Origin of the sequence: Bradyrhizobium sp. NBAIM01, assembly GCF_020194115.1 — a bacterium.
In the GTDB taxonomy this organism is placed as follows: domain Bacteria; phylum Pseudomonadota; class Alphaproteobacteria; order Rhizobiales; family Xanthobacteraceae; genus Bradyrhizobium; species Bradyrhizobium yuanmingense.
In genome coordinates this window covers 283545-340034 of sequence record NZ_JADYVU010000004.1, presented here as the reverse complement: position 1 = coordinate 340034, position 56490 = coordinate 283545, and the positions used below count along the sequence as shown (strand labels likewise).

At 65.9% G+C, this 56490-nt stretch carries 49 protein-coding genes (2 of these 49 running past the window's edge); 27 read left to right on the top strand and 22 right to left on the bottom strand.

All coding sequences use genetic code 11. The features are described from left to right. Both I6F31_RS16805 and I6F31_RS16800 read left to right on the top strand, forming a co-directional pair. Positions 1-31: the end of a GTP-binding protein gene (locus I6F31_RS16805; protein ID WP_036009611.1), read on the top strand. The gene continues 899 nt to the left of window position 1, outside the view; only the last 31 of its 930 coding nucleotides appear in the window; its start codon lies off the left edge, out of view; the stop codon is at positions 29-31. Between the two features lie 75 nt (positions 32-106). Then, complete coding sequence (locus tag I6F31_RS16800; protein ID WP_225185747.1) at positions 107-976, top strand: DUF1989 domain-containing protein; 870 nt, start codon at positions 107-109, stop codon at positions 974-976. 37 nt (positions 977-1013) lie between these two features. Here the strand turns inward: I6F31_RS16800 and I6F31_RS16795 are convergent, their stop codons facing one another. Further along, entirely contained in the window at positions 1014-1391 is a 378-nt protein-coding gene (locus tag I6F31_RS16795; RefSeq protein WP_109145972.1) for a tautomerase family protein, read from the bottom strand. Between the two features lie 158 nt (positions 1392-1549). On the opposite strand from I6F31_RS16795, the gene I6F31_RS16790 reads away from it, so the two are divergent. Continuing rightward, positions 1550-2149 carry a TetR/AcrR family transcriptional regulator gene (locus tag I6F31_RS16790; protein WP_036009632.1) on the top strand — a complete coding sequence of 200 codons (600 nt, stop codon included), beginning with the start codon at positions 1550-1552 and terminating at the stop codon, positions 2147-2149. Positions 2150-2152: 3 nt separating this feature from the next. Here I6F31_RS16790 and I6F31_RS16785 read toward each other — a convergent pair whose 3' ends face one another. Together I6F31_RS16785 and I6F31_RS16780 are read right to left on the bottom strand one after the other, a co-directional pair. Continuing rightward, the gene (locus I6F31_RS16785) at positions 2153-2623 is read right to left on the bottom strand and encodes a hypothetical protein (protein ID WP_109145255.1); all 471 of its coding nucleotides are present in this window, start codon (positions 2621-2623) and stop codon (positions 2153-2155) included. A gap of 14 nt (positions 2624-2637) precedes the next feature. Continuing rightward, a complete protein-coding gene (locus I6F31_RS16780; protein ID WP_109145254.1) occupies positions 2638-3138 on the bottom strand; it encodes a hypothetical protein in 501 nt (166 codons plus the stop codon). Positions 3139-3430: 292 nt separating this feature from the next. On the opposite strand from I6F31_RS16780, the gene I6F31_RS16775 reads away from it, so the two are divergent. The 5 genes from I6F31_RS16775 to I6F31_RS16755 all read left to right on the top strand — a co-directional run bounded on the left by I6F31_RS16775 (position 3431) and on the right by I6F31_RS16755 (position 12929). After that, positions 3431-5113 (top strand): cache domain-containing protein, encoded by a 1683-nt coding sequence (locus tag I6F31_RS16775; RefSeq protein WP_225148041.1) that lies wholly within the window; start codon positions 3431-3433, stop codon positions 5111-5113. A 12-nt stretch (positions 5114-5125) separates the two neighbouring features. Further along, positions 5126-5797: an aspartate/glutamate racemase family protein gene (locus tag I6F31_RS16770; protein WP_225148040.1), complete on the top strand. Its 672-nt coding sequence runs from the start codon at positions 5126-5128 to the stop codon at positions 5795-5797. 146 nt (positions 5798-5943) lie between these two features. After that, positions 5944-7665, top strand: a complete 1722-nt coding sequence (locus I6F31_RS16765) for an AMP-binding protein (protein ID WP_225185746.1) — start codon at positions 5944-5946, stop codon at positions 7663-7665. Positions 7666-7673: 8 nt separating this feature from the next. Further along, complete coding sequence (locus tag I6F31_RS16760) at positions 7674-10979, top strand: carboxyl transferase domain-containing protein (RefSeq protein ID WP_225148038.1); 3306 nt, start codon at positions 7674-7676, stop codon at positions 10977-10979. A gap of 96 nt (positions 10980-11075) precedes the next feature. Continuing rightward, positions 11076-12929, top strand: coding sequence for a sigma-54-dependent Fis family transcriptional regulator (locus tag I6F31_RS16755; protein WP_225148037.1), 1854 nt, complete (start codon positions 11076-11078; stop codon positions 12927-12929). 174 nt (positions 12930-13103) lie between these two features. Here I6F31_RS16755 and I6F31_RS16750 read toward each other — a convergent pair whose 3' ends face one another. Further along, the gene (locus I6F31_RS16750) at positions 13104-13658 is read right to left on the bottom strand and encodes a flavin reductase family protein (RefSeq protein WP_036009648.1); all 555 of its coding nucleotides are present in this window, start codon (positions 13656-13658) and stop codon (positions 13104-13106) included. 115 nt (positions 13659-13773) lie between these two features. Beyond that, positions 13774-14871 (bottom strand): LLM class flavin-dependent oxidoreductase, encoded by a 1098-nt coding sequence (locus I6F31_RS16745; protein ID WP_225185745.1) that lies wholly within the window; start codon positions 14869-14871, stop codon positions 13774-13776. 217 nt (positions 14872-15088) lie between these two features. Here I6F31_RS16745 and I6F31_RS16740 point away from each other — a divergent pair, with 217 nt between their 5' ends. The 3 genes from I6F31_RS16740 to poxB all read left to right on the top strand — a co-directional run bounded on the left by I6F31_RS16740 (position 15089) and on the right by poxB (position 18496). After that, positions 15089-16003 carry a 2-dehydro-3-deoxygalactonokinase gene (locus I6F31_RS16740; RefSeq protein ID WP_225185744.1) on the top strand — a complete coding sequence of 305 codons (915 nt, stop codon included), beginning with the start codon at positions 15089-15091 and terminating at the stop codon, positions 16001-16003. A gap of 14 nt (positions 16004-16017) precedes the next feature. Beyond that, positions 16018-16650 carry a 2-dehydro-3-deoxy-6-phosphogalactonate aldolase gene (locus I6F31_RS16735; RefSeq protein WP_225151795.1) on the top strand — a complete coding sequence of 211 codons (633 nt, stop codon included), beginning with the start codon at positions 16018-16020 and terminating at the stop codon, positions 16648-16650. Positions 16651-16759: 109 nt separating this feature from the next. Further along, positions 16760-18496 (top strand): ubiquinone-dependent pyruvate dehydrogenase, encoded by a 1737-nt coding sequence (gene poxB / locus I6F31_RS16730; protein WP_225185743.1) that lies wholly within the window; start codon positions 16760-16762, stop codon positions 18494-18496. 2 nt (positions 18497-18498) lie between these two features. Here the strand turns inward: poxB and I6F31_RS16725 are convergent, their stop codons facing one another. Together I6F31_RS16725 and I6F31_RS16720 are read right to left on the bottom strand one after the other, a co-directional pair. Next, positions 18499-18858, bottom strand: coding sequence for a hypothetical protein (locus I6F31_RS16725; RefSeq protein WP_225113897.1), 360 nt, complete (start codon positions 18856-18858; stop codon positions 18499-18501). 68 nt (positions 18859-18926) lie between these two features. Beyond that, a complete protein-coding gene (locus tag I6F31_RS16720) occupies positions 18927-19835 on the bottom strand; it encodes a PaaI family thioesterase (RefSeq protein ID WP_225148033.1) in 909 nt (302 codons plus the stop codon). A gap of 135 nt (positions 19836-19970) precedes the next feature. Between I6F31_RS16720 and I6F31_RS16715 the strand changes: the two genes are divergently transcribed. After that, positions 19971-20291: a hypothetical protein gene (locus I6F31_RS16715; protein ID WP_036009675.1), complete on the top strand. Its 321-nt coding sequence runs from the start codon at positions 19971-19973 to the stop codon at positions 20289-20291. 236 nt (positions 20292-20527) lie between these two features. On the opposite strand, the gene I6F31_RS16710 is transcribed toward I6F31_RS16715, so the two are convergent. Together I6F31_RS16710 and I6F31_RS16705 are read right to left on the bottom strand one after the other, a co-directional pair. After that, positions 20528-21997 carry an amidase gene (locus I6F31_RS16710; protein WP_225185742.1) on the bottom strand — a complete coding sequence of 490 codons (1470 nt, stop codon included), beginning with the start codon at positions 21995-21997 and terminating at the stop codon, positions 20528-20530. 116 nt (positions 21998-22113) lie between these two features. Next, positions 22114-23223 carry a ring-opening amidohydrolase gene (locus I6F31_RS16705; RefSeq protein ID WP_225151789.1) on the bottom strand — a complete coding sequence of 370 codons (1110 nt, stop codon included), beginning with the start codon at positions 23221-23223 and terminating at the stop codon, positions 22114-22116. A 241-nt stretch (positions 23224-23464) separates the two neighbouring features. Between I6F31_RS16705 and I6F31_RS16700 the strand changes: the two genes are divergently transcribed. Further along, entirely contained in the window at positions 23465-25801 is a 2337-nt protein-coding gene (locus tag I6F31_RS16700) for a Tex family protein (protein ID WP_225151788.1), read from the top strand. A gap of 25 nt (positions 25802-25826) precedes the next feature. Here I6F31_RS16700 and I6F31_RS16695 read toward each other — a convergent pair whose 3' ends face one another. Beyond that, positions 25827-26198 carry a helix-turn-helix transcriptional regulator gene (locus I6F31_RS16695; protein WP_036028685.1) on the bottom strand — a complete coding sequence of 124 codons (372 nt, stop codon included), beginning with the start codon at positions 26196-26198 and terminating at the stop codon, positions 25827-25829. Continuing rightward, positions 26195-27061, bottom strand: coding sequence for a S1C family serine protease (locus tag I6F31_RS16690; RefSeq protein ID WP_225185741.1), 867 nt, complete (start codon positions 27059-27061; stop codon positions 26195-26197). Before I6F31_RS16690 ends, I6F31_RS16695 begins: the two co-directional genes overlap by 4 nt. Before the next feature lie 191 nt (positions 27062-27252). Here I6F31_RS16690 and I6F31_RS16685 point away from each other — a divergent pair, with 191 nt between their 5' ends. From I6F31_RS16685 to I6F31_RS16670, 4 genes are all read left to right on the top strand, one after another. Further along, entirely contained in the window at positions 27253-28218 is a 966-nt protein-coding gene (locus I6F31_RS16685) for a VOC family protein (RefSeq protein WP_036009665.1), read from the top strand. 63 nt (positions 28219-28281) lie between these two features. Next, positions 28282-29157, top strand: a complete 876-nt coding sequence (locus I6F31_RS16680; protein WP_036009666.1) for a dihydrodipicolinate synthase family protein — start codon at positions 28282-28284, stop codon at positions 29155-29157. 167 nt (positions 29158-29324) lie between these two features. Then, complete coding sequence (locus I6F31_RS16675; protein WP_036009668.1) at positions 29325-30431, top strand: trypsin-like peptidase domain-containing protein; 1107 nt, start codon at positions 29325-29327, stop codon at positions 30429-30431. Between the two features lie 126 nt (positions 30432-30557). Beyond that, complete coding sequence (locus I6F31_RS16670; RefSeq protein WP_225185740.1) at positions 30558-32882, top strand: xanthine dehydrogenase family protein molybdopterin-binding subunit; 2325 nt, start codon at positions 30558-30560, stop codon at positions 32880-32882. A gap of 202 nt (positions 32883-33084) precedes the next feature. Here I6F31_RS16670 and I6F31_RS16665 read toward each other — a convergent pair whose 3' ends face one another. From I6F31_RS16665 to I6F31_RS16655, 3 genes are read right to left on the bottom strand one after another with little or no spacing between them, the layout of a single operon-like run. Next, positions 33085-34281, bottom strand: coding sequence for an acyl-CoA dehydrogenase family protein (locus I6F31_RS16665; protein ID WP_225185739.1), 1197 nt, complete (start codon positions 34279-34281; stop codon positions 33085-33087). Between the two features lie 13 nt (positions 34282-34294). Then, a complete protein-coding gene (locus tag I6F31_RS16660) occupies positions 34295-35443 on the bottom strand; it encodes an acyl-CoA dehydrogenase (RefSeq protein WP_225185738.1) in 1149 nt (382 codons plus the stop codon). Between the two features lie 5 nt (positions 35444-35448). Then, positions 35449-36303 carry an enoyl-CoA hydratase gene (locus I6F31_RS16655; RefSeq protein ID WP_036028670.1) on the bottom strand — a complete coding sequence of 285 codons (855 nt, stop codon included), beginning with the start codon at positions 36301-36303 and terminating at the stop codon, positions 35449-35451. 143 nt (positions 36304-36446) lie between these two features. Here I6F31_RS16655 and I6F31_RS16650 point away from each other — a divergent pair, with 143 nt between their 5' ends. The 6 genes from I6F31_RS16650 (at position 36447) to I6F31_RS16625 (ending at position 41788) form a co-directional block, all read left to right on the top strand. Then, positions 36447-37055, top strand: coding sequence for a LemA family protein (locus I6F31_RS16650; protein WP_225185737.1), 609 nt, complete (start codon positions 36447-36449; stop codon positions 37053-37055). Between the two features lie 131 nt (positions 37056-37186). After that, positions 37187-38101 carry a YgcG family protein gene (locus tag I6F31_RS16645; protein WP_225185736.1) on the top strand — a complete coding sequence of 305 codons (915 nt, stop codon included), beginning with the start codon at positions 37187-37189 and terminating at the stop codon, positions 38099-38101. A 5-nt stretch (positions 38102-38106) separates the two neighbouring features. Next, positions 38107-38604 carry a TPM domain-containing protein gene (locus tag I6F31_RS16640; protein WP_225185735.1) on the top strand — a complete coding sequence of 166 codons (498 nt, stop codon included), beginning with the start codon at positions 38107-38109 and terminating at the stop codon, positions 38602-38604. A 313-nt stretch (positions 38605-38917) separates the two neighbouring features. Further along, positions 38918-39913 (top strand): hypothetical protein, encoded by a 996-nt coding sequence (locus tag I6F31_RS16635; RefSeq protein ID WP_225144325.1) that lies wholly within the window; start codon positions 38918-38920, stop codon positions 39911-39913. A 93-nt stretch (positions 39914-40006) separates the two neighbouring features. Next, complete coding sequence (locus I6F31_RS16630) at positions 40007-41545, top strand: hypothetical protein (protein ID WP_225113939.1); 1539 nt, start codon at positions 40007-40009, stop codon at positions 41543-41545. Between the two features lie 78 nt (positions 41546-41623). Beyond that, positions 41624-41788 carry a hypothetical protein gene (locus I6F31_RS16625; RefSeq protein WP_193374981.1) on the top strand — a complete coding sequence of 55 codons (165 nt, stop codon included), beginning with the start codon at positions 41624-41626 and terminating at the stop codon, positions 41786-41788. A gap of 197 nt (positions 41789-41985) precedes the next feature. Here I6F31_RS16625 and I6F31_RS16620 read toward each other — a convergent pair whose 3' ends face one another. The 3 genes from I6F31_RS16620 to putA form a co-directional block, all read right to left on the bottom strand. Then, a complete protein-coding gene (locus I6F31_RS16620; protein ID WP_036009689.1) occupies positions 41986-42633 on the bottom strand; it encodes a glutathione S-transferase family protein in 648 nt (215 codons plus the stop codon). A gap of 164 nt (positions 42634-42797) precedes the next feature. Beyond that, positions 42798-44003: a CoA transferase gene (locus I6F31_RS16615; RefSeq protein ID WP_225185734.1), complete on the bottom strand. Its 1206-nt coding sequence runs from the start codon at positions 44001-44003 to the stop codon at positions 42798-42800. Between the two features lie 115 nt (positions 44004-44118). Then, positions 44119-47118, bottom strand: a complete 3000-nt coding sequence (gene putA / locus I6F31_RS16610) for a bifunctional proline dehydrogenase/L-glutamate gamma-semialdehyde dehydrogenase PutA (RefSeq protein WP_225185733.1) — start codon at positions 47116-47118, stop codon at positions 44119-44121. A 114-nt stretch (positions 47119-47232) separates the two neighbouring features. Here putA and I6F31_RS16605 point away from each other — a divergent pair, with 114 nt between their 5' ends. Further along, positions 47233-47694, top strand: a complete 462-nt coding sequence (locus I6F31_RS16605) for an Lrp/AsnC ligand binding domain-containing protein (protein ID WP_036009699.1) — start codon at positions 47233-47235, stop codon at positions 47692-47694. 172 nt (positions 47695-47866) lie between these two features. Here I6F31_RS16605 and I6F31_RS16600 read toward each other — a convergent pair whose 3' ends face one another. The 4 genes from I6F31_RS16600 to I6F31_RS16585 form a co-directional block, all read right to left on the bottom strand. Continuing rightward, positions 47867-48067, bottom strand: coding sequence for a cold-shock protein (locus tag I6F31_RS16600; protein WP_008563500.1), 201 nt, complete (start codon positions 48065-48067; stop codon positions 47867-47869). 208 nt (positions 48068-48275) lie between these two features. Then, complete coding sequence (locus I6F31_RS16595) at positions 48276-48584, bottom strand: cytochrome c (protein WP_036028658.1); 309 nt, start codon at positions 48582-48584, stop codon at positions 48276-48278. A 12-nt stretch (positions 48585-48596) separates the two neighbouring features. Then, positions 48597-49796: a molybdopterin-dependent oxidoreductase gene (locus I6F31_RS16590; RefSeq protein WP_225185732.1), complete on the bottom strand. Its 1200-nt coding sequence runs from the start codon at positions 49794-49796 to the stop codon at positions 48597-48599. 220 nt (positions 49797-50016) lie between these two features. Beyond that, on the bottom strand, positions 50017-51744 hold the full coding sequence (locus I6F31_RS16585) for an adenylate/guanylate cyclase domain-containing protein (RefSeq protein ID WP_225148018.1): 1728 nt from the start codon (positions 51742-51744) through the stop codon (positions 50017-50019). Positions 51745-51936: 192 nt separating this feature from the next. Between I6F31_RS16585 and I6F31_RS16580 the strand changes: the two genes are divergently transcribed. Then, positions 51937-53499 (top strand): glycosyltransferase family 39 protein, encoded by a 1563-nt coding sequence (locus tag I6F31_RS16580; RefSeq protein WP_225185834.1) that lies wholly within the window; start codon positions 51937-51939, stop codon positions 53497-53499. Positions 53500-53507: 8 nt separating this feature from the next. On the opposite strand, the gene I6F31_RS16575 is transcribed toward I6F31_RS16580, so the two are convergent. Further along, entirely contained in the window at positions 53508-54635 is a 1128-nt protein-coding gene (locus I6F31_RS16575; protein ID WP_225185731.1) for a threonine synthase, read from the bottom strand. 348 nt (positions 54636-54983) lie between these two features. Between I6F31_RS16575 and I6F31_RS16570 the strand changes: the two genes are divergently transcribed. Both I6F31_RS16570 and I6F31_RS16565 read left to right on the top strand, forming a co-directional pair. After that, entirely contained in the window at positions 54984-56240 is a 1257-nt protein-coding gene (locus I6F31_RS16570) for a GTP cyclohydrolase II (protein ID WP_036028644.1), read from the top strand. A gap of 5 nt (positions 56241-56245) precedes the next feature. Next, a protein-coding gene (locus tag I6F31_RS16565) for a URC4/urg3 family protein (protein ID WP_225185730.1) crosses the window boundary here: on the top strand, positions 56246-56490 show its beginning. 994 nt of this gene lie beyond the right edge of the window; 245 of the gene's 1239 nt are visible here — the first part of the coding sequence; it begins with the start codon at positions 56246-56248; its stop codon lies off the right edge, out of view.

Genomic DNA, 56490 nt, shown 5'->3' with positions numbered 1-56490 from the left:
AGTCATGGAGGCGTGCGTTGCCGGCGGCTGAGGTGAGGGGTAGGGTCAACCGCTTCCGCCATTAGCCACCACCTCTCCTCTTGCCGAGTCGATCCGAGGCCGAACTATGCCGCCAAATATGCCACCCGCCCCCGCTGATGCTGCCTCGCGCCGCGCTGCCAAGCCGGCCATCGTCTATCCGGCCGGGACGATGCCCGGGCCGGACATGGCCGCGCTCGAAGCAGTCCGCCGTGCCGCGGTCAAGACGCACGAGCTTATCGTGCCGCCACGCGATGCCCGTGCCTTTCGCGTGGCGCGCGGCCAATTCTTCCGCATCGTTAGCATCGAAGGCCCTCAGGTCGGTGACCTCAATCTCTGGAATGCAGACGATCTCTCCGAGCGCTTCTTCAGCGGCAAGACGCGAGCGCTCCATGGTACGCATGTCGGCATCGGTGACCGGCTCTGGAGCAATATGCCCTATCTTCGGCCGATGGCGACCATCAGCCACGATACGCTCGGCTGGTACGGCTTCGACGCCGACGGCGCCGGCATTCACGATGTGATTGGCACGCGCTGCGATCCCTATACAAATCTCCTGCTGAACGGCACGGCCTACGATTTTTGCTGCCACTCCAACCTGTCCCGCGCCCTCGCCATCGAATTGAAGGCGGATCCGGCCGCAGTGGAGCATCATGTCCACGACGTGCTCAACGTCTTCATGTGCACCGGCTTCACTGGGGATACGCACCAATATTTCATGAAGGCAAGTCCGGTCCGCCCCGGCGACTTCATCGAGCTCTTCGCGGAGATCGACCTGCTCGGCGCGCTGTCGGCCTGTCCGGGTGGAGACTGCAGCGCAACCCATTCCAGCGATGCCGCGGCATGCCATCCGCTCAAGATCGAAATCTTCGAGCCGGATCGAACGGCCCTGAAAGGCTGGACTTGGCCCACGCCGAGCGCGTATCACCGTCACCACGGTGCGCATGCAGGACGCTGAATCTCAGTCCTCGACCGGCAATCCGTCGCCGTGCACCTCACGCGAACTGCGCGATGCCGTGACCGACGGACCAGTTCTCCTTGGGCGCGTCGAGCACGTTGACGAACACGTCCTCGGGCCTGATCCCCGGGTTCTCGCCGAGCAGGTCGGCGATCCGACGATACAGCGCTTTCTTCTGCTCGGCCGTGCGCGAGGCGAACACGGTGATCTGGATCAGCAGGGCGTCTTCGCTGCGCTCGACGCCGTAAGCATTGCCGCAGCGGAAGTTGGCCGGCTCATGCTCGGTGATGGCCATGAACGCATCGCCTTCGGGCACGTTCAGGGCCTCGCGCATCGCGCGGTAAAGTCCGTCCAGAATCGCCTGCCGGTAGCTTTGCGGCTTACCGGCGCGCATCGAAATGTGGAGGAGAGGCATCACGCGGCCCTTTGCATGCGGTCCCGGCTGACACGGCGATGTGAACGCCGCCGGCTCGGCCAATTCAGAAAAACGGACTATCAATCTCGATCGGTTTTTGACACGATGTCGAGAAAGCATATTCTTGACGGCATGTCAAATACTTTGCGGAGCCAAGCTTGAGACCGCGCGAGTTCGATCATGACGAGGTTCTGCGCATCGCGTTCGACCAGTTCTGGCGCAAGGGCGTGCGCGGCACCTCGCTGTCCGACATTGCGCGCGATGCGGCGGTCCAGCGCGGGAGTCTCTACAATGCCTTCGGCAGCAAGGAGGCGTTATTCCTGCAGGCCTATGAACGCTACGCGGGGGATTATCTCGCCAAGCTGCAAAAGGCGCTCGGGGCAGGTTCCTTGCGCAAGCGCCTCACCGCGTTCTTCGATCTGACCATCACCAATTTCCGCTCGGGCACGCCGCCGCGCGGCTGTCCGACGACGCGCGGGCTGATGGAGCTCGGCGGCGCCGAAGGCGAGGGGCTCGACGACAACGCGCGCCAGGCTTTTGCGAACCTGATCTCGCGCATCACCGCACTGCTTCAGGACACGTTGGCCGCTGGCGCGGCGCGGGGCGAGTTCGACGGCAATCCCGCGGCTGCGGCGCTGCAGATCGTCACCGTGACGCGCGGCCTCGCCGTGCTCGAGCGTGCCTTCGGGGACGAGCCCCAATTGCGCAAGATCGCCGCGCACACGATCGATCTCGTGCTCGGCAGGAATGGCGGATAGGTGTCAGCACAGCGCGAGCGCGTTGACCGCGCGTGTCGCAGCATCCTCCTTGCCGGAGCCAACGACCTGGCCAACGGTGGATTCGAGCTCGCCCGGCTGCTTGCGGCGCGCGACCGCCAGCAGTCGCATCAATTCCGCCTCGTCCTTGGAAAGCCGCCTGCAGGACGGCGGCATGAAGCACAGCTCGCAGGGCCGCTCCTTGCGCAGGATCCTGACGAGCGCGGCCGCGCGCGCGACCAGCAGCGGGCTGTCGGCAATGCCGGGCGCTTCCTCGGCAAAGCGATAGGCCGCTTCCCAGCAATCCGATGCGCCGGTCGCATAGGCCGCTCCGATGAAGCGGAGCAGCGCCAGCGCGAGGCGGGAAAAATCATCGTAGCTGTCGATGTCCGGCCGGGTCGCAAGCGCGGCCTGGAGTGGACAGAGCAGCGGCTCACCAGCGTCCGACGTCGGCTCGGAATCGCAACTGGCCCGCATCGTGAACGATCTCGTCAATGCAACGTCGCGCTGCCCACGAACCAGCTCTTCATCGCCAATATCCCGTCATGCTCGACAGGCTGCACGTGCCGGTCGGGCAGGGCGAGGCCGGCCATGCGGAAGATCGTCGCAAGCCCCAGGACCGGCGCGAGCGCCCAATCGGCGCCGATCGGCGGCAGCCAGCGCTCGAACTGCTCGCGCGCGACATCGACGCGGTCCTGCTGGGCCGCGGCAATCGCGCGCAAGATTCCGCGCTCGCTGTCGGACATGCGCGGACAGGTGGGGCAGTGCACTTCGATCGCGGTATGCGCGGTGCAGGCAAAGATCTCGATGATGGAATCCAGCGACAGCACGGCATCGCCGACGCGAAAATGGTCGTACACCTGCTGGATATCGGCCGCCGTCGGGACGGCGCCTCCGCTACGCGCCTTCGCCCGAAATCCCCAGATGAAGAGACGCTCCGCTGCGCTCAGCGCAGGAAGATCGACGGGCCTGGTGTATGTCGATCGATGCATTGTGCTTCTGGCCTCCGGCTGCGCTCACGCCAGCGCTGGCGCGGATGATCTGCGCCGATCGTTCTGCCAAAGAGCTCTCCAAGTCAACGCGCGGAGAGGCGATGTCGAGGTGTTCTAGATTGGAAGAATTCGTATCTCGGGTGACGTCGGTCTCGCTTGTCTCGTGGCCATACGAGCGTGCCGGTAACGTCCCCGCAAAATTTCGGAGTGTCGGGAACCCGAATGCTTAAAGCTTTGCTAAGAGAAGCGGGATAATCTGGCATATCAGCCCTTCCAATTCCTGTGAGCACCGATGATTTTCTCCCGCATCAGTTTCAAGCTGGTCCTGATTGTCGGCATCAGCCTCCTCGGCATGATCGCGTTGGCGCCGGTCGCCCTCTCGACCCTGCGCACGCAGATGGTCGCCGACCGTCAGGCCAAGACGCAGCAGATGGTCGATGTTGGCTACGGCATCCTGGCGCACTACCAGAAGCTCGAGAACGAAGGAAAGCTCTCGCGCGAGCAGGCGCAGGCCGGCGCGATGGCCGAGATCAAAAGTCTGCGCTACGACAAGGTCGAGTATTTCTGGATCAACGACATGACCCCCAAGATGGTCATGCATCCGATCAGGGCCGAGCTTGACGGCAAGGATCTCTCCGGGATGAAGGATCCCGCCGGCAATGCGCTGTTCATGGGCTTCGTTGACGTCGTCAACAAGAAGGGTGCGGGCTTCTACGGCTACCTCTGGCCGAAGCCCGGCTTCGACCAGCCGGTCGGGAAAATCTCCTATGTGAAGGGCTTTGCGCCCTGGGGCTGGATCATCGGCACCGGCATCTATCTGGACGACGTCGATGCCGCCTTCCGCCAGAACGCGATGACCTTCGCCTATATTTGTCTCGCTGTGCTGGTCGTGGTGCTCGGCGCCTCCTTCCTGATCGGCCGCAGCGTCACCCGGCCGCTGGCCCGGATCACCGCGCTGACCGAGCGCCTTGCCGCCGGCGACAGCGCCTTCGACGTGCCCTACACCGACCGCCGCGACGAGGTCGGCGGCCTCGCCAAGGCGCTCGCCGTGTTCAAGGACAATGCATCGGCGGTGAGCCGGATGCATGCCGAGCAGCAGGAGCTGAAGCAGAAGGCCGACGAGGAGAAGCGCAAGACCATGACCGATCTCGCCGGCAAGTTCGAGGCGAGCGTCCAGGCCGTCGTTCGAGACGTCTTCGACGAGGCCCGCGCGATGCAGCAGGCCGCGCAGGGCATGTCGGAAACCGCCAACAAGGCGAGCGACCGTGCGAGCTTCGTCGCCACCGCGTGCCAGCAGGCCTCGAGCAACGTGCAGACGGTGGCCTCGGCCGCGGGCGAATTGTCGGCCTCGATCGCCGAGATCAGCCAGCGCGTCGCGCAGGCCGCGACAGTGGCCGACAAGGCCGCCGCCGACGGCCAGCGCACCAACGACACCGTGCAGGGCCTTGCCGCCGCCGCGCACAAGATCGGCGAGGTCATCGACCTCATCAACCAGATCGCCTCGCAGACCAATCTGCTCGCGCTCAACGCCACCATCGAGGCGGCGCGCGCGGGCGAGGCCGGCAAGGGCTTTGCGGTGGTCGCGAGCGAAGTGAAGTCGCTGGCGAGCCAGACCGCGAAGGCGACCGACGAGATCGGCGCGCAGATCACCGCGATCCAGGCCGAGACCAATCAGGTCGTCGGCAACATCGAGAGCATCCGCGCCACCATCATGGAGGTCAACGAGATCTCCTCGTCGATCGCCGCCGCGGTCGAGGAGCAGGGCGCCGCGACGAAGGCGATCGCGCACAGCGTGCAGGAGGCGGCCTCCGGTACCGATCAGGTCTCGCACAACATCTCCGGTGTCACCGATGCGACCGCCGAGACCGGACAGGCCGCCGGCCTCGTGCTGCAATCGAGCGGCCGGCTGACGCACAAGCTGCAATCGCTGCAGGACGAGGTCAGCGCCTTCGTTGCGGGCGTGCGGGCGGCTTAGTATAGCGGGAGGATGGGCCAAAACTCCGATCGACGCGCGCGCATCCTCCTGATCAATCCGAACAGCAACGATGCGACCACCACGATGATGGTGGCGATCGCAAGGTCCGCTGCCACCGATGGTTTCGACATCGTCGGCGCCACGGCAACGCGTGCGCCCACGATGATCGTCTCGGCGGACGCGCTGGAGGCGGCTGCGCTGGAGGTCGAGGAGATCGCGCGTCTCCGTGACGGCGAGTGCGACGGCGTCATCGTGTCGGCTTTCGGTGATCCTGGCCTCGCCGGGATCAAGGCGGCGATGAAGCTGCCCGCCGTCGGCATCGGCGAATCCGCGATGCTGGAAGCCGCCGGGAACGGTCGCCGGTTCGGCGTGGCGACCACGACGCCGTTGCTGAAAGCGAAGATCGATGCATTGCCTGATACGCTGGGCTTGCGCGCGAGCTACACCGGCACGCGCTTCGCCGATGGTGATCCGCAACAGCTGATGCGCGATCCGGCGCAGCTGCGCGCAGCGCTCGCCGGCGCGGTTGAGGCCTGCATTGTGCGAGACAGAGCGGAAGCGGTCATCATCGGCGGCGGGCCGCTGGGTGAAGCGGCGCGCGAGCTTCAGCCGATGTTCGCGGCGCCAATCATCGCCCCGATCCCATCTGCCGTGCGACGGATCATTCGTCTCGTCGCGGCGTAGCCCCGGTTTTTCCGCGCCGCGGCATCGGCCGTGCTGCGGAAAACTGTTTTCCTTGACATGAACTCTGCGGTGCTCGACGTGTAACGAGGTCGAGCGATGCTGCCTTGCGTCCCTCGCGAAAAGAAAAGCAACACGGGAAGGACGTCATGAACACGGGCCTCGACGAGAATGACTACCTCGCCACCTTGCGCGGCCTGTGGGACAAGGCCTGGCCGAAGAGCCTGCCGCGCTCGCCCAACTATCTGCACGGCGAAGTTCCCCTGACGGAATATCTGCGCACCTGGGCAAAGCGGAGTCCGGAGCGGCCCGCGGTGATCTTCTACGGGCATGTGACCACCTATGCCGATCTCGATCAGAAGAGCGATCGCTTTGCGGCGCTGTTGCAGGCAAAGGGCGTTCGCAAGGACGATCGCGTCGCCGTCTTCCTGCCGAACTGCCCGCAATTCCACGTCGTGTTCTTCGGTATCCTGAAGCTCGGCGCGATCCACGTTCCCATCAGCCCGCTGTCGCGCGCGTTCGAATTGTCCTACCAGCTCAACGACACCCAGGCCGAGGTGATCGTCGCGCTCGACCAGCTCATGCCTATCGTTGATCAGGTCCGCGGCGAGGTGCGCCTGCGCGAGATCATCGTCACCAGCTTCGCCGATGTCGTGCCGGCGGCGCCTGCGTTTCCCGCGCCGGGCTCGATCCGCACGCCGCGCGTTGCGGTCTCCGGCGCAACTGATCTCCTGCCGGCGCTCGCGGCACTGCCCGCACCGACCCCGCTGCCGCCGCCCCACCTCGATGATGTCGCCGCGCTCAATTACACCGGCGGCACCACCGGCATGCCCAAGGGCTGCGTCCATACCCATCGCGATATGGTCTACACGGCCGCCGCCAATTACGGCATCTCGTTTCCCTCGGATGAGAGCAGCGTGTTCCTGTCGTTCTTTCCGGAGTTCTGGATTGCGGGCGAGAATTCCGGTCTGATCTTCCCGCTGTTCTCGGGCGGCACGCTGGTTCTGCTCGCGCGCTGGGACGCTGTCGGCGCGATGGCGGCGATCGACAAGTACAAGGTCACGATGACGGCGATGCCGGTCGACAGCGCGGTCGAGATGATGGACCATCCGCGCTGGAGCGAGTTCGACCTGTCGTCGCTGCAACAGGTGCGCGTGGTCTCCTTCGTCAAGAAGCTCAACGCCGGCTATCGCAGGCGCTGGAAGGACCTCACCGGCACGATCCTGATGGAGGCGGCCTGGGGCATGACCGAGACCCACACCTCCAATACTTTCACCGCTGGCTTTCAGGACGGGGATTTCGACCTCAACAGCCAGCCGATCTTCGTCGGCCTGCCGGTCCCCGGCGCCGAGTTCAAGATCACCGATTTCGAGACCGGTGCGCTGCTGCCGCTGGGAGCCGAAGGCGAGATCCGCGTGCGTACGCCGTCGCTGCTCAAGAGCTACTGGAACAAGCCCGAGGCGACGGCGGAATCGCTCGTCGACGGCTGGTTGCGCACCGGCGATATCGGCACCATCGACAAAGACGGCTTTCTGCACTTCCTCGGCCGGCGCAAGGAGATGCTGAAGGTCAAGGGCATGAGCGTGTTTCCGCCGGAGATCGAGGCGTTGCTGGGGCAGCATCCGAAGGTGCTGGGCTCGGGCGTGGTCGGCCGTGATGATCCGGACAAGGGCCAGGTGCCGGTCGCTTATATCCAGCTCAAGCCGGAAGCGATCGGCACGGTCTCAGAACAGGAACTGCGCGCCTGGTGCGCCGAGCGCATGGCCGTCTACAAGGTTCCGGAAGTCCGCGTTATCGATGCGCTGCCGTTGACGGCAACGGGCAAGGTCAGGAAGCAGGACCTCATTCCAAATCCTCCTGCCGTCCAGTGAGAGAGACGATGTCGTTCAAGAAGCTCCTGATCGCCAATCGCGGCGAGATCGCCATCCGCATCGCACGCGCGGCGGCCGATGCCGGCATTGCGACGGTCGCGATCCATCCCGCCGACGATGCGCTGTCGCTGCACGGGCGCGTTGCGGACGAGGCGATCGAGATCCCCGGCCGCGGCGCACGGGCCTATCTCGACATCGAGGCCGTGGTGATGGCGGCCAAGAGCGCAGCTTGCGATGCCGTGCATCCCGGCTATGGCTTCCTCAGCGAGAACGCGGCATTCGCGAAAGCCTGCGCCGACGCCGGAATCACCTTCGTTGGGCCGAAACCGGCTGCGCTCGAGCTGTTCGGCGACAAGGTTGCGGCACGTCAGCTGGCCAAACGCTGCGGCGTGCCGATCATTGCCGGCACCAGCGGGCCGTCGAGCCTCGAGGAGATCACGGCATTCTTTACCTCGCTCGGCAGCAATGCTGCGATCGTGATCAAGGCGATGGCGGGCGGTGGCGGCCGCGGCATGCGCGTGGTGGAGAACGCGTCCGATCTTGCGGAAGCCTATGCGCGCTGCCAGTCCGAGGCCAAGGCGGCGTTCGGCTTCGAGGGCGTCTATGCCGAACGGCTGATCCGGCAGGCGCGCCACATCGAGGTCCAGATCATCGGTGACCGCCATGGTGCGATCTCCCATCTCTGGGAACGCGAATGCACCATCCAGCGCCGGCACCAGAAGCTGATCGAGGTGGCGCCGAGCCCGTCATTGAGCGATGCCCTGCGCGGCCGCATCATCGAAGCGGCAAAGCAGCTGGCGGGCGCCGCGTCTTACGACAATCTCGGCACGTTCGAGTTTCTGGTCGACGGAACCGCCGAGGACAGCTTCGCCTTCATCGAGGCCAACCCGCGGCTCCAGGTCGAGCACACCGTGACCGAAGAGGTGCTCGGCGTCGATCTCGTCCGCGCTCAGCTCGCTGTCGCTGCAGGCAGCACGCTGGCCTCGCTTGGTCTCGCGCAGGCATCGATCCCGAAGCCGCGCGGCCATGCCATGCAGCTTCGCGTCAACATGGAGACGCTGGACGAGACCGGCGCCACGCATCCGACCGGTGGCGTCCTCGCCGTGTTCGAGCCGCCGTCGGGCCCCGGCGTGCGCGTCGATAGTTTCGGCTATGCCGGCTACAAGATCAGCGCGGCCTTCGACTCGCTGCTTGCCAAGGTGATCGTGCACACGCCGAGCGAGGCCTGGCATGACGTCGTCGCGAAAGCCTTGCGTGCGCTACGCGAGTTCCGGATAGATGGCGTCGTCACCAATATTGCCTTCCTCCAGTCGGTGCTCGCGCATCCCGATTTCAGGACCAACCGCATCGCGACTGATTTCATCGACCGCAACATTGCCAGGCTCGTGGAAGCATCGGATGGTGCCGCCAAGCCGCTTTACTTCGCCGCGGCAGAGCGCGGCGCCGGTCACAGCGCGGAGGTGCACGTCGCGCCAGCCGTACCCGAAGGCACGGTGATGGTCGCGGCCCCCTTGCAGGGAACCATCGTCACCATCCAGGTGAAGAAAGGCGAGATCGTCCGCCCCGGCCAGCAACTCGCCGTGATCGAGTCCATGAAGATGGAGCACCTCGTCATGGCCGAGCAGGGCGGGCGGGTGACAAAACTCGTCGCAGGTGACGGCGTCACGCTGATGCATGGCGAGCCGATCCTCTATCTCGAGCCGCTCGATGTCGCCGCCGACAGCACAACGGCAGAAGCCGACATCGATCTCGACCATATCCGTCCCGATCTTGCCGAGCTGATCGCCCGCCAGGCCAACACGCTCGACGAGAACCGCCCCGCTGCGGTCGAGCGCCGCCGCAACACCAACCAGCGCACCGCTCGCGAGAACGTCGCCCAGCTCGTCGACGACGGCTCGTTCATGGAGTACGGCAGCCTTGCGATCGCGGCGCAGCGCCGCCGGCGCAAGCTCGACGATCTCATCAAGAACACGCCGGCGGACGGCCTCGTCATGGGCGTCGCCACTGTCAATGCCGAGAAGTTCGGGCCAGAAGGCGCGCGCTGCATCGTCGTGGCCTACGACTACACCGTGCTCGCGGGCACGCAGGGCCACATGAACCACAAGAAGATCGATCGCATGCTGACGCTGGCGGAAGACTGGCGCGTGCCGCTGGTGTTCTATGCCGAAGGCGGCGGCGGCCGGCCCGGCGACACCGACCGGCTCGGCATGACCGGCCTCGACGGGCCGTCCTTCGTGCAGTTCGCGCGGCTCTCGGGCCTCGTGCCTGTCGTCGGCGTTGTTTCCGGCTATTGCTTCGCCGGCAACGCCGCGATGCTCGGTTGCTGCGATGTCATCATCGCCACCAAGAACGCTTCGATCGGCATGGGCGGTCCTGCCATGATCGAGGGCGGCGGCCTCGGCGTCTATCATCCGGCTGAGGTCGGCCCTGTATCATTCCAGTCGCCGAACGGCGTCATCGACATCCTGGTCGAGGACGAGGAGGAAGCGACCCGCGTCGCGCAAAAATATCTGTCCTATTTCCAGGGTGCGGTGGCGGATTGGGAGGCTGCTGACCAGCGCCTGCTCCGCCGCGCCATCCCCGAGAACCGCCTGCGCGTCTATGACATCCGCAGCGTGATCGACCTCGTCGCCGACAAGGATTCCGTGCTGGAGCTGCGCCGCGACTACGGCGTCGGCATGATCACCGCGCTGATCCGAATCGAAGGCAAGCCGTTCGGCCTGATTGCCAACAATCCGCGCCATCTCGGCGGCGCAATCGATGCCGATGCCGGCGACAAGGCTGCGCGTTTCCTCCAGCTCTGCGACGCCTTCGATCTGCCTGTTGTCTCGCTGTGCGACACGCCCGGCTTCATGGTCGGCCCCGAGGCGGAGAAGACCGCGATCGTGCGCCACGTCTCACGCATGTTCGTGACCGGCGCCAGCCTCACCGTGCCGCTGTTCGGCATCGTGCTGCGCAAGGGCTATGGTCTCGGCGCACAATCGATGATCGGCGGCGGCTTCCACGCCTCGTTCTTCACCGCGGCTTGGCCGACCGGGGAGTTCGGCGGCATGGGCCTGGAGGGCTACGTCCGCCTCGGCTTCCGCAAGGAGATGGAGGCGATCGCCGATCCCGAGGAGCGCGAGACCTATTACCGCAACAAGGTCGCCGAGCTCTATGCCAACGGCAAGGCGGTCTCGATCGCCTCCGTGTTCGAGATCGACAACGTCATCGACCCGGCCGAGACGCGGCGCTGGATCATGGCGGGCTTGCGCACGGTGCCGAAGCCCGAGCCGAGGACGGCGAAGAAGCGGCCGTGCATCGACACGTGGTGAGGGCGGTGCAGCAATAGCTGCTTTCCCGGTTCCCGATTGACATCCCCGCCTTTGCTGCCAGACTTTGCACAATAATACAGGGTGGAGACGTCCGCGATGGCCAGCCTCTCGGCCTCGAACCATGTCGCCCGTGTCTTGTCCGTCGCCAATCATGTGGCCGACGTCGACGCCTCCTCGCGGATTGCGAGTTCCTGGCGGCGCTGCCTCGTGAACCACAAGCTCGATCCCGCCCGCCAGGGCCCACCCCAGACGCTCACCGAAGCCGAAATCCGCCATGTCGCCGAGCCGATGGAGGAGACGATCCGGCTCGTCACGCCCGAGCTCGACGATCTCGCCCGTGTGCTGCACGACGCCGGCTACTGCGTCAATCTCGCCGATGTCAACGCGACCATGCTGTTCAGCCGTCTGCCGGGCGAAGCCGATGCAAGGATGTTTCTGGATTGGAAGATCTACACCGGCTCGAACTTCGCCGAGGCTTGCGAGGGCACCAATGGGCTCGGCACCGCGCTGGCCGAGCAGAAGCCGATCCTGGTGCATCGCGACGAGCATTTTCGGGCGCAATGGCACATGTTCTCCTGCGCGGTGGCGCCGCTGTTCGATCCGGTCGGCCGGCTCGCCGGTGCCGTCAACATCACCTCCTGCCGTGAGGATCTGGAGCGCGCCGCGCATCAGCTTGCACTTGCGGTGACGATGGAGGCGACGCGGCGGATGGAGGGTGCGATCTTCCGCGGGCATTTCCGCAATGCCTGGATCGCCACCGTGCCCGGTGACGGCGGCAGCGGCCTCGTCGCCTATGATGACGACCGCCGCATCGTCGGCGCCTGCCGCTCGGCGCGTGCGCTGCTCGGCCTCACCGACGGCATGATCGCCTCCGGCATCGACCTGTCGCGCTACCTCAAGTTCGACCATCACGCTGCGCGTGGCAGCGGCGAGATCGTCGAGCTGCGCCATGGCGACGGCCGTCCGTTGGGGCAGGGGCATGTTGCTCCGCCCCTGCGTGCGAGATCGCATGCGCCGCGCCGCGATGCGCAAGTCGATCGCTTTGATGCGTTGCACCGGCTCGCCGGCCGCGACCCCGGCCTGATCCGAAGCGTCAAACGGCTGCGGAGCATCGGCGATCACAATCTGCCGGTGCTGCTGCATGGCGAGACCGGCGTCGGCAAGGATGTGTTCGCGCGGGCTATTCACGGTGCGAGCAACCGCGCGCGCAACAATTATGTCGCGCTCAATTGTGCGGCGATGCCCGAGAGCCTGATCGACGCCGAGCTGTTCGGCTACGAGGCGGGCGCCTTCACCGGCGCGCGGCGCGAGGGTTCGAAGGGCCTGATCGTGCAGGCCGACGGCGGCACGCTGTTCCTCGACGAGATCGGCGACATGCCGATCGGCTTGCAGACGCGCCTGTTGCGCGTTCTGGAAAACCGCGAGGTCTGGCCGCTCGGCGCGCTCAAGCCCGTCACCGTCGATATTCGCCTGATCAGCGCCACGCATCGCGATCTCGGCCGCATGGCGGAAGCGGGGGCCTTCCGCGCCGACCTCTATTTTCGCCTGCGCGGCATCGAAGTGCGCCTGCCCGCCTTGCGCGAGCGCGCCGACCGCGCCGACATCATCCGCCAGATCGCGCGGGAGGAGGCGCCGAGCTGCCGGCTCTCGGAGGAGGCCTGGTCGCAGCTCGCGGCCTACCCGTTTCCCGGCAACATGCGCCAGCTCCGCCACGTGCTGCGGCTCGCCGGCTGCACGGCGGAAGATGGCGTCATCACCGATGCCGATCTCGATCTGCCGCCGTTTGGCGGACGGACGGAGCCTGATCTCGAAGCAGCCGAGCGTGCGACGATTGTCGCGGCGCTACGTAAGCATGATGGCCGCGTGACGGAAGCCGCACGTGCACTGAAGCTCAGCCGCGCGACGCTGTATCGCAAGATCAAGCAGTTGAAGATCGAGACGGCGCAGTAGCTCTTTCTTCCCCTCTCCCCTTGTGGGAGAGGGTGGCTCGCCGCGCCGCGGCGAGACGGGTGAGGGGTCTCTCTCCGCGTATGACTCTGGTGAGTTTGCAGAGAGATACCCCTCATCCGGCGCTTCGCGCCACCTTCTCCCACAAGGGGAGAAGGAAGAAAGCGAGCACTCGTCCTACGAAAAATCCGTCCAGCTCAGATGCCGTGCGTCGAGATCGCCGATCGTCACGTTCTCGCGGAGTTCTCGTGGCGTGTGGAAATTGCTGCGCAAGTACACCAGCGGCGTGACGGCAGCGGAATGCGAGGCGCTGCGGACCTCGCCGACGAAGATCGAATGCGTCGTCGTCTCGAACTCCTGCGCCAGCACGCAGTCGAACGCGGCCACCGCGTCCGCCAGCACCGGTGCGCCGGTCACGCCACGCGTCCATTGCCCGAAGGCGAAGCGATCGTCGCCGTCGACGCCCTTCTGGCCGCTGAAGGTGAGGGCGAGCAGCGCGTGATCCTCGTGCAAGAAGTTGATGGCGAAAGCACCTTCCTCCCGGATGCGGGCATGGGCGCTGGCGTTGCGGTTGACGCAGACGATCAGCGAGGGCGGCTTGTCCGACAACGAGCAGGCTGAGGTCACCGTCAGCCCCGTGCGCCTGCCGTGCTCGGCGCCCACCGTGACCAGCGCTACCGCACCGGCACATTGGCGCATCGCCTGCTTGAAGTCCTTCGCGTCCACCGTCACGCGGAAATCTCCCAGAATAGAAGCGGGTGCGGCACGATCGCGCCGCACCCGGCGCCAAGAGTCTAGCATGATCTCTTCGGAAAACCGCTATGCACTTTTCCGGATCATGCTTGCGTCAAGCCGCCTTCTTCGCGGAGCCGAGATGCCCAAGGCGCGGCATCACCTCGTTCTTCAGCAGCGAGAGCGAGTGGTGCCAGGCCTCGGCCTTGTGCTTGTAGTCGAAGCCGAACACGAGCAGCACGCCGAAGCCGCCGACCTCTTCGTAGATCTTCTCGATCTTCTCGGCGACCGTCGCGGGCGAGCCGACGATCCAGTTCCGCTTGGCGCAATATTCGACAGTGACGTCGCTGTCTGGCACATCGGGCGCGTGCTTCAGATAATCCTTGAAGCCGAAATGCCCGAGCAACGGCAGGAAGTACTCGCTCATCATTCGGCCCATCATGTCGCCGGTCGAGAGTTTCCAGGCCTCTTCGTCGGTGTCGGCGACGAATACCTCGCGCACCAGGCGCCAGTCCTGGCGGTTCGGCTTGCGGCCGGTCTTCGCGGCCCCGATCTCGACCGAGTCCCAATGGCTCGAGACATAGGCCGGGTTGAGGTTGAGGCTCATCGGGATGAAGCCGCGCTCGCCGGCGAGCTTGAGCGTGTCCGAGTTCTTGGACAGACCGGCAACGCCGATCGGCGGATGCGGCGCCTGCAGCGGCTTGATATGGGGCTTGAGGAAATCGAACATCGTGTCCGGCTTGGTTACCGTCCAGTACTTGCCCTTGTGGGTGAAGGGCGCCGGCTCGGTCCACAGCTTCAGGATGATCTCCAGCGCCTCGCGCGTCATGTCGCGGTTCTGCCCGCTCATGCCATCGACGTTGAACATCGCCCAGTCGCTCGGCAGCCCGCTCGCCGCCACGCCGAAATTGAGCCGGCCTTCGGAGAGATGGTCGAGCATGGCGACGCGGTTGGCGAGTTCGGCCGGGTGATGGTAGGGCAGCAGGAAGCCGCCCGGACCGATGCGCAGCTTCTTGGTCTGCATCAAGGCCTGCGCGATCAGGAGGTCCGGCGTGGGATTGGGTTCCCAGGGCGCGGTGTGGTGCTCGCCGACCCAGGCCTCCTGATAGCCGAGCTCGTCGAGCCAGCGCATGACCTGCAGATCCCAGTCGTTCCCTTCCTTCAGGCCGCACTCCGGCGGATGCGAAGGCATCGTGAAATAGCCGATCTCCATGGGTTTCCTCATCTGATGTTGACGCGTCTTGTCGCGCGTTGACGGAGTTGAGTGACGAAGTGTCAGCAAGCGTTGTGCCAGCGCGGCGGAGCCTCAAAATGAAGAGAAAGGGCTGGTTTGCCCGCGCAATAGCCGGTATCTCGACGGGGGCCTGCTGGACATCGTCTCATGTGTCGCGAGACGGCGTCTTGGCCATGAGACGAGGACGAGACCTGACATGACCGAACCCGCCTATGTCGCGGTGGACTGGGGCACCAGCAGCTTCCGGCTCTGGCTAGTCGATCCCGCCGGTCAGGTGCTGGCCGAGCGCCGCAGCGGTGAGGGCATGCTGGCGGCGGCTAGGACCGGTTTTCCCGCCGTGCTGCAAGCGCATCTGGCCGTAGTCGAAGCGCCCGCGCATCTGCCGGTTCTGGTCTGCGGCATGGCCGGTGCCAAGACCGGCTGGGTCGAGGCCGGCTACGTCGACACGCCGGCAAAGCTCTCAGCCGTCCTGAAACAGGCCGTGCGCGTGCCGGGCGAGGCGCGCGACGTTCGCATCCTGCCGGGCATCGCCCAGCGCGATGCCAAGGCGCCGGACGTCATGCGCGGCGAGGAGACGCAATTGCTCGGCGCGCTCGGCCTCGATGCCGCGGGCGAGGCGCTGGTCTGCATGCCCGGCACGCATTCGAAATGGGTGCGGGTGAAAGACGGCACGGTCGAGCGCTTCTCCACCTTCATGACCGGCGAGCTGTTCAGCGCCGTCTCGCGCGAGACGATCCTGTCGCTCGCGGTCGCCGGCGCTGATGACGCCGAAGATTTCGCGAGCTTCAAGGCAGCCGTAAAGGCCGCATTCGATGCTCCGGCCTTCGCCGCCAACCTGCTGTTCACTGCACGGTCGCGACAGCTCTTGTTCGGCGGCGCGCCGGCAGCGGCACGTGAGACGCTGTCGGGCACGTTGATCGGTGTGGAACTCGCGGCAGGGCTCTCCGGCACCGTGCCGCAAGCGGGCGTCCAGCTGATTGCCGCGGGGCGGCTTGCGGTGCTGTATCTGCTGGCATTCGAGGCGCTCTCGGTAACAGCAAATCCGGTCGATGCGGATGAAGCCGTCCGCCGCGGCCTGTCGATGGCGGCAGCCGCGATCTGGGCGAAGTAGAAGGACTGCGAGAGATGAGCGTTCCCTTTCCGCCGATGCAGCGGCCGCTGGTCGCGATCCTGCGCGGCATCAAGCCTGAGGAGACCGAAGCGATCGTCGGCGTCTTGGTCGAGGCCGGCATGACCGCGATCGAGATCCCCCTGAATTCACCCGATCCGTTCCGCTCGATCGCGCTTGCCGTGAAGCTCGCGCCATCAGGCGTGTTGATCGGCGCCGGCACGGTGCTGACGACGGCAGATGTCGATCGTCTCAACGATGTCGGCGGCAGGCTGATGGTCTCGCCCAATGTCGACACCGAAGTGCTGGCGCGCGCGCATCAGCATCGCATGGTGACCATGCCCGGCGTGTTCTCGCCGACCGAGGCGCTGCTGGCGGCGCGCGCGGGCGCGTCGAGCCTGAAATTCTTTCCGGCGAGCGTGCTCGGCGCTGCCGGCATCGCCGCGATCCGTGCCGTGCTGCCGGCAGGCGTGATGATCGCCGCCGTCGGCGGCGTCTCCGACCAGAATTTTGTCGAGTACATCAAGGGCGGGGTGACCGCCTTCGGGCTCGGCTCCAGCCTCTACAAGCCAGGCATGACGGCAACAGATGTCGCAGCCCGCGCAGAGGTGACAATTGCCGCTTACGATCGGGCAATTGAGAAAGATTGAGCCGACAATGAACTAGCCGTAATCCTGACTTGGTCTATTCTGCCATATGGTGGCGCGATGCCGACATGCGCGCATCGTGTTATGCGACTGGCTGAATCAGGAGGCCGACATGGCGATCAACAACGTGGCCGATCTGTTCGTGGCAACGCTCGAACAGGCCGGGGTCAAGCGCATCTACGGCATCGTCGGCGACAGCCTGAACGCGCTCACCGAGGCGCTGCGCCGCCGCGGCACGATCGAATGGATTCATGTCCGGCACGAGGAGGTCGCGGCCTTCGCGGCGGCCGGCGAAGCCGAGATGACCGGGAGCCTCGCGGTCTGCGCGGGCTCCTGCGGCCCCGGCAATCTGCATCTGATCAACGGCCTGTTCGACGCGCATCGCAGCCGCGTTCCCGTGCTGGCGATCGCGGCGCAGATCCCGACCGCCGAGATCGGCGGGGGCTATTTCCAGGAGACGCATCCGCAAAACCTGTTCCGCGAATGCAGCCATTATTGCGAGCTGGTGTCGGACCCGAGCCAGCTGCCTTTCGTGCTGGAGAATGCAATTCGCGCGGCGGTCGGCTTGCGCGGCGTTGCCGTCGTCGCGATGCCCGGCGATGTCGCGTTCCGGAGTCCTCCGAAGCGCGCGCTGTCGACGACGCGCGGCCTTGCGTTGGCTCCGCCGAAGGTCGTGCCGCAGCCGGACGAACTGAAGGCGCTCGCGGATCTCCTCAACGGCGCCGAACGCATCACGCTGTTCTGCGGCCGCGGCTGCGCCGGCGCACATGCGCCTTTGATGCAACTCGCTGAAGCGCTGAAGAGCCCGATCGTGCACGCGCTCGGCGGCAAGGAGCATGTCGAATACGACAACCCCTATGACGTCGGCATGACCGGCTTCATCGGCTTCTCCTCGGGCTACGCCGCGATGCACGCCTGCGACGCGCTGGTGATGCTCGGCACCGACTTCCCCTACAAGCAGTTCTTCCCTGATGATGCGAAGATCGCGCAGATCGACATCCGTCCGCAAAATCTGGGACGGCGCTGCAGGATCGATCTCGGCCTCGTCGGCGACGTCAAGCTCACCATCGAGGCGCTGCTGCCGCTGCTCACGGCCAAGACGCAGCGCAAGCATCTCGACGACGCCGTCGCGCACTACAAGAGAGCCCGCGAGGGCCTCGATTCGCTCGCCAGGGGCACGCCCGGAGCCAAGCCGATCCATCCGCAATATCTCGCCAAGGTCATCAGCGACCATGCCTCCGACGATGCCGTCTTCACCGCCGATGTCGGCACCCCGACGGTGTGGGCGGCGCGCTATCTCGACATGAACGGCCGCCGCCGGCTGATCGGCTCCTTCGTTCACGGCTCGATGGCCAATGCCATGCCGCAGGCGATCGGGGCGCAAGCGGCGCAGCCCGGACGCCAGGTCATCTCGCTCTCCGGCGACGGCGGCTTCACCATGCTGATGGGCGACCTGATCACGCTGACGCAGGAGAAGCTGCCGGTGAAGGTGGTCGTCTTCAACAACGGCGTGCTCGGCTTCGTCGCGCTCGAGATGAAGGCGGCGGGCTTCGTCGACACAAATGTCGACCTGGAGAACCCGGATTTCGCCGCGATGGCGCGCGCGATGGGCATCTTTGCCAAGCGCGTCGAGGATCCCGGCGAGCTTCCGGGCGCGATGAAAGAGATGCTGGCGCACAATGGGCCGGCGCTGCTCGACGTCGTCACCGCCAAGCAGGAGCTGTCGATGCCGCCGACCATCACGGCCGAGCAGATCAAGGGCTTCAGCCTCTGGGTGCTCCGCGCGGTGATGAACGGCCGCGGCGACGAGGTGCTGGACCTCGCGAAGACGAATCTCTTGCCGCGGTGATATCAGCCGGCGCGGTGGTTCACCTCTCCCCGCCGAGGAGAGGTGAACGTCTGCCAGTGCAGCACGACGCCGATCAGCATCGCCGGCACGAAGCCGAGCGCGATCAGGAAATGCGGCAGCTGCTTCGGCGAGATTAAGGCGATCGCGATATCGGAGATCAGCCACAGCGCTGCGAACATCACCGCAAAATCCGTTCGCGGGCACCGCAGGTAATAGAACACGGCGGTGATGACGATGGCCGGGCCGATCGCGATGCCGATCATGATCGCGGTCAGCTCCTTCGGCGTCAGCGTGTCGAGTACCATCGATGCCAGCAGCCAGAGTGCGGCGAACATGGCAACGATGTCGAGCGGATGCCGCAATCCAATTCCTCTGGCGAAAGGCGCGCTATCGTTGGGGCCGGAGCTGCGGCCGTCAAGTCAAAATGGGCTTATTCCTCGTCACTTCCAGGCGTCGGGCGCAGCATGAAGTGACCGAAAGCGGTGGCGATCGGCCTCGTCGCATCGTCCTGCCAGGCCCGCGCCTCGAAGGCGACGATACGTCGGCCCTGCTTCACGATCGAGACGTCGGCAAACGTGTCGAGCGCGCGTCCGGAGCGCAAGTAGTTGACGGTGAGGCCGATCGGCTTGGGCGGTGCGCCAGCGCCGAGCTCCCGCGCCACGCCGATGATGGCGGTGGTCTCGAGGAAGGCGCCCGTCATGCCGCCATGGATCGCCGGCAGGATCGGATTGCCGATGATCTGCGGCGAGAACGGCATCGTCAGCGTGCCGTCATCGTTGACGCGGATGCCGAGCGCGCGCGCGAACGGGCTGCGCGCAAAGGGCCCGTCCGGATCCTCCGGCGCCTCCAGCGTCGGGATGCTGCGCGCATCCATCCGGTGGTCGGCGAGCATGTTGGTGCGGTTGGCGCCGATCATGAAGCAGGCGGTCGCGGTCGCGACCGGATCGTCCTCGGACTCCTGATAGGCGGTGGAGCGCACGAAGGCGATCGAGCGCGTGGTGCGGTAGCAGACCGAATGCGCCTTGATGTCGAGGCCGGGCGTTGCCGGTTTCTGGTAGTCGATGCGAAGGTCCAGGGTCGCGATCGCGCGGGTGCCGTCGAGCGCAAGTTGCACCGCCATGCCGCAGCTCTCGTCCAGCATCGCGGTGACGACGCCGCCATGCAGCACGCCGGTCGCGGTGTCGCCGACGAAGGCCGGTCGATAGGGCAGGCTGGACCACGCCTCGCCAGGTGCGAACCGGTCGAGCTGGAGCCCGCTGATATGGCCGTAATCGGAGCGGCGGCCCTTGATGGCCTCGGCGAGTTCCTCGAAGGCAAGCGTGGTCGGCGTGGTGCTCATGGGGACCTTCTAGACCAGTGTCGGGCCTCGCGCAAAACCCGGAATGAGCCCCGCATCGGCGGTTTGGTCTCGACAGGGCGCGCCGAAGCGCCGATGGTGGGCGCTTCGTTCGTCGATGCACTGCAAGGAGCGCCCATGGCCGACCCCGAAACGCCCTCGACCGCCCAGGGGCCCGTCACCATTTCCACCTCCAGCGCCGAGCGGGCGCCGATCATCTATTTCGACGGCGCATCCTGCTTCGGTCACCACAACGGCGCGATCCAGATCGAGCTTGCCGCAAACCTGTTGATGCCGGTCGGCGCCGCCGTCAGGGTCGACGTGGTCCAGACCGCGCATCTGCGTTGCAGTGTCGCCGCAGCACTGGCACTGCGCGAAGCCCTCGAAAAGGCGCTCGCGATGTATCAGCAGGGTCAGAAGCAGCCGGTGGCGGAGGAGATACCGGCGGTCAAGAACTGAGGCTGTTGCGATCGCGTATCGATGCGATCGCACACTTGCTAAAGCGAGATCCATGCCACGGGCTCGCTGCAACCTCTCCCGCTTGCGGGAGAGGTCGCGCCGAAGGCGCGGGTGAGGGCTTTCTCCTCTAGGGGATTGTCCCATCGCGGAAACACCCTCTCCCCAGCCCTCTCCCGCAAGCGGGAGAGGGAGTGCACCTCCGCCGTAGCGATCGAACTGATCTCATCACGCTCTAGTTAGCCTACATGCACCTTCGGTTTTTTGCCGCCGTTCCACTTGCCGTCGAGCGCGCGCTCGATCTGGGCGGCTAGCTGCAGCAACAGGCCGTCATTGGCCTGCTTGGCGATGGCCTGGATGCCGAGCGGCAGGCCGTGGTCTTGCGCCGCCATCGGCATCGAGATCGCCGGCATGCCGCAGAGATTGGCGAGCGGCGTGAAGGCGAAGAAGCGCCAGAGATTCTCGAACCAGTCGCGCACATCAGGATTGTCCGAGATGGTGAGATATTCCCTGGTGCCGACCTTCGGCGTCGGCAGCGCCGTGATCGGCGTCAGGATCACGTCCCATTGCTCGAAGAAGCTGCCGAAGCCGCGCGAGGTCGTGTTGAACACGGCCTGCATCTTCGCCCGCTCGGCAAAGCTGGTGTGGCGCCCGGCTTCCCAGATGCGGATGTTCATCGGCTCGATCAGATCCTCCGGCGGCTTTTCCAGTCCGCGCGCAGCGAGCATATTGGAGATCACCACCGCGAAGTTCGAGATGTAGCAGGTGGTCTGCGCCTCGAAGGCGGCCGGGAGGTCGATCTCCGGCAGCGCATAGTCGACGTGATGGCCGAGGCCTTCGAGGAAGCGTCCGGCCTTCTCCAGCTCGGCAGCGAGCTCGGGCGTCGCGGTGTAATTGCCCCATGTGTGCGACAGCGCGATGCGAAGCTTGCCGGGATCGCGCTTGATCATCTCGCAATAAGGCTGCGCCGTGGTCCAGAACGGCATGAACTCGCCGGGCGCAGGCCCGCGCGCATGATCGACGAAGGCGGCAGTGTCGCGCACCGAGCGCGACTGGCAGCCCTGGATCGAGACGAGGCCGGTCAGGTCCGACATGTGCGGCGCGAGCGAGAACACGCCGCGCGAGACCTTCAGGCCGATATTGCCGTTGACGCCGGCGGGAATGCGGATCGAGCCGCCGCCGTCGGTCGCATGCGCGATCGGCACCACGCCCGCGGCCACCATCGCCGCGCTGCCTGCCGATGAGCCGCAGGTGGTGTAGTCCGTATTCCAGGGATTGCGCGTGACGTAGACGGCAGGATTGTCGGCCGACGAGCACACGCCGAATTCTGGCGTCGTGGTGCGACCGATCAGGTTGAGCCCCGCCTGACGGAATTTGCCGGTGAGGAACGTATCGGCGCTGGCGCGATTGCCGCGCATCAAGAGCGAGCCCATCTCCTGCAGCCGGCCCTTCATGGTCGGCCCGAGGTCCTTCATCAGGAAGGGCAGGCCGGCGAACGGACCTGCGAGATTGGCGCCGTCCTTGGCGGGATCGGCGATCACGTCCTCGAACAGCTCGACCACGCCGGACAGCGCTGGATTGACTTTGGCAACGCCCGCGGCGGCCTGGCGCGCCAGCTCCTTCGCCGTCAGCTCGCCCTTGCGAACGCGCCCCGCCAGCGCGACGCCATCGTGCTGTGCCCATTCATTCCAGCTCATCGGCAAAGTCATGAAGTCAAATCCCCTTAAGGTCGCGGCGTCACCTTTTTCGCAACGGCCCGCGTGAATCAACCGAGGCGCCACGAGGGGCAGGGTTGCGCCCGGCGGAGAGGTCGGGCTGCCGGCTATCAATCCGACAGTCGTGCGATCGCTGCAACCGGGCCGCCGCCGGCCGGCCCCTGATGCTCGGCGCCGCCGGACACGTAGACCGCGCCGGTGCCAGCAAGGCCCGCGATCAGGCCGCCGACCGCTGCGCGGGCGTGGCGTGTCGAGCTGATGTCAGTGTCTTCAAGCATGGTGTGGCGGAAGCCGCGCACGGTGCCGTCCGGCGAGGCCTCAGCCTTGGCGAAGATGTTGACGAGCGTGCGGCCCGCGGTGGTTTGCGGCGCAGCGCCGAGCCCGACACTGTTCAACGCCGATAGCACCGCCGCAGCGTCGATCGCATCCTCCATCACGCCATGCCCGACCACATAGTCACTTACCGATGACGCCGAATTGCCGAGCACGATGACGACGTTATGCATCAGCTCGATCCCCGACGAGGTCGAGGCCACCTTGGAGAACAGATCATAGCGCCGCAGCACGTCCTCGTCGCCGACGTTGGAACTGATCTCGCCGAGCGCGACCGCAACGCCCAACGCGGACGCACCGCGCGAATAGGCCATCGAGCCGTAAGCGTTTGTCGTTGCCGTTGTGTTGCCGCGGGCGTTTGCCGCCGCAACGCGCTCGCTGGTCAGCAGCGGGCATTTGATCTGCACGAAATGAACGTCCGCGGGATCGTTGATGCCGGCATCGGCCATGGCGGCTTGCACGGCCTTCGCTGTCTCGGCGATCTGCGCGGCGCGGCCGAGCTCCTCGGGCAAGAAGTCCCGCGTGTGCGCCATGCCGATGCTGAGGCGCTTGCCGGACAGGCCTGCCGGGCGCTCGGCCTCGCTCCGTGTGAACACCGTAAGATGCGGACTGAGTACGCCCTCGGTGCCGCCGGACATCACGAAGGCGATACGCTGCTCGACGGCCTCCGCCGACAGGCCGAGCTTGGGCGCCAGCGCCGTGCAGAGCGCGGCCACCGCGTATTCCCGGGTAAAATCGTTGACGCCGCCATTGCCCTCGGTCTTGCCGAGAACGGCAAGGATCGAGTCGGGATCGATCGCGCCGGAGCCGATCAAGTCCATCAGGCCGGAGACGTCGCCGGGTCCCGTGGTGGCGATCCTGAAGACGCCGACCGATGTGGTACGCATGATTGGTCCTCGTGCGGAGAGTTCATTGGCCCGGCGGGAGCAAGCAGGCGCGGAACGCGGGGCCGATGTCAAGTCGCCGCGCCCCCACGAATGTGGCGAGATCGCATCGGTCGGGCAAAAATCCTCTGTCGACGGTTGCGCACCGCACCTTGATGAATCAACCTTGGTTGGTCCATAAGCGGCGTCCCGCGGCCGGTGGTTCGCCCCTGCGCCCGCGTGCTTGGATTAGAGGGAATCTCGCGTGGCAAACATCAACCAGAAAATTGCGCAGGAGCTTGGGGTTCGCGCCGAGCAGGTCGAGGCGGCGGTGACGCTGCTCGACGGCGGCGCCACGGTTCCCTTCATCGCCCGCTACCGCAAGGAAGCGACCGGTGCGCTCGACGACGCGCAATTGCGCACTCTGGAGGAGCGCCTGGTTTACCTGCGCGAGCTCGAGGACCGCCGCAAGGCCATCCTCGAATCGGTTCGCGAGCAGGGCAAGCTCGACGCCGCGCTGGAAGCCACCATCATGGCCGCTGACAGCAAGGCCCGCCTGGAGGACATCTATCTGCCGTTCAAGCCGAAGCGCCGCACCAAGGCGGAGATCGCCAAGGAAGCCGGCCTCGAGCCGCTCGCCAATCAGCTTATGGCTGAGCCCGGCAATGATCCGAAGGTGGTCGCCGAAGGCTTCATCAACGCCGAGAAGGGCGTCGCTGACGCCGCTGCCGCGCTCGACGGCGCCCGCGCCATCCTGGTCGAGCGCTTCGACGAGGACGCCGATCTGATCGGCGCCCTGCGCGAGGAGATGTGGACCAATGCGCGCATGGCCTCCAAGGTGCGCGACGGCAAGAAGACCGAGGGCGAGAAGTTCGCCGACTATTTCGATTTCTCCGAGCCGCTGACAAAACTGCCCTCGCACCGCATCCTCGCGATGTTCCGCGGCGAGAAAGAAGAAATTCTCGACCTGCAAATTCAGCCCGAGGCCGAGGCGCCGCCGCCGGGCGTGCCGAGCGCCTATGAGTTGAAGATCATGAAGCGGTTCGGCATTGCCGATCTCAAGCGTCCCGGCGACCGCTGGCTGATCGATACCGTGCGCTGGGCCTGGCGCACCAAGATCCAGGTGCATCTCAATATCGATCTGCGCATGCGGCTGTGGAATTCGGCCGAGACCGAGGCCGTGCGCGTGTTCGCCTCGAACCTGCGTGACCTCCTGCTGGCCGCGCCCGCCGGCACCCGCGTCACCATGGGGCTCGATCCCGGCTACCGCACCGGCGTGAAGGTCGCCGTCGTCGATGCCACCGGCAAGGTGGTCGACACCACCGCGATCTATCCGCACGAGCCGCAGCGGCAATGGAACGAGTCGCTGGCGACGCTCGGCCGGCTCGCAATCAAGCACCGCGTCGAGCTGATCGCGATCGGCAACGGCACCGCCTCGCGCGAGACCGACAAGCTCGCCACCGAGCTGGTCAAGGGTCTGCCTGAGCTGAAGATGAACAAGATCGTGGTGTCGGAAGCCGGCGCGTCCGTCTATTCGGCCTCGGCCTTCGCCTCGGAGGAGCTGCCCGGCCTCGACGTCACCCTGCGCGGCGCGGTGTCGATCGCGCGGCGCCTGCAGGACCCGCTCGCCGAGCTCGTCAAGATCGAGCCGAAGGCGATCGGCGTCGGCCAGTATCAGCACGACCTCGGCCAGGCCAAGCTCGCCAAATCGCTCGACGCCGTGGTCGAGGATTGCGTGAACGCGGTCGGCGTCGACGTCAACACCGCCTCCGCGCCGCTGCTGGCGCGCGTGTCGGGCGTCGGCTCCGGCCTTGCCCAGAGCATCGTGGCGCATCGCGACGCCAACGGCCCGTTCAAGTCGCGCAAGGCGCTCAAGGACGTGCCGCGGCTCGGGCCGAAGGCGTTCGAGCAGTGCGCGGGCTTCCTGCGTATCCTCGGCGGCGAGGATCCGCTCGATGCCTCCGGCGTGCATCCAGAAGCCTATCCCGTGGTGCGCCGGATTCTCGAAGCGACCAGGAGCGACATCAAGGCGCTGATCGGCAACAGCGACGTCGTGCGCACGCTGAAGCCGAAGGATTTCGTCGACGAGACCTTCGGTCTGCCGACCGTCACCGACATCCTTCGCGAGTTGGAAAAGCCCGGTCGCGACCCGCGCCCTGCGTTCAAGGCGGCGGTGTTCAAGGAAGGCGTCGAGGAGATCAAGGATCTCAAGAAGGGCATGATCCTCGAGGGCACCGTGACAAACGTCGCCGCCTTCGGCGCCTTCGTCGACATCGGCGTGCACCAGGATGGCCTCGTGCACATCTCGGCGATGTCGAAGACCTACATCAAGGACCCGCGCGAGGTGGTGAAGCCCGGCGACATCGTCAAGGTGAAGGTGCTGGACTTCGAGGTGGCCCGCAAGCGCATCTCGCTGACGCTACGCCTCGACGACGAGGTCGGGCCTAAGAAGGACGCCCCCGGCATGCAGCGCGACAACAATCAGCGCAACGCAAGCCGCATGACGTCGTCTGCGCCGCGCAAGCAGGAATCTTCGGGCGGCGGCGCGCTCGCCGAAGCGCTGCGCCGCGCGGCGGAGAAGAACAACGGCAAGCGGGTGTAGCGGCTGAGCGGCGCCGTTAGGGCTGTCAAAGCTCGATCACGCCGCGGCGCGCCGCATGCGCCACCGCATCGGTGCGGCCGGTGGCGTCGAGCTTGTCGAGCAACGAGCCGACATGGAATTTCACGGTGTGCACGGAGATGCCGAGCTGCCGGGCGATCATCTTGTTGGAGGCGCCTTCGGCCATCAGCGCCAGCACGTCGAGCTCGCGCTGCGTCAGCGCGATGTCCGCAGGGCTGATGCGCGGATCGCGGGCTATGATTGTCGCGGCGGCCTGCTCGCCGGGCGCGGCGAGGCGAAGCCCGGCGACATTGCCGAGCAGGGCCGCGAGGCGATCGGCGAGTGTGGGGTCGTCGATCTCCAGCGACAATACGATCTCGGCCGTCTTGTCCTCGCTCACGCCTCCGGCCTTTCGCCGACCGTGACCTTGAAGCTGACCGGCTCGCCGCCACGGTGCACGGCGACGTCGACCTCCGCGCCGACGCTTGCAGGTCCCAGCGTTCGCGACAGCTCGCGCACGCCCGACAACTTCTGGCCGTTGACCGCCACGATCACGTCGCCCTGGCGGATGCCGGCCGCGGCCGAAGGCCCGGCCTTGTCGACGTTCATCACCATTGCGCCGATGCCCTCGTCGAGCCGCACCGGCTGCAGTCCGAGGCCGAGATATCCGCGCGCGATGCGGCCGCGCGCCTCGAGCTGCGGCGCGACACGCTCGATCGTCGCCGTCGGGATCACCAGCACCCGCCGCGGTCCGAGCACGGCCATGCCGAAGGCTTCGCCCGACGCGTCGAGGGCGAGCCCGCCCTGCTGGCTGCCACGCAGGCGGACATCGAGCTCAATCCGCGAGTCGATGTCGCCGCCGCGCAAGGAACGCCAGCTCTTTCCGGACGCCGACACCAGCCCGAGCGCCGCGCTCGGTGTCTCCCGGCTGGTCGCGACCACGATCGACAATGCGCCCAGTGGCGGGACGGTTGCGGCGAGCTTGACCGGTGCGATGGCGGCCTCCGTGCGCAACAGCGCGATATCGGTCGTATGGTCGCGGCCGACGATCGTGGCGGACGCGGTGCCGCCGTCCGCAAGGGCGATCTCGACTGCCCCCTCGTCGGCCAGCGCCTCGTCGGCGGTGACGATCAGGCCGGGCTTCCAGGCAAAGCCGGTCGCGCGAGAGCGATGCGAATGCACGGAGACGACGGACGGCGCGGTGCGCGCCACAATGTCCGCGAGCGCGGAGGACAGTGAGGACAGGGGACTAAGATCAGTCATGGCGGGCTCCCGTAAGTTGTCCTCAATCTGGGATGCCGCGGGCGATTGCGAAACTGGCCGGGTGGCCAGGACAAGGACGGCCTCCGCAAGACCGCGACCGACGAACATGTGATTGGGAGCGCCTCACGGGAACGTGTAGCAATCCCAAAATTGGGCCATTTGGCCTCGAGGATTTCCAGCGAGCCCGACCGATGACCATCGACTTGACCCGCCGCACCCTGCTGCAGCTCGCCGGCGCCACCTCGCTCGCCATGGCCGCCGCAGCCGCGGCCCGTGCCGAGGGCACAGCGCAGGGCGGCGGCCCCACCTTTGCCAGCCGTACGCCGATGCGGGTCGGCATGGTGACGCTGCGGGTGAAGAGCCTCGACAAAGTCGCAGATTATTACCGCGATGTGATCGGGCTCACCGTGATGGAGCGCTCGGCGGCCACAGCCAAGCTCGGCACATCAGGCCTCACGCTGCTGGTGCTGGAGGCCCGTCCCGAAGCCGCGATTGAATCGCGCAGCGCCGCAGGCCTCTACCATACCGCCTTCCTGATGCCGACCCGCAAGGATCTGGCGCGCTGGCTGGTTCATGCCGCCTCGCACCGCGTGCCGTTGTCGGGCTTTGCCGATCATCTCGTCTCCGAATCCGTCTATCTCGACGACCCCGAAGGCAACGGCATCGAGGTCTATGCCGACCGCGACCCCTCGCAATGGCAATGGAGCGAGGGTAGCGTGAAGATGGCGACCGACGAGCTCAACATTCCCGACCTGTTGTCGCTCACCAATACGCGCGTTCCCGATTATGCCAAGGCGCCGGACGGAATGCGCATCGGCCACATGCATCTGCGCGTCGGCGATCTCGCCCAGGCCGAGAGCTTCTATCACGGCACCGTCGGCCTCGACCCGACTCGTCGCCGCAGCGGCGCCGCGTTCCTGGCGTCGGGCCGCTATCACCATCACCTCGGCATGAATGTCTGGCAGAGCCAGGGCGCCGGCCAGCGCGACGAGTCCACGACCGGTCTTGCCTGGTTCTCGCTGGTGATGGCGAAGCCGGAGCTGCTCGCCGCGCAGGAAGAACGGCTGCGCAAAGGCGGTGTGAAGGTCACGGCGCTTGCGGACGGGGTGGAGGCGATCGATCCCTGGGGCACGCGGGTGCGTCTGCTCAGGGTTTGATCGCCGGCGCCGGCATTGGTAATAGCCGTCAGCCGCAAACCAATCGACCGGGATCCGCGCCGCATGTCCGAATTCCACGGTGTCTTTCCGTATCTCGTCTCGCCCATCGATGCCGACGGCACGGTGCGAACCAACGTGCTGGCAAAACTCTGCGACGACCTGATCGGCGCCGGCGTGCACGGGCTGACGCCGTTGGGCTCGACCGGCGAATTCGCTTACCTGAACGCCGCGCAACGCATGGCGGTCGTGCAGACCACGATTGAGGCCGCGCAGGGGCGCGTGCCTGTTATCGCCGGCGTCGCCTCGACCGCAACGGCGGATGCGGTGGCGCAGGCGAAAGCCTGCCAGAAGTGTGGGGCCGACGGCATCCTTGCGATTTTGGAGGCGTATTTCCCCCTGGCCGATGCGCAGGTCGAATCCTATTTCCGCGCCATTGCCGATGCCGTCGACATTCCCGTCGTCATCTACACCAATCCGCAATTCCAGCGCTCCGATCTCACGCTCGACGTCATCGCGCGCCTCGCCGAGCATCCGCGCATCGGCTACATCAAGGATGCCTCGACCAACACCGGTCGGCTGCTCTCGATCATGAACCGCTGCGGGGACTCCTTGCGCGTGTTCTCCGCCTCCGCCCACATTCCGGCGGCGGTGATGCTGATCGGCGGCCGCGGCTGGATGGCGGGACCTGCCTGCATCATCCCGCGCCAGAGCGTGATGCTCTACGATCTATGCACGGCCGGCCGCTGGGACGAGGCCATGGCGCTGCAGCGGCGGCTGTGGCGGATCAACGAAGCCTTCGCCCGTTTCAATCTCGCGGCGTGCATCAAGGCCGGCCTTGCGATCCAGGGCTATGACGTCGGCGGCCCCGTCCCGCCGCAGGCGCCACTGACGGCGGATGCGCGCAAAATCGTGGAAACGGCGCTGCGCGAGCTGGAATAGCTCGCCACGCGGCAATATGCCCCGGCATCCGTGCCGGGCGCAAAATGGTCCATACCTGACCGAGAAACTTCCGCGCGTTTGCGACGTTGCTGCGTAAGCGAGATCCTGCCACTTCATGCATGTGCATCTCACAGCCCGCATTCAGCACAAGACACGGTGATCACCCAATGAATCGTCGCTATGCGATTGCCGCGGCAGCCTTCGCCGCCCTGCTGGTCGCGGTCACGGCCGCGAAGATCCTGCATGTCCCCGTCTCGTATGTCCCATGGGCCGCGCCCTCCGCACGTGCCGTCGAGCAGCGCGGGCCGCTGTGGGACGGCGAGAAGGCAACCATCGACATCTTCGAGCGCGTATCGCCGTCGGTCGTTCAGGTTGCGGCCAAGTCGGCGGCAAGTCCCCTCATGGGCGAGGAGAGCCAGGCCGGCGGCGGTGCTTCCGGCACGGGATTTGTCTGGGACCGCGACGGCCACCTGGTGACGAACAATCATGTTGTCGCCAATGGCGGCGAGATCGCCGTGCGCTTTGCCTCGGGTGAGGTGGCCCAGGTCGACCTGGTCGGCACGGCGCCCAATTACGATCTCGCGGTGTTGCGCATCCGCAGCGTGCGCCAGCTTCCAGCGCCGATCGCTCTCGGCAGTTCGAGCGACCTGAAAGTCGGACAATCCGCTTTCGCGATCGGCAATCCCTTCGGGCTGGATCAGTCGATGACTTCCGGCATCATCAGCGCGCTCAAGCGCCGGCTCCCGACCCATGGCGGCCGGGAGATCGCGAACGTCATCCAGACCGATGCCGCGATCAATCCCGGCAATTCGGGCGGGCCGCTATTGGATTCCGCCGGCCGGCTGATCGGCGTCACGACTGCGATCATCTCGCCCTCCGGATCGAACGCCGGCATCGGCTTCGCGGTGCCGGTCGATGTCGTGAACCGGATCGTGCCCGAGCTGATCCGCAACGGCCGCGTGCCGACGCCGGGCATCGGCATCGTGGCCGCCGGCGAGGATGTGTCGACCCGGCTTGCTGTCGAAGGGGTGATCGTGGTGCGGACGGCCCCCGGCAGTCCTGCCGAGCGGGCGGGGATTCGCGGCGTCAACTTTTCCACGGGAGCGGTCGGAGACATCATCACCGCGGTGGAAGGCAAGCCGGTGCGGCGCCTTGCCGACCTGACCGATGCGCTCGAGCAGGCCGGGGCCGGAAAGACCGTTCGGCTCACGGTCAAGCGCGGCTCGGACACCCGTGACGTGAATGTGAGCATTGTCGATATCGACAGGTCCTAGCCGCCCAATCCGCCCCTGCAAGGGGCTCTGACGCGCATCGCAGATGTGCCGGGGCTCGGTTGTCTGGCGCGCAAAATCGGTTAAAACCGCCGCCGTCGTTTTTCCCGATCTCGAGGATACAGCGGAATGAACATTCTTCCCGGCAATTTGCGTTTCGGAGCGGGGCAGCCCGTCAAGCGTTTGGAAGACCAGAGGCTGCTCACCGGGAAGGGACAGTTCATCGACGATAAGCCGGCCGACGGCGCGCTGTGGTTGCACGTGCTGCGCTCGCCGCACGCCCACGCCAAGATCGTCTCGATCGACACCAGCGCCGCGGCTTCGATGCCGGGCGTTGCCGCGATCTACACCGGCGCGGACTTGGTCAAGGACGACATCGGCACCATCCCGACGCTGAACATCTTCAAGCGCCCGGACGGCAAGCCGATGACCGTGCCGCCGCGCCGGCTGCTCGCCCATGAGGTCGTCCGCTATGCCGGCGAGGCCGTGGCCGCGGTGGTGGCCTCCTCGCGCGTGGAGGCGCAGAGCGCGGCCGAGGCGATCGCGGTCGAATACGATGTGCAGCCCGCGGTGGTCGATCCCGTCGAGGCGGTGAAATCAGGCGCGCCCGTGGTGTGGCCGGAGGCGCCCGACAACATCGTCGGCGCCATGAGCTACGGCGATGCCGCCAAGGTCGACGAGGCCTTTGCCAAGGCGGCGCACACCGTCGAGCTCGATATCGTCAGCCAGCGTCTCGTTCCGTCCGCGATGGAGCCGCGCTCGACCATTGCCGAGATCGACAAGAAGTCCGGCCGTCTCCTGCTGCACGTGCAGTCGCAGACGCCGGCCTCGACCCGCGACGTGCTGGCGGAAGCCGTGCTGAAGCGTCCCAAGGACAGTGTCCGCGTGCTGGTCGGCGACATCGGCGGCGGCTTCGGCCAGAAGACCAATCTCTATCCCGAGGACGGCATCGTCGCCTATGCCGCGACCAAGCTGAACAAGAAGATCCGCTGGCGCGGCGACCGCACCGACGAGTTCGTCGGCGGTACCCACGGCCGTGATCTCACGTCCACGGCGTCCTTCGCGCTGGATGACAAGGGCAAGGTGCTGGCCTATCGCGTCAAGTCGATCGGCTGCACCGGGGCCTATTCCTCGGGCGCGGCCAACATCATCCCGCTGGTGCTCGGGCCATTCGTGCAGACCGGCGTCTACGATCTGCCGCTGGTGCATTTCGAGGTGAAGTCGGTGATGACCCACACCGCGCCGGTCGGGGCCTATCGTGGCGCCGGCCGCCCCGAGGCGGTGTTCATCGTCGAGCGCCTGTTCGACGCCGCTGCGCGAAAAATCGGCATGGACCCGCGCGCGATCCGCAAGGCCAACTACATCAAGCCGGCGCAGCTGCCCTACACCAATGCGGCCGGCCAGGTCTACGATTCCGGCGCCTTCGCGCACATGCTCGACCGCGCCGTGAAGCTCGCTGACTGGGACGGCTTTGCCGCGCGCAAGAAGGCCGCGAAGAAGAAGGGCCTGCTCTACGGCCGCGGACTCACCTCCTACATCGAGTGGACCGGCGGCCGCGCCCACGCCGAGAAGGTCACGCTGCAAGCGACCTCGCAAGGCCGCGTTGTGCTGCATTCCGGCACCATGGCGATGGGGCAGGGGCTGCAGACCACCTACACCCAGATGATCTCCGACACGCTCGGCATTGCCATGGACAAGATCGACGTGGTGCAGGGCGACACCGATCTTGCCATGGGCTTCGGCAGCGTCGGCTCGCGGTCGCTGTTCGTCGGCGGCACCGCGGTTGCGGTCTCCTCGAATGACTTGATCCAGAAGGCGCGCGAGAAGGCCGCGAACGTGCTGGAGACTTCGGTCGAGGATATCGAATATCAGGGCGGCATGCTCACCGTGGTCGGCACCGACCGCCGCATCAGCCTGTTCGATCTCGCCGAGAAGGAGAGCGGCGCCAGGCTCAGCGTCGATTCCGAAGGCGAGGTCGACGGTCCCAGCTGGCCGAACGGCACGCATATTTGCGAGGTCGAGATCGACCCCGAGACCGGCGTCTCCAAGGTCGTGCGCTACACCACGGTCGACGACGTCGGCGTCGCCGTGAACCCGATGCTGGTCACCGGCCAGATCCATGGCGGCGTCGCGCAAGGCATCGGCCAGGCGCTGTATGAAGGCGTGTCGTATGATGCCGACGGCCAGCTGCTGACCGCGAGCTACCAGGATTACTGCATCCCGCGCGCCGATGACGTGCCGCCGATCGTGGTGACGCTGGATGATTCCGCGCCCTGCCGCACCAATCCGCTCGGCGCCAAGGGCTGCGGCGAATCCGGCGCCATCGGCGGCCCGCCCTGCGTCACCAACGGCGTGATGGACGCGCTCGCCGAGCTCGGCATCACCCAGCTGAACACGCCCCTGACGCCGCAGAAGATCTGGCAGGCGATCCGGGACGCGAAGGCGGCGGGGTAAGTGCGCTAGCTGTTGCGCAGGCTATTGCACCAAACTCAGCTCGTCGTCCCGGGGCGCGCAAAGCGCGAGCCCGGGACCCATAACCACAGGGAGTGGTTGTCGCGCGAAGCTGGCAACTCCGAGTCCCCGTAACCACCTCGGCCTGTGGTTATGGGTCCCCGCCTCCGCGGGGACGACACTGAGGATGTGGCGCCGGTTCGCCCTAAATCCCCAGCATCATCTTCGCGATAATATCCCGCTGGATTTCCGAGGTGCCGCCAAAGATGGTGTAGGCGCGGCCGTTGAGATATTCCGGCATCACCGTCAGCATCTCCTCAGGCGTCGCCGGCTCGTGGTTGAGCTTGTAGAGCGGGCGCATCGGCTCGACGGCGAGGGCGTCATGGCCGATCACGTCGGCCCCTAACCGCGTCACGGCCTGGCGGATCTCGCTGTTGCGCAGCTTCAGGATCGACGACACCGCGCCGGGATTCTGGCCGGTCTGGAGTGCCGAGAGCACGCGCAGCTCCGTCATCTCGAGCGCGTCGATGTCGACCTCGACCTCGGCAATCCGCGTCGCGATGTCGGGGCTGTCGATGGCGCGGCCCGTGAGGTCGGACTCGGCAAGATCGGCAACCGCCTTCAATCCTTCGCGCAGCTTGGCCGAGGCGATGCCCGCGCCGCGCTCGAACTCGAGCAGATATTTGCCGTAGGTCCAGCCCTTGCCTTCCTCGCCGACGCGGTTGGCGACGGGCACGCGGACGTCGTCGAAGAACACCTGGTTGACCTCGTGGTCGCCGCCGATGGTGAGGATGGGACGGATGGTGATGCCCGGCGTCTTCATGTCGATCAGGATGAAGCTGATGCCGTCCTGCTGCCGCGGCCCATCGCTGGTGCGCACCAGCGCGAACATGCGTTTGGCGTGATGGGCGTGCGTGGTCCAGATCTTGGTGCCGTTGATGATGTAGTCGTCGCCGTCGCGCACCGCGCGCGTCTTGAGGGACGACAGATCTGAGCCGGAGCCCGGCTCGGAATAGCCCTGGCACCAATAATCCTCGCCGGAGAGAATCCGCGGCAGGTAGAAATTCTTCTGCTCGGGGCTGCCGAAGCCGATGATGACGGGTCCGACCATCTTCACGCCCATCACGTTGACGTTGGGCACGCCGGCGCGGGCGCATTCAGTCTCGAAGATCCAGCGCTGCGCCGGCGTCCAGTCGGGGCCGCCATATTCGACCGGCCAGCCCGGCGCGCCCCAGCCTTGGGCGTGCAGCGCGCGCTGCCAGGCCATGCCGATGTCGGGATCGGAGAACACCGATGGCGTCAGCGCGGTCGCGCGCTTCATTTCCTCGGTGAGATTCTTGGCGATGAAGCCGCGCACCTCGCTCTGGAAGGCGCGCTCCTCGGCATTGAACGACAGGTCCATGATGCGCTCCTTGTTAAGCAGAGATGGCCCTGCGGCTCAGCTCGGCGTGGCGGGCATAGTGATGCGCGCTGCCGCCGAACAGCGTGTCGAACGCGACGAGGCGCTTGAAATAGGCGCCGACCTCAAGCTCCTCGGTGACGCCCATGCCGCCATGGAGCTGGATCGACTGCTCGCCGACGAAGCGCGCGCATTTGCCGATCTTCGCCTTCGCGCCCGAGGCTGCCCGGGCACGCTCGATCGGCGCGCTATCGGCCTTCAACGCCGCGCGCAGCGCCATCGAGCGGGCCTCGTCCACCTGCATCGCCATGTCGGCGAGGCGGTGGCGGATCACCTGGTTGGCGGAGAGCGGCCGGCCGAATTGTTTTCGGATCTTGGTGTAGTCGAGCGTGGTGTCGAGCAGCGTCTGCATGATGCCGACAGCTTCCGCACCGAGCGCGGCCATGGCGCGATCGATCGCCCATTCGATCGCGGGCACGGCGTCGCTGCCGTCGCCGAGCAGGGCGTCTTCCGGCAGATGCGCGTCGAACAGCTCAATGTTGCAGGCGCGTCCGCCGCCGAGACGCGGATAATCACTGATGACGAGGCCTGACGTCGTCGCCTGCACGAGGAACAGGCCGATCCGGCCCGAGGGGCCCCGATGATCGTGGATATGGGCGGAGACGATGATCTCGTCGGCGGCATGTCCGTCGAGCACGGCGATCTTGCTGCCGGAAAGGCGCCAGCCTTGTCCGGTCTTGTTGGCGCTGGTCGTGACCTTGGCAAGATCGAACCGGGCGGCGCGCTCCGAATGCGCCAGGGCAAGCTTCAGTGATCCGTCCGCCACCTTGGGCAGGCTCGCCTGCTTCTGCTCGCTGGTGCCGCATCTGGCGATCAGCGCGGCCCCGAGCACGACGGTTGCGACATAAGGCTCAGAAACCAGGCCCCGGCCGAAGGCCTCCATCAAGATGCCGATATCGACCGCGCCGCCGCCGAGCCCGCCGAACTCTTCCGGAAGCGGCAGCGCTAGCCAGCCGAGCTCGGCGAATTGCTTCCAAACGGCCGGGCTGAAGCCGAGCGGATCGTTCGCCATCTTGCGGCGGTGCTCGGCATCGTAGCTCTCGGCCACGAAACGTTCCGCGCTTTCGCGCAGCAACTTTTGCTCGTCACTGAGATTGAGATCCATCGCGTCTACTCCGCGGCGGCCGGCGGCTTGCGCACGGAGGGATGCAGGCCGGATGGATCGACGATCATGCCGAACTCCTGGAGATTGTGCGCGTGGCAGAGCTGATGCAGCGCGAAGGCCTGGTCGATCGCGGCCGGCTGGCCCATGACGTCGACCGAGCGGTTGACCGCCTCCTTGGTCAGCTTCAGCGCGAAGGACGGTTTTGTCGCGATCCTTCGCGCCAGCTCCAGCACGCGCGACGACAGCTCGGCGCGCGGCACGATTTGGTTGACCATGCCGAGCTGGTGCGCCTCCTGCGCGCTCCAGCTGTCGGCGGTGAACAGGAACTCCTTGGCCTTGCGTGGTCCCAGCTCCCAGGGATGCACGAACCATTCGACGCCGCACACGCCCATGGTGACGACGGGATCGCAGAACTGCGCATCGTCGCTGGCGACGATGAGGTCGCAGGCCCAGGCCAGCATCAAGCCGCCGGCGATGCACTTGCCATGCACCTCGGCAATGGTGGGCTTTGCCAGATTGCGCCAGCGCCGGGTGATCTGGAGATAAATTTCCTGCTCGCGGGCGAACCGGCCATGGGCGTTCGGCTCGGCAAAGCCACCCCAATTTCCGATCGGCGGGAAATCGACCCCAGCGGTATTCTTGTCTCCGGGGCGCAGGTCGTGGCCGGAGGAGAAGTGCGGCCCGTTGCCTGCGAGAATGATCACCTTGACCGCATCGTCCTGCACCGCCGCGTCGAAGGCGGCGTTGAGGTCGTAGGTCATTTGCAGGTTCTGCGCGTTGCGCGCCTCGGGCCGGTTCATCACGACACGGACGATCGCCGGCTCCGGCCGCTCCACGAGGATGGTCTCGAACGAGGACATAGCGTTCCCCCTGGTGTTCTGTCTTATTGTTTCGTCGAGTTGACTATGTCGGCCGGTGCGAGGCAAGAGGCTTGCGTCAGCCGGCTGCTGTTCTCAGGCGCGCAATCTGATAGTTTGCGCCGGATTCCACCGGGAGAAATTTAATGCGCAAGATCCTGACCGTGCTGGCGGCGCTGGCCTCGCTGAGCCTGACCAATTGCGGCTACAACGCGATCCAGAGCGAGGACGAGCAGATCAAGTCCAATTGGTCCGAGGTCGTGAACCAGTATCAGCGCCGTGCCGATCTCGTGCCCAATCTCGTCAACTCGGTAAAGGGCTTTGCCCAGCAGGAGAAGGACGTGCTGCTCGGCGTCACCAATGCCCGCGCCAAGGTCGGCAGCATCCAGGCGACGCCGGAGGTGCTGAACGATCCCGCCGCGTTCCAGAAATTCCAAGCCGCCCAGGGCGAGCTCTCCAGCGCGCTGTCGCGCCTCCTGGTCGTGACCGAGAACTATCCGCAGCTGAAGTCGGATGCTCTGTTCAAGGATTTGATGTCGCAGCTCGAGGGCACCGAGAACCGCATCACGGTGGCGCGCAACCGCTACATCAAGGCAGTGCAGGATTATAACGTCACCGTCCGCTCGTTCCCGACCAATCTCACTGCGATGATGTTCGGTTACAAGGAGAAGCCGAACTTCACGGTCGAGAACGAGAAGGCGATCTCGACCGCGCCGAAGGTGGACTTTAACGCGGCGCCGGCGCCGTCGAAGTAAGCGCGTCGTTTCGAATGCGCGCTCCACACTCCGCTGTCATTCCCCGCGAAGGCGGGGAATCCAGTACGCCGCAGCCTCTCCGCATCCCACGGGCGTCTCTGGAATACTGGATCGCCCGGTCAAGCCGGGCGATGACAGCGAGGATTTGGTGGGCGCATCGAGCGATCGCCTCTTTTGTGTTCGCCATCGCCCTCCTCCTCACCTTTGCGTTCCCCTCCCATGCCGACGTCGCCGTCCCCCAGCTCACCGGCCGTGTCGTCGATCAGACCGGCACGCTCTCCAGCAGCGACATCGCCACGCTCACGCAAAAGCTGCGCGACTTCGAGAACCGCAAGGGCAGCCAGATCGCTGTCCTGATCGTCGCGACCACGCAGCCGGAGACGATCGAGCAGTTCTCGATCCGCGTCGCGGAGGCCTGGAAGATCGGCCGCAAGAAAGTCGACGACGGCGCGATCCTCGTCGTCGCCAAGAACGACCGGCATTTGCGCATCGAGGTCGGCTACGGTCTCGAAGGCGTGCTCACCGACGTCACCTCCCGGCGCATCATCGACGAGGCTATCACCCCGAAATTCAGGAGCGGCGACTTCGCCGCGGGCATCAGCGCGGGCGTGGACCGCATGTTGCGGGTGATTGACGGCGAGCCGCTGCCGCCGCCCTCGCGCAGCGTCAACTTCGCCCACAATAGTCTGGATGATCTGGCGCCGGTGTTTGCGGTGGCGCTGTTCGCTTCGATCGGCGTCGGCGGTTTCTTCCGCGCGGTCCTGGGGCGGCTGCTCGGATCATTGGTGACCGGGGGCATCATCGCAGCCGTAACCTGGCTCATTCTCGGCTCCGCGGCGCTCGCGGCGGCTGTCGGCATCCTCGGGTTCATCGTCGGATTCATCGCCGATCTGTTTTCGGCGATCACGCCGGGCACGGGCCGCTCGCGCGGCGGCTCGTGGTCGAGCGGCTCCTCCGGCGGATGGAGCAGCGGATCGTCGAGTAGCGGCGGCTTCAGCGGCGGCGGCGGCAGTTTTGGCGGCGGCGGCGCCTCGGGGAGCTGGTAGCGATCATGAGCATCAAGCGCATTGCCCGACATCTCGTGCAGCATCACTGGCGGGCGAAGCAGATCTTTCCGCAAGCGGTGCTCGACCGCATCGAGCAGGCGATCAAGCGCGGCGAAGCCACCCATTCCGGCCAGGTCCGCTTCGTTGTCGAAGGGGCGCTCGACGGCGGCCCGCTGTTCCGCAACCAGCCGGCCCGCGCGCGCGCGCTCGACGTGTTCTCGCATCTGCGTGTCTGGGACACCGCCCACAACAATGGCGTTCTGATCTATCTCCTGCTCGCGGACCGCGACGTCGAGATCATCGCCGATCGCGGCATCGACGCGAAAGTCGGCGCGGAGGGTTGGGAGACGATCTGCCGCGCGATAGAGGCCGAGTTCAGATCGGGCCGGTTCGAACGCGGCGTGATCAGGGGCATCGAGGCCGTGTCGCGCGAACTGGCAAAGCATTTTCCGAAGCAGGGGCCGCATGCGAACGAGCTGCCGGATGCTCCCGTCGTGATGTGACGGATAGTGATTTGATCGGAGCGCGCGCGGCGCGCTCCGTCATTGCGAGGAGCCCTTGCGACGAAGCAATCCAGACTGCCTCCGCGGAGCTGCGCTCGCAATGACGCCATGGGGGCCATTCCGCCCCCGTTCATCTTCCCCCGATTACGAACTGTTTCACGCCCGCCACACCGGTTCCACTTTCCCGGCCCAATTCGGCCCCGGATGAATTCCTAAAATTTCGGTAAGCGGGTCCCGAGGTAAGGATTTCGCAAGCAATGAAAGTTACCAAAAGGTCAACCGAGACTGGAGTATTTGAGCCGTGAGCGAACCAATGCCCGAGCAGGCTGCCCAGGATTCCGCTGCCATCGACGCGGCAGCGCCGCAGGCCATCGAGGCTGCCGCGGGTATCGAGGCCCCCTCGATCGCCCCCGACCACGAAGCGCCGCCCAAGCCCGATCCGGTCAAGGCGGACGCCCCGAAGATTGAGCCGCCGCGGATCGAAGTGCCGAAGTTTGAGGCCAAGACTGAGGCCAAGACTGACGCCAAAGCTGAGGCCAAGCCCGAGCCGAAGCACGGCAAGCTCATCGTCATGCCGCCCGCCGACCGCGCCTGGGAGCGCGAGGAGTTCGCCCCGCATGGGAAGGCGGACGAGCCGCGCGAGTCCGGCAGCAAGCGCCGGCTGTCGGCGATGGCCGCGGTGGTGGCGATTGCCGCCAGCGTCGGCGCGATCAGCGGCGCGCTTGCGACCGCCGGCATGATGCGTTTCGCCGCACCCGCCCCGGCTCCGGTCCAGGTCGCCGATACCAGCGCGCTGGATGCGTCCGTGGCGCGGATCGACGCCGACCTCGTCGCCCTGAAGGCCAATGTCGAGCAGAGCTCGAAGACCGGCCTCACCCAGTTCAACCGGGCCAACGACCGCCTGGACAAGCTCGAAAAGGCGCAGGCCGAGCCGCTGGCCAGGATCGCAAAGCTGTCCGAGGCGGTCGATAAGCTCCGCGCCACGCCGCCCGCCGCGCCTGCGCAGGCCGCTGCAGCGGTGCCCAAGGAGACCACCGGCTCGATCGCGCCGACGCAGGTCGCGACCGCGGCGGCCGCACCGGTCCCGGCGCCCGCAGCTCCCAAGACCGAAGTTGGGCGTCTGCCGACGATCGAAGGCTGGCGGCTGCGCAGCGCCGGCAATGGCGGCGCGCTGATCGAGGGCCGCGACGGCCTCTACGAGGTCTATCCCGGCGACCCCATCCCCGGCGTCGGCCGTGTCGATGCGATCCGCCGCCAGGATGGCCGCTGGGTGGTCGTCACCTCGAGGGGGCTGATCACCGGACGCTGAGCGTCCGATATCCGACTTTCGAAGAGGCGCTTCACTGCGATGTGAGGCGCCTTTTTGCTTGAATAGGTGTCCCTGCGCGGTGTTACCTCAGGCATGGGCCGCGCCTTGCGAATTCTCGTTGCTGCCGCCGCATTGCTGGGCGGTGTGGTTTCGCTGTTCGCAGCGGAGAATGCCGCGCTGACGCGCGGCACCGCGATTACCGATCCCGATCTCCTGCGCAAGCTCGACCAGAACAACACGCTGACGATCTCGCGTCTTTTGTCGCCGGAGCGGAATTCGGACGTCCCGCTCACGACCGAGCCGATGTTCGCCTCGCTGCCGCAGCTGAAAGACATTCTGCCCGCGATCGATGCGGAATTCGACCGCTATATCGCATGGTTCAGGGCGACCTATCCGGGCGAGACCATCGGCGTCGGCGAGGGCTTCGACGTACAATTGTTCGATCGGGCCAATCTGAAATCGCGCGAGGCGCGCTTCGTGCTGGCCGGCATCGTCAATCGCATGGATCGTGCCTATGTCTCGGAAGAGTCCTGTGGCGAGATCCGGCTGATCTATCGTCTGGCGCGCTTCGACAGCGGGCCGGATGGCGGCAAGACCGCAACGCGCCTGCCGATGACATTCAACCTCGTGATGAAGGCGCGCGATGGGCGCCAGACGGATGCGAACGGCAAGCCGATCAGCTGCGCCGAGATCGCGCGGCGCTGGCTCGACAATGGCGACTGGCAGGGCTTGATCGGCGGTCGCGCTCCGCCTGACGACGCCATGCTCGACAGCATCGAGACCAACATCCAGGTCTCGGTCGCGCCGAAATCGGCGCTGCACGATTTCCGCTCCGACTATCTTCTCAAGGTGTTCAAGTACAATGCCGCCACCAGGACATTCGTGGAATCGACGCTGGAGAACCAGATCGACCGCGATCGCATTCTTGCTGACGATGCGCTGCGGCGCGACTTCAAGGCCTGGCTGCTCGCGCCGGAGAACTTACGCGCGTTCGATCGCGGCACCGTGTTGATCCCGGAGAAATTCCTGGCCAGGGCCGCAATCGTGCCGACCCCCGCCGGCCTCGACGCCTCGGCGTTGCAGCCGGAGTTCGGCATGATGCAGGGGGAGGGCAAAGGCGATCCCGTCTTCACCGACAATGACGTGGTCGGCGCGCTGAAGCAGGCGGCGGCACGCGGCCTCGACATGCAGAACGTCCGTTCGGTCGCAGGCTTCCAGCGCCGTCTCAACGACGTCACCTGCACCGGCTGTCACCAGACCCGTGGCATCGGCGGCTTCCATTTCCCGGGCGTCGATTGGCTTGCGGACAGACCGTCGAATGCCGCCATCGTGGCGGCCTCGCCACACTTCTTCGGCGACCAGCTCCGCCGCCGCGACATCCTGACCGCGTTCGCGGCCGGAAAGATCCCTGATTTCTCACGCGGATTTGCCAGTCGGCCGCAGACCCGCGGCAGTCGCGAGCTCGCCGGCAGCGAATATCAGGACGGCTGGGGCGCGCATTGTTCCCTGCAAGATCCGGGATCGGGAACGCCGGACAGGAGTTTTACGTCATGGAGCTGTGCTAGCGGTCTGACCTGCCAGGCCGCCGCGGCCTCGCGCCGCATCGGCATGTGCTTCATCAAGACGCGTTAGCGCGTGATCCAGAAAAGTGTGGAGCGGTTTTCCGAAGGATCACGCGCAAGATAAAGTCTCAAGCGATTTGGATGACCCATGACGGATACCGGCAACGCCAACAAGGCGCGCAATCGCGAGATCGCGCGGAACGAGGAAGTCAAGCAGGTCACCGGCAGCGCCCGCGTCAGCATCTGGGCCGTCGCGGTGGCCGTCATCGTCGGCGGCATTCTGTTCACGCTCGGCTGGCTGTCGTTGAGATAGCTTCGAATACTCCTTCGATCGAAGGCCCGGAGCGAGCCGCGGGTTTACCTCTCCCCGCTTGCGGGGAGAGGTCGGATTGCATCGAAGATGCAATCCGGGTGAGGGGGTACAGGTCTCACGATAATCTCAGGTGTGGAGAGAAGCCCCTCACCCAACCCTCTCCCCGTAAGAACGGGGAGAGGGAGAAGAGAGAGTCCTCACGTCGCGTAGTTCGTCATCCGTTTTCCCGGCAGCAGCTCGTAGGCCTGCTTCCAGCCCGGCAGCGCGGCCATGCGGCCGAGCCAGGCGTGGATGGCGGGATGGCTCGATGCGAAATCGAAGCCATGCTCGTCGCTGGGATAATGCAGATAGGCCATCATCGAGATGTCCGCGACCGTCGGCCTTGCGCCGATCGCGAATGCATTGTGCTGGAGATGGCCGTCGAGAATGCCGAGAAAGTCCTCGAGCCGCCGGCGAAAATGCTTCAGCACCTGCGGATCGTTTTTCTCGGTGAAGGCGCGCATGAAGCGGTAGGTCGCCATGTAGCCGGTGAGCTTGTGGTTGTCCCAGAATAGCCAGCGCAAGAGCTCGAACTTCTCGTCCTCCGTCTCGGCGCCGAAGCGCCCGTATTGCTCGGCCAGCTTCAGCAGCAGCGGCGCGGTCTGCGTCATCTTCACGCCGTCGATCTCGAGCACGGGAATCTCGCCCATCTCGTTGACGGCCTTGCGCCACTCCGCCGTGCGCGTGACGCCGCCGGCAAAATCGGTCCAGACCGGCTCAAACGTCTCGCCGCAGAGCGTCAGCATCAGCGCCAGCTTGTAGCTGTTGCCGGATTCGGGGAAGTAGTGCAGGCGGTAGCTGGGCATGGGACCTCGCGGCACTGTGTGTTGCCGATTGTTATAGCGAGATAGTCCGGCATCGTCATTGCGAGCGCAGCGAAGCAATCCAGAATCTTTCCGCGGAGACAGTCTGGATTGCTTCGTCGCAAGGGCTCCTCGCAATGACGGTGTTCGGAGCAACCGACTCGGCCTTACCCCACCGCTCCCGACCCCCGCAGCGCCTTGATCGCCGCCTCGTCAAATCCCGCCCCGCGCAAAATCTCGTCACTGTGCTCGCCGACGGCTGGCGGCTTGCGCGGCTGCACCTTCTTGGCGCCGTCGATCCAGATCGGGCTGTTGATGGTCAGCATGGTGTCGTTCTCGAACGGCACCAGCACCTCGTTGTCGAGCATCTGCTTGTCGTTGGGGATGTCGTCCAGGATGGCGACGACGCCGAACACGAGGCCGTTACCGTCGAGGATTCTCCGCCATTCGGCGAGATCCCTGGTGGCGAAGGTCTCGTCCAAAATCCTGATCAGCTCGACCGAGCGGGCGTGACGGTTGGCCTTGGTGACGAAGCGGGGATCGTTGATCAGATCCTCGCGGCCCAGGCACTTGGCCAGCGTCGGAAACTGCTTCTCTTCGTTCAGCAGCGACAGGATCAGCCAGCGGCCGTCCTTGCACTGGTAATGATTGGCCACCGCGTTAAGCGCGCGCTCGCGTGGGCGCCGCTCGCCGAACTTGGCGCCGCAGAGCTTGGCCTGCGCCAGTACGCTCGCGGCCCACACCCCGTTCGCCATCAGGTTGGAAGCGACGTGCGAGCCCTTGCCAGTCTTCTCGCGCTGATACAGTGCGGTGACGATCGCGCCGTAGAATGCCATGGCGCAAGGATGGTCGCCCATGCCCGCGACCGAGCGCGCCGGCGTGGTGTCGGTGTCGGCGCGGACGAGATCCATCAGGCCGGACCGCGCCCAATAGGCGTTGCTGTCGAAGCCGGGTTTGTTGGCTTCCTCGCCCTTCTCGCCATAGCCGGTGAAGGAGGCGTAGATCAGCCGGTCGTTGAGATGGGCGAGATGATCATAGGTGATGCCGAGCTTGGCGCGCACCGGCGGCGGCATGTTGGTGATGAAGACGTCGGCCTCCGCCACGAGCTTGTAGAGCACGGCTTGCGCCTCCGGCTTCGACAAGTCGAGCGCGATGCTCTTCTTGTTGCGCGCCTCCAGCAGCCAGGCGAAATTGTGCTCGCCTGAGGGATAGCCCGGCAGGTTCGGCAGGTTGCGATAGGGGTCGCCAGTGCCGGGCGGCTCGATCTTGATGACGTCTGCGCCGAAATCCGACAGCACGGTCGCGGCCGCGGGCGCTGCGATGAAGCTCGCGCAGTCCAGCACCTTCAGGCCTGCAAAAATGCCCTTCTCCATCGTGGCGTCGCTCCCTCGCTTCAGTCGTTTCCCGCGCGCTGGAATTGGCGCGGGCGCGTGATGAGAGCATTAGACCGATGTTTTGCCGGGATGCAACGGCGCCTGGCGCAGGGCCTCACTCCTCCCCCGCAAGCAATGCGGCATTGCCGCCGGCCGCAGCCGTGTTGATCGTCACAGTCTGCTCGGTGGCAAAGCGCGCGAGGTAGTGCGGGCCGCCGGCCTTGGGGCCGGTTCCGGACAGGCCGCTGCCGCCGAACGGCTGCACGCCGACCACGGCGCCGATCATGTTACGGTTCACGTAGATGTTGCCGACCTGGACGCGGTCGACGATGGCCTCGATGGTGTCGTCGATGCGCGAATGGATGCCGAGGGTGAGCCCGTAGCCGGTGCGCGCGATGGATTCCAGCACACGCGCCAGGTTCTCCGCGCGATAGCGCACGACATGCAGGATCGGGCCGAACACCTCTTCAGTGAGCTGACCGGCCTCCTTGAGCTCGAAGATATGCGGCGCGACGAAGCAGCCATCCGGCGCGGTGCCCGCAAAATGCAGCCGCGCCTCGCGCTTCATCCGCGCGATATGCGCATCGAGGCGCTGCTTGGCCTCCTCATCGATCACCGGACCGACATGGGTCGCGACATCCGCGGGATCGCCGATCTTCAGTTCGCGCGCGGCGCCCGCGATCATCTCGACCATGCGGTCGGCGACATCCTCCTGCGCGAACAAAAGCCGCAAGGCCGAGCAGCGCTGGCCTGCGGAGCGGAACGCAGAGGTCACGACGTCGTCGGCGACCTGCTCGGGCAGTGCGGTCGCATCCGCGATCATGGCATTGATGCCGCCGGTCTCCGCGATCAGCGGCACGATCGGCCCGTCCTTGGCGGCCAGCGTCCGGTTGATCTGGCGCGCGACGTCGGTCGAGCCGGTGAAGACTACTCCGGCGACATCAGGATGCGCGGTGAGGACGCCGCCGATGCGGCCGTCGCCGGTGACGAGATGCAGCGCGCTTCTGGGGATGCCGGCCTCGTGCAGCAGGGCTACGGCCTCGCGCGCGATGCGCGGCGTCTGCTCGGCGGGTTTCGCCACCACGCTGTTGCCGGCCATCAGCGCCGCGGTCACCTGGCCAAGGAAGATTGCGAGCGGAAAATTCCACGGCGAGATCGCGACGAACACGCCGCGGCCGCGCAGGCTAAGCACATTGCTCTCGCCGGTCGGGCCGGGCATGGCGGCATCGTTTCCGAACAGCTTGCGGCCCTGCGCGGCATAGTAGCGGCAGAAGTCGGCGGCTTCGCGCAGCTCGGACAGAGCGTCGTCGAGCGTCTTGCCGCCCTCGGCTTGCAGCAGCGCGATGAAACGGGCGCCGCGGGTTTCCAGAAGATGCGCGGCCTGCTCCAGCGCCGCCGCGCGTGTGCCTGCAGGTGTCCGGCTCCAGGCAGTAAAGCCGGCGCGCGCAGTCGTCACCGCCGCGTTGGCCTGATCCCGTGTTGCGTCAGCGACAGGCTTGAGGTCGGCCGCCGCGGCCTTCACGTCCGTCAGGAGCCCGTCGAGGGCGGCACGCTCACCGAATTCGACGCCGCGCGAATTGCGCCGCTCCGGCGCGAACAGATCTGCCGGCAACGGAATCTTGGCATGAGGTGCCTGTTGCGCCCGGCCGATGGCATCCGCCGGGCGCTGCAGCAGCGCCGTGACAGGCACGCGATAATCGGCCGCCTGCGCCACGAACGAGGAGTTGGCGCCGTTCTCCAGAAGCCGCCGCACCAGATAAGCGAGCAGGTCGCGATGGCTGCCGACCGGCGCGTAGGTGCGGTAGGCGATGTCAGGATGATCCTTTGCGAGTTGCTCGTAGAGCGCTTCGCCCATGCCATGCAGGCGCTGGAACTCGAAGCCGCCGCCATCTGCTGCGAGCTCCAGCACGGTCGCGACCGTCAGCGCGTTGTGGGTGGCGAATTGCGGGAAGATGCGCGGCCGCAAGGCGAGAAGCTTCGTCGCGCAGGCGACGAAGTTCAGATCGGTCATCGCCTTGCGCGTGAACACGGGATAGCCGTCGAGCCCGCGCTCCTGGGCGCGCTTGATCTCGGTGTCCCAATAGGCGCCCTTGACCAGGCGCACCATCAGCTTGCGGTCATGCGCGCGGGCGAGTTCATCGACATAGTCGATCACCGCGCTAGCACGCTTCTGATAGGCCTGGATCGCGAGGCCAAATCCGTCCCAGCCGGAAAGCGATGGATCGGCGAGTGTCGCCGCGATCACGTCGAGCGACAGCTCCAGCCGGTCGGCTTCCTCGGCATCGACGGTGAAGTTGAGGTCATGCGCCTTGGCGCGCTGCGCAAGGTCCAGCAATAGCGGCACCAGCTCGGCCATCACGCGGCCGCGGCTGATCGCCTCGAAGCGCGGATGCAGCGCCGAAAGCTTGACCGAGATGCCGGGCCGGTCGGGCAGGGGATGGTTGCCTGCCGCCTTGCCGATCGTGTCAATCGCGCTGGCATAGGCGTCGAAATAGCGCTTGGCATCGGCGGCCGTGCGCGCGCCTTCGCCGAGCATGTCGAAGGAATAGCGCGGCTTCTGGCCCGAGCGCGGCCGAGCCCGCTCCAGCGCCTGCTCGATCGTCTCCCCTAACACGAAATGATTGCCCATCAACCGCATCGCCTGGCGCGTCGCGGTGCGCACCGCCGGTGCGCCGAGCCGCTTCACCAGCCGGCCGATAGTGCCGTCGGGCGTCTCGCCCGGCTGGATCACCCGCGCCGACAGGCCGAGCGCCCAGGCCGAGGCGTTGACCAGGAACGCGGTGGACTTGGTCTCGTGATGGATGAAATCGCCCTCGCCGAGCTTGTCCTCAATGAACTGGTCGGCCGTGCGCGCATCGGGCACGCGCAGCAGCGCTTCCGCCAGCACCATCAGCGCCAGCCCCTCCTTGGTCGAGAGCGCGAACTCCCGCAGCATGTCCTCGACCCCGCCGAGCCGGTCGTCGCGCTTGCGGATCGCCTCGATCAGCCGCGTCGCGATGCGGTCGATCCGGGCCTCCCGTGCCGGGATGAGATGCGAGGCCGGCAAAACCTTTGCGGCGATCTCGGAATCATCGGGGGCGTAAGGCGCGGAGAAGGGGGGCGGGATGTTCGGCATGGCGTGTCCTGTGGCTGAAATCCAGGATAAGGCCCGCGTGACCGTAGTTCGATAGACAATTTAGCCAGTTTGCCTTAGAAAATGAAGAGGATTAGCCCTTTGGCCAGATAAGATATGGAACTCGATCGAACAGACCGGAAAATCCTCTCGATCCTGCAGGAGGATGGGCGCATCGCCAATGTCGAGCTCGCCGAGCGCATCGGGCTGTCGCCGACCTCGATCGGCGAGCGGTTGAAGCGCCTGCAGCGCGAGGGCTTTGTCGAAGGCTATGGCGCGCGGCTCAACCCGCACCGGCTCGGCCTTGGGCTCCTGGTGTTCGTCGAGGTGCTGCTCGACAAGACCACGCCCGACAATTTCGAGAGGTTCGCCCGAGCCGTGAGGCTCGCCCCTGAAGTGCTGGAGTGTCACATGGTTGCCGGCGGCTTCGACTATCTTGTGAAGGCGCGGCTTGCAGACATGACCGCCTATCGACGCTTTCTCGGCGAGACCCTGCTGTCGATGCCGGGCGTGCGCGAGACGCGAACTTATGCGGTGATGGAGGAGATCAAGCGCGACGCACCGCTGCCGGTGGGTTAGCGAAGTGCAGTCGCGATTGTCATTGCTGTGGTTCGATGAGCGGTCTTCGCAAGGAAAAAATAGCTATCCTTGTGCAATCGCAACGCCTGTCGTCGAATGCACCGGCCGTCTTCTTAAATTTTCTTGGCCCGCTCCCGGACAAATCCGGGAGGCAGCAAAGGCTGGCGCGGGCTTATACTTTGAGGTTTTCCGCGGAGGTCTTGCCCCGGTTTGCGATCTCTTCGTATTCCACCGTCTGTCCCTCGTTGAGGGTCGACAGACCGGCCTTCTGCACTGCCGAGATATGCACGAACACATCCTTGCCACCCGACGCAGGCTGGATGAATCCATAACCCTTCGTCGGGTTGAACCACTTGACCGTACCTTTAGCCATCACGACTTCTCCGCGGGTCTTCCTCCGAGATCTCGAACCGCCAGTCCCCGCCAACCGGCCGGTTCGGTCCTAACAGGATACGCGGAATGTGGCAGGCTTGGTAGCTCAAACCACATCGCCATTTCGCCGAATTCCGCTCAACTTCGCGGCGTTTTTGCCGGTTTTGCCCGTTTCGCGGTCAAATGGCAGGAGCGCGTGATGCCATCCCTCAGTAGGTCGCGGTCAGATAATCGACGATCTTGCCGACATCGGCATCGTCGATCGGTGCGCCATAGACCTTGATCATCTTGGTCACCTCGGCCTGCCAGAACGCCCTCTTGTCCTTCATCGGCGGCTGCGTGGCGACGTAGTCGGACGAATGGCAGGCGCTGCAATTGCCCTGCACGACCTCGAGATTGGGACCGGGCTTGAAGGCGGCGACTTCGTCCGGGGTCTTGTAATTGACGGGCGCTGCAAGTGACGAGCCCATCAATGCGGTGACGGCGAGCGTGATGGCGAGGAGAACGATGCGCTGCATGATCAGTCTCCTTCAGGCCACGCTGACGCGAACGGTTTCGACGACGTTGCGCAAGTAACCCGCCGGGTTCCAGCGCGGCATGTCCGGCTGGGTCTCGCCGCCATTGCCGGTGGCGCGGACCTTGAGCTCGTGGCTGCCGGCCGCGAGCTTCACCGGCAGCTTCCATTCGCGGAAGGCGTACCTGCCGAGGTCCTTGCCGAGCTTGGCGCCGACCCAGGTCTTGCCGCCGTCGGTGGAGACCTCGACCTGCTTGATGCCCTTGCCGCCATCGAACGCGATGCCGCGCAGGGGCACGGCTCCCGCCTTCAGCTTGGCGCCATCGGGGACGCTGGTGATGAAGGAGCGGATGGTGAAGCGGTTGATCGGGATCGTCGCCTTTGGCGCGGTGCCCGGCTCGACCGCATTGTTCGGCGTGTCGGGGATGCGGTAGGCCGACTTCATCCAGAAGCCGTCATAAACGTCGTCGATGACGGTGATCTCGTTGAGGTGCTTGACCCAGTAGGTGCCGAAATAGCCGGGCACGATCAGGCGCAGCGGAAAGCCGTTGAGGAACGGCAGGTCCTCGCCGTTCATGCCATAGGCCAGCATCACCTCGCCGTCGGTGGCGTGATCGATGTCGAGTGCCTTGATGAAATCCGGCGTCTTGTCGTTGACCGGTCCGTCCATGCCGTTGAAGGTGACCTGCCTGGCGCCGCTGTGCACGCCGGCCATCTCCAGCACGTTCTTCAGCGGCACGCCGCGCCAGCGCGCGCAACCCATCGCGCCGTTGGCGAGCTGACCGCCGGCGACGCGCGGCTCGAAGAAGCCGCGGCTGTTGCCGGAGCACTGGTTGACGGCGACGATCTCCGTCGCCTTCATCTTGCGGATGTCCTTCAGCGACAATTTCAGCGGCTTGTCGACCTTGCCCTTGACCTCCAGCGTGAACTTGTCGGGGTTGAGATCGTAGGGCAGGTCGGAGAGGTGGTAGCGCACGAAGAACGCGTTGTTCGGCGTGATCGGGCCGTCGTTGAACACCGCAAACGGGGTCTCGAGCTGCGGCGGCCGGCTGGTCAGGCCGATCATCGGCCGCTTCTGCGGATATTTCACCAGCGGCCGTTCGCCATTGGCGAAGGGCAGGGTCACCGTGTCGAGTGCCAGCGCCTTGGTGGAATTCAGTGTGGCCGCCATGGCGGCAAGGCCTGCTCCCTTGAGCAGGTCGCGTCGATCGAACATTCTTTCTCCTCCCGGAGCTTCTCGTTGGATCGGCGGTCATCAGCACGATCCTGCGCTCATCTGTCGCAACCATTTGCGTGAAGTCAATTCGCGCTTTCGCAGCAAGCCCATGCCGCTGCGTTGCAGCAGGCCGGTGTTGTGCTCGTAACGAGATTGACGAGCAGTAGGCCGCGACGACGGTGCGCTCCCTCGCCCCGTTCTTACGGGGAGAGGTAAAGAATCACGCCGCCACGCGCTTGCTGCGATCGACCAGCGCCGCCAGCTCCCTCGCATTCGCCACCACGCGCACTGCGAGCGGCTGGTCGCGGCCGCGGATGGCGACCTCCTGCTGCGGCAGTGCGTCGTCGGCAATATCAGCGGTACGGCGCACTTCGTCCGAGACGATCGCCTCGCAGGCCAGCGTCTTGGTCATGTCCTGCAGGCGGGCGGCGACGTTGACGGCATCGCCGAGCGCGGTGAAGACGATGTGATCGCGATAGCCGATGTCGCCGATGATGACCTCGCCGCCGTGGATGCCGATGCCGAAGCGGATCGGCTGGCGCAGATCGTGGCTCAGGAGATCGTTGAGCTCGTCGATATGCGCAGCGATTCCCGCGGCGGCCTTCATCGCGTGCCGGCAGGCGGTTTGCGGGTCGGCTGCGAGTCCGAACAGCGCCAGCATGCCGTCGCCGACGAACTGGTTCGGCTGGCCGCCGTTCTCGATCACCGCTTGCGACACCGCGCCGAGGAAGCGGTTGACGATGAAGACCGTGTCGAACGGCAGGCGCTTCTCGGCCAGCTGCGTCGAGCCGCGCATGTCCACGAACAGGCTGACGAGATAGCGCTCCTGGCCGATACTGGCCGATGTCGAGGCTCCGTCCGTTGCATGCGTGTGAGCTGCGAAGAGCTGGAAGAACGAGAGATCGGAGGTCGGACGCAGCTGACAGGCCAATCTGATCGAGGGATCGGCGGTGCCGACGCGGGTGAGAACGAAGGCCTCGCGCTGCGACGGAGTGGGCAGGGCATCATGATCGCCGATGATGCGGATGCGGCAGGTCGAGCAGCGGGCGCGGCCGCCGCAGACGCTGGCGTGCGGCACGTTGTGGCGCAGGCTCGCCTCCAGCACCGACAGGCCCTTGGGGACCCGCACCGTCTTGCCGTTGCCGTAGGACAGCGCGATCATGCCGCCGCGCCGTTCGCGCAGGGCGCGCACGCCGCGCGCCGCCAGCACCAGTCCCAACAGACCGAAATAGCCCATGGTGAGACCGCCCGCGATGCGCTCGAGCGTGTTGCCTTCCGCAACCGTGCCGACCTTGCTGCGGGCGAGATGCTGCTTACGCCATTCGCCGTCGTCACTGTCGGCGGCGACGCTGCGGCCGCCCTGGTAGATGCCGAGCAGCGATAGCGTCGGGATCAGCACGGCGGCCGCGAGCAGATAGGGCGCCGCGCGTGTGAAGAACGGCTTCAGCCGAAGCCAGAAATAGACGCCGATGCAGCCGTGCACCCAGGCGATGAGAAGCAGGATCGTCATCTGCCAGAGCAGGCCCGGCGCCGCGACGAAGAACAAATAGAGCTCCTGCGGATACAGCTTCTCGTGTCCGTACAGCGTCTGCGCGAGCCGCACGCCAATGACATGGCCCATGACGAGGACGGGGATGCTCAAGCCGAGCACGAGCTGGAGCGGCTCGATCGTTCGCCAGCGGAACTGGCGGCGCTGATACAGCGCGTAGACGCCGAGGCCCATATGGGTGAGGGCGGCCGTGTAGAACACGATCGCGACCGGGAGGAACTGCCAGAACAGCGTGTGGTAGTAGACCCCGGTCTCCATGGCATCGACCGAGATGTTGCCGAGCGCGTGGTTGAGGAAATGACTGACCACAAAGGCGAACAGGATGATGCCGCAAACGAGTCGCACCTGCCGCACCCCGGCGGCGCGGACGACTGACATCTGTGTGGGAGCGGTGGCCATGATTCGGTTGTGTCAGGTCCTGGAGGAGACCAGCCAGCGTAACCTTTAATTTCCGATATGGACAGCCAGCAGGATCACAGGGACGACGGCCCCACATTGACTCCCCCTTCCAAGTCGGGGAAAAGCGCCGCCGTGACGATCGCTCCCGACATCTCTGCAAAGCCTGACGGCGCCGAACGGCGTCTGATCCTCATGGCCGCAGCGATCATCGCCGCGATGACGCTGCTCCGCATCGTCTATGCCTCGGCCATCGAGCTGCGCACCGACGAAGCCTATTACTGGACCTGGTCGAAGGAGGCTGCGCTCAGCTTCCTCGATCATCCGCCCGGCATCGCCTGGCTGATCCGCTTCGGAACCGCGATCTTCGGCGACACCAATCTCGGCGTCCGCTTCGGCGGCATCGTCGCGATGCTGGTGACGCAGCTACTGCTCGCCGACATCGTCCGCCGCCTCACCCATGATGTGCGCGCGATCGTGTTCGCAGTGCTGATGCCGGAGGCCGCGCTTTATTACGGCCTGTTGATGGCCAAGGTCGCGCCCGATGTCGCAATGATCCCGTTCGCGGTGGCGATGATGTGGTCGCTGGTGCGGCTGGCGCAAAGCGGCGACGGCCGCTGGTGGCTGGCGGCCGGCCTGTTCGCGGGCCTCGCGATGCTGTCGAAATTCACCGTGGTCATGTTCGCGCCGGCGGTTGCCGCCTTTCTGCTGGTGCCGGATTGGCGCTGGCGCTGGCTGCGCAGCCCATACCCCTATCTCGCCGTCCTGGTCGCGCTGGTGGTGTTCTCGCCGGTGCTGATCTGGAACGCACAGCACGACTGGGCCTCGTTCCGTTTCCAGGGCGTGCGCGCCACCGCCAATTACGGCGTCTCGCTGCGTACGATCGGCGATTACATCGGCCTGCAATTCGGCCTGGTCGGCTTCGTCTTGCTGCCGGTGGTGCTGACGGGCCTGGTGCTGACGGCGTGGCGCGGCTATCGCACGCGCGAGCCGGTCGCGATCCTTTTGTCGACGGCGGTGCTGGTGCCGTTCGCCTACTTCCTCTTCAAGTCGCTGACGCTGCGCGTCGGCGACACCTGGCCGATGTTCATGTGGCCAGTCGGTTTTGCCGCCACCGCGGTCAATCTCGTCACGATGAGGAAAGAGGGATGGTCCGCCCGGATGCTGAGGTCCTCGCTGTTCTGGGCCAGGACAGCGATCGTCTCAGGCATCGCCTTCGTCATCATCGTGTTCCTATACTACGTTGCCGCGCCCTGGAATCTGCTCGGCAAGATCGACCCGATCGGCGCCGAGGCCGGCTACGAGCAGGTCGCCGCGCGGACGCAAGCGGCCCTCGACGTAACAGGCGCGACCTGGATCGCAACCACGGACTACCGCACCTACGCCATGATGCGCTGGCTGTTCCGGGGCCGCGTGCCCGTGATCGAGATCAACGAGCGCGGCCGTTTCCAGGATTTCCGCGACCCTGGCATGGACCGGATCAAGGGCCATGCCGGCATCTATGTCGGGCGCGAGCCGGACAACCGCGCATCACTGTGGGAGCACATTCCGGCGCAGCGCGAGCAACTCGCCACGGTCGAACGCCGCTGGCGCGGCGTCGTGGCTGATACTTATGTGATCGAAAAGCTCACCGGCTGGACCCCGCAGCTCTCGCCGCCAAAGGACTCGCCGCTGTTCCAGTGGAAGGTGCTGGCGGACGCCGGCGGGCACTCGCGTTCTCTCTCCAAGCCTCTCCAGGAGCCTGGAGCTGGAGGGTAAGCGCGAGCCTACTGCACGAGATCGGCGACGGTGGTTGCGGCCTTGAGGCCGGTGCCGGTGAGAACGGCCACCGTGGTCTCGTTCGCATTGATGGCGCCGGTTGCGGCGAGCTTGTCGAGCGCCGCAGCCGCGCTGGCGCTGGTCGGCTCGGCAAACAGGCCCTGGCGCGCGAGGCGGCGCAGGGCGGCGACGATCTCGTCCTCGGTGAGCGCGATGGTGCCGCCGCCGCTCTCGCGCAGGGCGGCGATGATCTCACGCAGGCGGAGGGGAGTCTTGATCGCGGTGCCCTCGGCAACGGTCTTGCTCACCTCGCGCGCGACCGGCGTATCGACACCGGCCTTGAAGCTTGCATCGATCGGCGAGCAATTGAGCGGCTGCGCCGCGAACAGGCGCGGCAGTTTCGAGATCTGCCCGGCCTTCAACAGCTCGCGGAAGCCGAAGGCGCAACCCAGCAGACTGCTGCCGGCGCCGACGGGAATGATGACATTGTCGGGCGCGCGGAATCCCAGATCTTCCCAGATCTCGTAGGCCAGCGACTTGGTGCCTTCGAGGAAGAACGGCTGCCAATTGTGGCTGGCGTAGAAGGTCTGGTTCGACTGGCGGATGGCCTCGGCTTCGGATTCCTCGCGCGGGCCCTCCACGAGCTGCACGGTCGCGCCGTAGGCGCGCACCTGCGCGATCTTGGCCGGCGACGTCGAGGCCGGCGCCAGAATCTTGACGCGCATGCCGCCGGCCGCACCCAGCCCCGCCATGGATGAGCCGCCGTTGCCGGAGGAATCCTCCAGAATGGCGTCGACGCCGATCTGTCGCAGGAACGACAGCATCACCGCCGAGCCGCGGTCCTTGAAGCTGCCTGTCGGGTTGAACCATTCGAGCTTGAACAGCGGGCGCAGCGCGCCCCAGTCCTGCTGGACCAGCGGCGTGCAGCCCTCGCCGAGCGTGATCGGGTTCTCGATCTCGACCGGCAGCGCCGCCCGGTAGCGCCAGAGCGACCGCGTCCGGCCATCGATGTCCTCGCGTGAGATGCCCGCCCCCGGCGTCACCAGCAGCGGCGTGCGCTCGTCCGAGCACCAGCGCGGCTGGTCCAAGGGATAGAGCTTTCCGTTGCGGGGATCGATGTAGCTGGCGGCAGGCATAGCAGTCTCCAAGGCAGGGCAGCGCGGTGCGCCGAACTTGAAGCTCACCGCACGAAACGAAGCAACACCTTGAAAACACGAAAAATGGAACTATTTCAATTCCTTAAACTGGCCTCGCAGGCCGAGTGGCAAGCGCGATGGGCGCGCTGGCATCGGATGCGACGGCCTGACGGCCCTCTCGATGACGGGAATTTGGCCCCGAACGGCCCCTGCGCCCTGCCACGATTAACTTGTCTGTCGTCGCCGGCCGCTACAATATGTTGGATTGAGCTTGCGCCGCCGGTTCGGCGTCGCAAGTGAGCCAGGCCCGTCCGAGCGGCGGGCCGTTGGCTTTTTGGGAGCCTGGACATGAGCCGTGCCAACCGTACCGACCACATCCGCCTGACCTCCCATCCGGAGCCGGGCCGGAAGGCCGCCTTTCCCATCCATTGGGGCGCCGCTGATGCGCGCGCGCGCGGGCCGATCATCGGTACGGTGTCGCGCGCCGGGGATCGCAACGTGATCGGCAGCCATGGCGGGTCCTACGCGATGTACCGCGCGCTCGCGGTCTCCGCCGGGGCGCTGGACCCGATCAGGCGTCCTGACCTCACCAATACCTTTCCGGCCGCCACCATCGGTCCGTTCGAGCAATGGACCGATCCCACAAAAATCGTCGCGCTCGATCCCTGGGGGCATCTGGTCGCCGAGAATTTTCGCCAGGAGATCGCCGAGGGCGCGGACATCCGCCCGAGCATCGCGGTGACGCGGGCGCGGCTCGACCTGCCGGAGATTCGCGATGCGCTCGCCGCAAAGCGGCTGCGCGCCGATGGCGAGGTCGTGCACGCCAGTGGCAGCGTATCGGTGGTGAAGATCGCGATCGATCCGGTGTGGTACCTGCCGGGCCTTGCGGCGCGCTTCGGCACCGGCGAGACCGAGCTGCGGCGCACGCTGTTCGAGCAGACCGCCGGCATGTTCCCGGAGCTGGTGACGCGCCCGGACATGAAGGTGTTCCTGCCGCCGATCGGCGGTACCACGGTCTACCTGTTCGGCGACGTGACAAAACTGCCAGACCATCGCACCAGGATCACCTGCCGCGTGCATGACGAGTGCAACGGCTCCGACGTGTTCGGCTCCGACATCTGCACCTGCCGGCCCTATCTGATCCACGGCATCGAGGAATCCGCGCGTGGCGCACAGGAGGGCGGGCTCGGGCTCGTCGTCTACAACCGCAAAGAAGGCCGCGCGCTCGGTGAGGTCACCAAATTCCTGGTCTACAATGCGCGCAAGCGGCAGGAGGACGGCGATGCGGCCGCCGCTTATTTCGAGCGCACCGAGTGCGTGGCTGGCGTCCAGGACGCGCGCTTCCAGCAATTGATGCCGGATACGATCCACTGGCTCGGCCTCAAGCGCATTGACCGCTTCCTGTCGATGAGCGACATGAAATACGACGCGTTGACCTCGCAAGGCATCGACATCGTCGAGCGTGTGCCGATCCCGCTGGAGCTGATTCCCGCCGACGCCCATGTCGAGATCGCCGCCAAGAAGGCCGCGGGCTACTACTCGACCGACATCGCACCGGAAAAGGACGTGAACGGCGTGGTCGGGCGTTCGCTGGAAAAATACTGATCGCGATGGCGGACGCTTTGGAATCGCAGGCACGCGCGCTGCTCACCGCAAAGGCGGTGCGCGCGCGCGCCGGGCAGATGCTCGAGCTCGGCCTTGCCGGCGGGCTCACCCATTTCACGGTCGATCTCGACCGCATCGATGGCGTTGCCGATGCCGTGCTCGCGGTGACCCGTAAAGCCTATCCGACGCTTGACATTCCCTTCCATGCGCGCTGGCGGCACTTCGTGCTCGGCGGCGTCGACCGCTGGGC

What these genes read in the sequence shown, in the direction of transcription:
- I6F31_RS16800 (WP_225185747.1), top strand. Translation starts at nt 107, where the DNA reads ATGCCGCCAAATATGCCACCCGCCCCCGCTGATGCTGCCTCGCGCCGC.
- I6F31_RS16795 (WP_109145972.1), bottom strand. Translation starts at nt 1,391, where the DNA reads ATGCCTCTCCTCCACATTTCGATGCGCGCCGGTAAGCCGCAAAGCTAC.
- I6F31_RS16785 (WP_109145255.1), bottom strand. Translation starts at nt 2,623, where the DNA reads ATGCGGGCCAGTTGCGATTCCGAGCCGACGTCGGACGCTGGTGAGCCG.
- I6F31_RS16780 (WP_109145254.1), bottom strand. Translation starts at nt 3,138, where the DNA reads ATGCATCGATCGACATACACCAGGCCCGTCGATCTTCCTGCGCTGAGC.
- I6F31_RS16775 (WP_225148041.1), top strand. Translation starts at nt 3,431, where the DNA reads ATGATTTTCTCCCGCATCAGTTTCAAGCTGGTCCTGATTGTCGGCATC.
- I6F31_RS16770 (WP_225148040.1), top strand. Translation starts at nt 5,126, where the DNA reads ATGGGCCAAAACTCCGATCGACGCGCGCGCATCCTCCTGATCAATCCG.
- I6F31_RS16765 (WP_225185746.1), top strand. Translation starts at nt 5,944, where the DNA reads ATGAACACGGGCCTCGACGAGAATGACTACCTCGCCACCTTGCGCGGC.
- I6F31_RS16760 (WP_225148038.1), top strand. Translation starts at nt 7,674, where the DNA reads ATGTCGTTCAAGAAGCTCCTGATCGCCAATCGCGGCGAGATCGCCATC.
- I6F31_RS16755 (WP_225148037.1), top strand. Translation starts at nt 11,076, where the DNA reads ATGGCCAGCCTCTCGGCCTCGAACCATGTCGCCCGTGTCTTGTCCGTC.
- I6F31_RS16745 (WP_225185745.1), bottom strand. Translation starts at nt 14,871, where the DNA reads ATGGAGATCGGCTATTTCACGATGCCTTCGCATCCGCCGGAGTGCGGC.
- I6F31_RS16740 (WP_225185744.1), top strand. Translation starts at nt 15,089, where the DNA reads ATGACCGAACCCGCCTATGTCGCGGTGGACTGGGGCACCAGCAGCTTC.
- I6F31_RS16735 (WP_225151795.1), top strand. Translation starts at nt 16,018, where the DNA reads ATGAGCGTTCCCTTTCCGCCGATGCAGCGGCCGCTGGTCGCGATCCTG.
- poxB (WP_225185743.1), top strand. Translation starts at nt 16,760, where the DNA reads ATGGCGATCAACAACGTGGCCGATCTGTTCGTGGCAACGCTCGAACAG.
- I6F31_RS16720 (WP_225148033.1), bottom strand. Translation starts at nt 19,835, where the DNA reads ATGAGCACCACGCCGACCACGCTTGCCTTCGAGGAACTCGCCGAGGCC.
- I6F31_RS16715 (WP_036009675.1), top strand. Translation starts at nt 19,971, where the DNA reads ATGGCCGACCCCGAAACGCCCTCGACCGCCCAGGGGCCCGTCACCATT.
- I6F31_RS16710 (WP_225185742.1), bottom strand. Translation starts at nt 21,997, where the DNA reads ATGACTTTGCCGATGAGCTGGAATGAATGGGCACAGCACGATGGCGTC.
- I6F31_RS16705 (WP_225151789.1), bottom strand. Translation starts at nt 23,223, where the DNA reads ATGCGTACCACATCGGTCGGCGTCTTCAGGATCGCCACCACGGGACCC.
- I6F31_RS16690 (WP_225185741.1), bottom strand. Translation starts at nt 27,061, where the DNA reads ATGACTGATCTTAGTCCCCTGTCCTCACTGTCCTCCGCGCTCGCGGAC.
- I6F31_RS16685 (WP_036009665.1), top strand. Translation starts at nt 27,253, where the DNA reads ATGACCATCGACTTGACCCGCCGCACCCTGCTGCAGCTCGCCGGCGCC.
- I6F31_RS16680 (WP_036009666.1), top strand. Translation starts at nt 28,282, where the DNA reads ATGTCCGAATTCCACGGTGTCTTTCCGTATCTCGTCTCGCCCATCGAT.
- I6F31_RS16675 (WP_036009668.1), top strand. Translation starts at nt 29,325, where the DNA reads ATGAATCGTCGCTATGCGATTGCCGCGGCAGCCTTCGCCGCCCTGCTG.
- I6F31_RS16670 (WP_225185740.1), top strand. Translation starts at nt 30,558, where the DNA reads ATGAACATTCTTCCCGGCAATTTGCGTTTCGGAGCGGGGCAGCCCGTC.
- I6F31_RS16665 (WP_225185739.1), bottom strand. Translation starts at nt 34,281, where the DNA reads ATGGACCTGTCGTTCAATGCCGAGGAGCGCGCCTTCCAGAGCGAGGTG.
- I6F31_RS16660 (WP_225185738.1), bottom strand. Translation starts at nt 35,443, where the DNA reads ATGGATCTCAATCTCAGTGACGAGCAAAAGTTGCTGCGCGAAAGCGCG.
- I6F31_RS16655 (WP_036028670.1), bottom strand. Translation starts at nt 36,303, where the DNA reads ATGTCCTCGTTCGAGACCATCCTCGTGGAGCGGCCGGAGCCGGCGATC.
- I6F31_RS16650 (WP_225185737.1), top strand. Translation starts at nt 36,447, where the DNA reads ATGCGCAAGATCCTGACCGTGCTGGCGGCGCTGGCCTCGCTGAGCCTG.
- I6F31_RS16645 (WP_225185736.1), top strand. Translation starts at nt 37,187, where the DNA reads ATGACAGCGAGGATTTGGTGGGCGCATCGAGCGATCGCCTCTTTTGTG.
- I6F31_RS16640 (WP_225185735.1), top strand. Translation starts at nt 38,107, where the DNA reads ATGAGCATCAAGCGCATTGCCCGACATCTCGTGCAGCATCACTGGCGG.
- I6F31_RS16635 (WP_225144325.1), top strand. Translation starts at nt 38,918, where the DNA reads ATGCCCGAGCAGGCTGCCCAGGATTCCGCTGCCATCGACGCGGCAGCG.
- I6F31_RS16630 (WP_225113939.1), top strand. Translation starts at nt 40,007, where the DNA reads ATGGGCCGCGCCTTGCGAATTCTCGTTGCTGCCGCCGCATTGCTGGGC.
- I6F31_RS16625 (WP_193374981.1), top strand. Translation starts at nt 41,624, where the DNA reads ATGACGGATACCGGCAACGCCAACAAGGCGCGCAATCGCGAGATCGCG.
- I6F31_RS16620 (WP_036009689.1), bottom strand. Translation starts at nt 42,633, where the DNA reads ATGCCCAGCTACCGCCTGCACTACTTCCCCGAATCCGGCAACAGCTAC.
- I6F31_RS16615 (WP_225185734.1), bottom strand. Translation starts at nt 44,003, where the DNA reads ATGGAGAAGGGCATTTTTGCAGGCCTGAAGGTGCTGGACTGCGCGAGC.
- putA (WP_225185733.1), bottom strand. Translation starts at nt 47,118, where the DNA reads ATGCCGAACATCCCGCCCCCCTTCTCCGCGCCTTACGCCCCCGATGAT.
- I6F31_RS16605 (WP_036009699.1), top strand. Translation starts at nt 47,233, where the DNA reads ATGGAACTCGATCGAACAGACCGGAAAATCCTCTCGATCCTGCAGGAG.
- I6F31_RS16600 (WP_008563500.1), bottom strand. Translation starts at nt 48,067, where the DNA reads ATGGCTAAAGGTACGGTCAAGTGGTTCAACCCGACGAAGGGTTATGGA.
- I6F31_RS16595 (WP_036028658.1), bottom strand. Translation starts at nt 48,584, where the DNA reads ATGCAGCGCATCGTTCTCCTCGCCATCACGCTCGCCGTCACCGCATTG.
- I6F31_RS16590 (WP_225185732.1), bottom strand. Translation starts at nt 49,796, where the DNA reads ATGTTCGATCGACGCGACCTGCTCAAGGGAGCAGGCCTTGCCGCCATG.
- I6F31_RS16585 (WP_225148018.1), bottom strand. Translation starts at nt 51,744, where the DNA reads ATGGCCACCGCTCCCACACAGATGTCAGTCGTCCGCGCCGCCGGGGTG.
- I6F31_RS16580 (WP_225185834.1), top strand. Translation starts at nt 51,937, where the DNA reads ATGGCCGCAGCGATCATCGCCGCGATGACGCTGCTCCGCATCGTCTAT.
- I6F31_RS16575 (WP_225185731.1), bottom strand. Translation starts at nt 54,635, where the DNA reads ATGCCTGCCGCCAGCTACATCGATCCCCGCAACGGAAAGCTCTATCCC.
- I6F31_RS16570 (WP_036028644.1), top strand. Translation starts at nt 54,984, where the DNA reads ATGAGCCGTGCCAACCGTACCGACCACATCCGCCTGACCTCCCATCCG.